63 protein-coding genes (2 of these 63 running past the window's edge) are annotated in these 57,671 nt (G+C 30.6%); 47 read left to right on the top strand and 16 right to left on the bottom strand.

The window, feature by feature from the left end; genetic code table 11:
- From rpsP to K354_RS0101395, 14 genes are all read left to right on the top strand, one after another.
- A protein-coding gene (gene rpsP / locus K354_RS0101460; protein WP_024953739.1) for a 30S ribosomal protein S16 crosses the window boundary here: on the top strand, positions 1 to 180 show its 3' portion. Its footprint begins 48 nt before the window's first position; 180 of the gene's 228 nt are visible here — the last part of the coding sequence; its start codon lies beyond the left edge, outside the window; it ends in the stop codon at positions 178 to 180.
- A 2-nt stretch (positions 181 to 182) separates the two neighbouring features.
- Complete coding sequence (locus K354_RS0101455; protein WP_024953738.1) at positions 183 to 428, top strand: KH domain-containing protein; 246 nt, start codon at positions 183 to 185, stop codon at positions 426 to 428.
- The gene (gene rimM, locus K354_RS0101450) at positions 421 to 957 is read left to right on the top strand and encodes a ribosome maturation factor RimM (protein ID WP_024953737.1); all 537 of its coding nucleotides are present in this window, start codon (positions 421 to 423) and stop codon (positions 955 to 957) included. The genes K354_RS0101455 and rimM overlap by 8 nt, the downstream gene beginning before the upstream one ends.
- Positions 957 to 1,649 carry a tRNA (guanosine(37)-N1)-methyltransferase TrmD gene (trmD, locus tag K354_RS0101445; RefSeq protein WP_024953736.1) on the top strand — a complete coding sequence of 231 codons (693 nt, stop codon included), beginning with the start codon at positions 957 to 959 and terminating at the stop codon, positions 1,647 to 1,649. The genes rimM and trmD overlap by 1 nt, the downstream gene beginning before the upstream one ends.
- Positions 1,650 to 1,669: 20 nt before the next feature.
- Positions 1,670 to 2,029, top strand: a complete 360-nt coding sequence (gene rplS, locus K354_RS0101440) for a 50S ribosomal protein L19 (RefSeq protein WP_024953735.1) — start codon at positions 1,670 to 1,672, stop codon at positions 2,027 to 2,029.
- 113 nt (positions 2,030 to 2,142) lie between these two features.
- On the top strand, positions 2,143 to 3,000 hold the full coding sequence (locus K354_RS0101435; RefSeq protein WP_024953734.1) for a damage-control phosphatase ARMT1 family protein: 858 nt from the start codon (positions 2,143 to 2,145) through the stop codon (positions 2,998 to 3,000).
- Between the two features lie 157 nt (positions 3,001 to 3,157).
- Positions 3,158 to 4,168: a [citrate (pro-3S)-lyase] ligase gene (gene citC / locus K354_RS0101430; RefSeq protein WP_024953733.1), complete on the top strand. Its 1,011-nt coding sequence runs from the start codon at positions 3,158 to 3,160 to the stop codon at positions 4,166 to 4,168.
- 8 nt (positions 4,169 to 4,176) lie between these two features.
- The gene (gene citD / locus K354_RS0101425; protein ID WP_024953732.1) at positions 4,177 to 4,476 is read left to right on the top strand and encodes a citrate lyase acyl carrier protein; all 300 of its coding nucleotides are present in this window, start codon (positions 4,177 to 4,179) and stop codon (positions 4,474 to 4,476) included.
- Complete coding sequence (locus K354_RS0101420; RefSeq protein WP_037939977.1) at positions 4,473 to 5,348, top strand: aldolase/citrate lyase family protein; 876 nt, start codon at positions 4,473 to 4,475, stop codon at positions 5,346 to 5,348. The genes citD and K354_RS0101420 overlap by 4 nt, the downstream gene beginning before the upstream one ends.
- Before the next feature lies 1 nt (position 5,349).
- A complete protein-coding gene (gene citF / locus K354_RS0101415; RefSeq protein WP_024953730.1) occupies positions 5,350 to 6,816 on the top strand; it encodes a citrate lyase subunit alpha in 1,467 nt (488 codons plus the stop codon).
- The gene (citX, locus tag K354_RS0101410; protein ID WP_024953729.1) at positions 6,791 to 7,288 is read left to right on the top strand and encodes a citrate lyase holo-[acyl-carrier protein] synthase; all 498 of its coding nucleotides are present in this window, start codon (positions 6,791 to 6,793) and stop codon (positions 7,286 to 7,288) included. Before citF ends, citX begins: the two co-directional genes overlap by 26 nt.
- Positions 7,266 to 8,048 (top strand): triphosphoribosyl-dephospho-CoA synthase CitG, encoded by a 783-nt coding sequence (gene citG, locus K354_RS13750; RefSeq protein WP_037939975.1) that lies wholly within the window; start codon positions 7,266 to 7,268, stop codon positions 8,046 to 8,048. Before citX ends, citG begins: the two co-directional genes overlap by 23 nt.
- A 27-nt stretch (positions 8,049 to 8,075) precedes the next feature.
- Positions 8,076 to 8,744: a response regulator transcription factor gene (locus tag K354_RS13745; RefSeq protein ID WP_037939972.1), complete on the top strand. Its 669-nt coding sequence runs from the start codon at positions 8,076 to 8,078 to the stop codon at positions 8,742 to 8,744.
- The gene (locus tag K354_RS0101395) at positions 8,741 to 10,099 is read left to right on the top strand and encodes a sensor histidine kinase (RefSeq protein ID WP_024953728.1); all 1,359 of its coding nucleotides are present in this window, start codon (positions 8,741 to 8,743) and stop codon (positions 10,097 to 10,099) included. The genes K354_RS13745 and K354_RS0101395 overlap by 4 nt, the downstream gene beginning before the upstream one ends.
- On the opposite strand, the gene K354_RS0101390 is transcribed toward K354_RS0101395, so the two are convergent.
- The 4 genes from K354_RS0101390 to K354_RS0101375 are packed head-to-tail and all read right to left on the bottom strand — an operon-like array spanning position 10,089 to position 14,197.
- Complete coding sequence (locus tag K354_RS0101390; protein ID WP_024953727.1) at positions 10,089 to 11,138, bottom strand: AbrB family transcriptional regulator; 1,050 nt, start codon at positions 11,136 to 11,138, stop codon at positions 10,089 to 10,091. The genes K354_RS0101395 and K354_RS0101390 overlap by 11 nt on opposite strands.
- Before the next feature lie 56 nt (positions 11,139 to 11,194).
- The gene (locus K354_RS0101385) at positions 11,195 to 12,706 is read right to left on the bottom strand and encodes a tripartite tricarboxylate transporter permease (RefSeq protein ID WP_024953726.1); all 1,512 of its coding nucleotides are present in this window, start codon (positions 12,704 to 12,706) and stop codon (positions 11,195 to 11,197) included.
- A gap of 9 nt (positions 12,707 to 12,715) precedes the next feature.
- Positions 12,716 to 13,171 carry a tripartite tricarboxylate transporter TctB family protein gene (locus tag K354_RS0101380; protein ID WP_024953725.1) on the bottom strand — a complete coding sequence of 152 codons (456 nt, stop codon included), beginning with the start codon at positions 13,169 to 13,171 and terminating at the stop codon, positions 12,716 to 12,718.
- A gap of 21 nt (positions 13,172 to 13,192) precedes the next feature.
- Positions 13,193 to 14,197: a Bug family tripartite tricarboxylate transporter substrate binding protein gene (locus tag K354_RS0101375; RefSeq protein ID WP_024953724.1), complete on the bottom strand. Its 1,005-nt coding sequence runs from the start codon at positions 14,195 to 14,197 to the stop codon at positions 13,193 to 13,195.
- Between the two features lie 210 nt (positions 14,198 to 14,407).
- Here K354_RS0101375 and K354_RS0101370 point away from each other — a divergent pair, with 210 nt between their 5' ends.
- Entirely contained in the window at positions 14,408 to 14,707 is a 300-nt protein-coding gene (locus K354_RS0101370; protein WP_024953723.1) for a hypothetical protein, read from the top strand.
- A gap of 7 nt (positions 14,708 to 14,714) precedes the next feature.
- The gene (locus K354_RS13740; RefSeq protein WP_217994594.1) at positions 14,715 to 15,218 is read left to right on the top strand and encodes a ribonuclease HI; all 504 of its coding nucleotides are present in this window, start codon (positions 14,715 to 14,717) and stop codon (positions 15,216 to 15,218) included.
- A 19-nt stretch (positions 15,219 to 15,237) separates the two neighbouring features.
- On the opposite strand, the gene K354_RS0101360 is transcribed toward K354_RS13740, so the two are convergent.
- From K354_RS0101360 to K354_RS0101345, 4 genes are all read right to left on the bottom strand, one after another.
- On the bottom strand, positions 15,238 to 15,459 hold the full coding sequence (locus K354_RS0101360; protein ID WP_024953722.1) for a VF530 family protein: 222 nt from the start codon (positions 15,457 to 15,459) through the stop codon (positions 15,238 to 15,240).
- A 12-nt stretch (positions 15,460 to 15,471) separates the two neighbouring features.
- The gene (locus K354_RS0101355) at positions 15,472 to 15,858 is read right to left on the bottom strand and encodes a hypothetical protein (protein ID WP_156928196.1); all 387 of its coding nucleotides are present in this window, start codon (positions 15,856 to 15,858) and stop codon (positions 15,472 to 15,474) included.
- Positions 15,859 to 15,897: 39 nt separating this feature from the next.
- Positions 15,898 to 17,064: an aminotransferase-like domain-containing protein gene (locus K354_RS0101350; protein WP_024953720.1), complete on the bottom strand. Its 1,167-nt coding sequence runs from the start codon at positions 17,062 to 17,064 to the stop codon at positions 15,898 to 15,900.
- Between the two features lie 95 nt (positions 17,065 to 17,159).
- Positions 17,160 to 17,381: an SHOCT domain-containing protein gene (locus K354_RS0101345; RefSeq protein WP_024953719.1), complete on the bottom strand. Its 222-nt coding sequence runs from the start codon at positions 17,379 to 17,381 to the stop codon at positions 17,160 to 17,162.
- Positions 17,382 to 17,467: 86 nt separating this feature from the next.
- On the opposite strand from K354_RS0101345, the gene K354_RS0101340 reads away from it, so the two are divergent.
- Entirely contained in the window at positions 17,468 to 18,319 is an 852-nt protein-coding gene (locus K354_RS0101340) for an AraC family transcriptional regulator (RefSeq protein WP_024953718.1), read from the top strand.
- Between the two features lie 4 nt (positions 18,320 to 18,323).
- On the opposite strand, the gene K354_RS0101335 is transcribed toward K354_RS0101340, so the two are convergent.
- Positions 18,324 to 19,352, bottom strand: coding sequence for a YeiH family protein (locus K354_RS0101335; protein ID WP_024953717.1), 1,029 nt, complete (start codon positions 19,350 to 19,352; stop codon positions 18,324 to 18,326).
- Between the two features lie 94 nt (positions 19,353 to 19,446).
- On the opposite strand from K354_RS0101335, the gene K354_RS0101330 reads away from it, so the two are divergent.
- Entirely contained in the window at positions 19,447 to 20,319 is an 873-nt protein-coding gene (locus K354_RS0101330; RefSeq protein ID WP_024953716.1) for a LysR family transcriptional regulator, read from the top strand.
- On the opposite strand, the gene K354_RS0101325 is transcribed toward K354_RS0101330, so the two are convergent.
- From K354_RS0101325 to K354_RS0101315, 3 genes are all read right to left on the bottom strand, one after another.
- On the bottom strand, positions 20,316 to 23,408 hold the full coding sequence (locus tag K354_RS0101325) for an efflux RND transporter permease subunit (protein ID WP_024953715.1): 3,093 nt from the start codon (positions 23,406 to 23,408) through the stop codon (positions 20,316 to 20,318). The two genes, K354_RS0101330 and K354_RS0101325, sit on opposite strands and share 4 nt — an antisense overlap.
- 63 nt (positions 23,409 to 23,471) lie before the next feature.
- Positions 23,472 to 23,987: a glycine zipper 2TM domain-containing protein gene (locus tag K354_RS0101320; RefSeq protein WP_024953714.1), complete on the bottom strand. Its 516-nt coding sequence runs from the start codon at positions 23,985 to 23,987 to the stop codon at positions 23,472 to 23,474.
- 169 nt (positions 23,988 to 24,156) lie between these two features.
- Complete coding sequence (locus tag K354_RS0101315) at positions 24,157 to 25,857, bottom strand: Na+/H+ antiporter NhaC family protein (RefSeq protein WP_024953713.1); 1,701 nt, start codon at positions 25,855 to 25,857, stop codon at positions 24,157 to 24,159.
- A 114-nt stretch (positions 25,858 to 25,971) separates the two neighbouring features.
- On the opposite strand from K354_RS0101315, the gene K354_RS0101310 reads away from it, so the two are divergent.
- The gene (locus tag K354_RS0101310) at positions 25,972 to 26,964 is read left to right on the top strand and encodes an adenosine deaminase (RefSeq protein WP_024953712.1); all 993 of its coding nucleotides are present in this window, start codon (positions 25,972 to 25,974) and stop codon (positions 26,962 to 26,964) included.
- A 19-nt stretch (positions 26,965 to 26,983) separates the two neighbouring features.
- On the opposite strand, the gene K354_RS0101305 is transcribed toward K354_RS0101310, so the two are convergent.
- A complete protein-coding gene (locus K354_RS0101305; protein ID WP_024953711.1) occupies positions 26,984 to 27,826 on the bottom strand; it encodes a YitT family protein in 843 nt (280 codons plus the stop codon).
- 165 nt (positions 27,827 to 27,991) lie between these two features.
- Here K354_RS0101305 and bioD point away from each other — a divergent pair, with 165 nt between their 5' ends.
- The gene (gene bioD / locus K354_RS0101300) at positions 27,992 to 28,645 is read left to right on the top strand and encodes a dethiobiotin synthase (protein ID WP_024953710.1); all 654 of its coding nucleotides are present in this window, start codon (positions 27,992 to 27,994) and stop codon (positions 28,643 to 28,645) included.
- On the opposite strand, the gene K354_RS0101295 is transcribed toward bioD, so the two are convergent.
- On the bottom strand, positions 28,625 to 29,116 hold the full coding sequence (locus tag K354_RS0101295; protein WP_024953709.1) for a glycine zipper 2TM domain-containing protein: 492 nt from the start codon (positions 29,114 to 29,116) through the stop codon (positions 28,625 to 28,627). The two genes, bioD and K354_RS0101295, sit on opposite strands and share 21 nt — an antisense overlap.
- Positions 29,117 to 29,219: 103 nt before the next feature.
- Between K354_RS0101295 and K354_RS0101290 the strand changes: the two genes are divergently transcribed.
- The 10 genes from K354_RS0101290 (at position 29,220) to K354_RS0101245 (ending at position 39,361) form a co-directional block, all read left to right on the top strand.
- Positions 29,220 to 30,095 carry an aspartate carbamoyltransferase catalytic subunit gene (locus K354_RS0101290; RefSeq protein ID WP_024953708.1) on the top strand — a complete coding sequence of 292 codons (876 nt, stop codon included), beginning with the start codon at positions 29,220 to 29,222 and terminating at the stop codon, positions 30,093 to 30,095.
- Entirely contained in the window at positions 30,082 to 31,023 is a 942-nt protein-coding gene (locus K354_RS0101285; protein WP_245600546.1) for an aminodeoxychorismate synthase component I, read from the top strand. The genes K354_RS0101290 and K354_RS0101285 overlap by 14 nt, the downstream gene beginning before the upstream one ends.
- 81 nt (positions 31,024 to 31,104) lie before the next feature.
- Complete coding sequence (locus K354_RS0101280) at positions 31,105 to 32,076, top strand: DNA cytosine methyltransferase (protein ID WP_024953706.1); 972 nt, start codon at positions 31,105 to 31,107, stop codon at positions 32,074 to 32,076.
- 1 nt (position 32,077) lies between these two features.
- The gene (locus K354_RS0101275) at positions 32,078 to 33,196 is read left to right on the top strand and encodes a phospholipase D-like domain-containing protein (RefSeq protein WP_024953705.1); all 1,119 of its coding nucleotides are present in this window, start codon (positions 32,078 to 32,080) and stop codon (positions 33,194 to 33,196) included.
- Positions 33,197 to 33,329: 133 nt separating this feature from the next.
- Positions 33,330 to 33,941: a DsbA family protein gene (locus tag K354_RS0101270; protein WP_024953704.1), complete on the top strand. Its 612-nt coding sequence runs from the start codon at positions 33,330 to 33,332 to the stop codon at positions 33,939 to 33,941.
- A gap of 145 nt (positions 33,942 to 34,086) precedes the next feature.
- On the top strand, positions 34,087 to 34,680 hold the full coding sequence (locus K354_RS0101265; RefSeq protein WP_024953703.1) for a LemA family protein: 594 nt from the start codon (positions 34,087 to 34,089) through the stop codon (positions 34,678 to 34,680).
- Between the two features lie 9 nt (positions 34,681 to 34,689).
- Positions 34,690 to 36,600, top strand: a complete 1,911-nt coding sequence (locus K354_RS0101260) for a M48 family metallopeptidase (protein WP_024953702.1) — start codon at positions 34,690 to 34,692, stop codon at positions 36,598 to 36,600.
- A 21-nt stretch (positions 36,601 to 36,621) separates the two neighbouring features.
- Positions 36,622 to 37,203, top strand: coding sequence for an aminotransferase class IV (locus K354_RS0101255; protein ID WP_024953701.1), 582 nt, complete (start codon positions 36,622 to 36,624; stop codon positions 37,201 to 37,203).
- Positions 37,200 to 38,915, top strand: coding sequence for a M3 family oligoendopeptidase (locus K354_RS0101250; protein WP_024953700.1), 1,716 nt, complete (start codon positions 37,200 to 37,202; stop codon positions 38,913 to 38,915). The genes K354_RS0101255 and K354_RS0101250 overlap by 4 nt, the downstream gene beginning before the upstream one ends.
- On the top strand, positions 38,915 to 39,361 hold the full coding sequence (locus tag K354_RS0101245; RefSeq protein WP_024953699.1) for a hypothetical protein: 447 nt from the start codon (positions 38,915 to 38,917) through the stop codon (positions 39,359 to 39,361). Before K354_RS0101250 ends, K354_RS0101245 begins: the two co-directional genes overlap by 1 nt.
- Position 39,362: 1 nt before the next feature.
- Here the strand turns inward: K354_RS0101245 and K354_RS0101240 are convergent, their stop codons facing one another.
- Complete coding sequence (locus tag K354_RS0101240; protein WP_024953698.1) at positions 39,363 to 40,265, bottom strand: LysR family transcriptional regulator; 903 nt, start codon at positions 40,263 to 40,265, stop codon at positions 39,363 to 39,365.
- A 136-nt stretch (positions 40,266 to 40,401) separates the two neighbouring features.
- Here K354_RS0101240 and K354_RS0101235 point away from each other — a divergent pair, with 136 nt between their 5' ends.
- The 14 genes from K354_RS0101235 to K354_RS0101170 all read left to right on the top strand — a co-directional run bounded on the left by K354_RS0101235 (position 40,402) and on the right by K354_RS0101170 (position 54,215).
- The gene (locus K354_RS0101235) at positions 40,402 to 42,444 is read left to right on the top strand and encodes an ATP-dependent helicase (protein ID WP_024953697.1); all 2,043 of its coding nucleotides are present in this window, start codon (positions 40,402 to 40,404) and stop codon (positions 42,442 to 42,444) included.
- A gap of 82 nt (positions 42,445 to 42,526) precedes the next feature.
- On the top strand, positions 42,527 to 43,366 hold the full coding sequence (truB, locus tag K354_RS0101230; RefSeq protein ID WP_281169381.1) for a tRNA pseudouridine(55) synthase TruB: 840 nt from the start codon (positions 42,527 to 42,529) through the stop codon (positions 43,364 to 43,366).
- Positions 43,360 to 43,596, top strand: coding sequence for a carbon storage regulator CsrA (csrA, locus tag K354_RS0101225; RefSeq protein ID WP_024953695.1), 237 nt, complete (start codon positions 43,360 to 43,362; stop codon positions 43,594 to 43,596). Before truB ends, csrA begins: the two co-directional genes overlap by 7 nt.
- Positions 43,596 to 44,360, top strand: a complete 765-nt coding sequence (locus tag K354_RS0101220) for a 4-(cytidine 5'-diphospho)-2-C-methyl-D-erythritol kinase (RefSeq protein ID WP_037939970.1) — start codon at positions 43,596 to 43,598, stop codon at positions 44,358 to 44,360. The genes csrA and K354_RS0101220 overlap by 1 nt, the downstream gene beginning before the upstream one ends.
- Before the next feature lie 2 nt (positions 44,361 to 44,362).
- Complete coding sequence (locus K354_RS14535) at positions 44,363 to 45,979, top strand: AAA family ATPase (RefSeq protein WP_024953693.1); 1,617 nt, start codon at positions 44,363 to 44,365, stop codon at positions 45,977 to 45,979.
- Positions 45,966 to 46,853 (top strand): hypothetical protein, encoded by an 888-nt coding sequence (locus K354_RS0101210; protein WP_024953692.1) that lies wholly within the window; start codon positions 45,966 to 45,968, stop codon positions 46,851 to 46,853. The genes K354_RS14535 and K354_RS0101210 overlap by 14 nt, the downstream gene beginning before the upstream one ends.
- Before the next feature lie 69 nt (positions 46,854 to 46,922).
- A complete protein-coding gene (gene smpB, locus K354_RS0101205; protein ID WP_024953691.1) occupies positions 46,923 to 47,384 on the top strand; it encodes an SsrA-binding protein SmpB in 462 nt (153 codons plus the stop codon).
- Between the two features lie 107 nt (positions 47,385 to 47,491).
- The gene (locus tag K354_RS0101200; RefSeq protein WP_024953690.1) at positions 47,492 to 48,085 is read left to right on the top strand and encodes a thioredoxin domain-containing protein; all 594 of its coding nucleotides are present in this window, start codon (positions 47,492 to 47,494) and stop codon (positions 48,083 to 48,085) included.
- The gene (gene clpS, locus K354_RS0101195; protein ID WP_037939967.1) at positions 48,085 to 48,387 is read left to right on the top strand and encodes an ATP-dependent Clp protease adapter ClpS; all 303 of its coding nucleotides are present in this window, start codon (positions 48,085 to 48,087) and stop codon (positions 48,385 to 48,387) included. Before K354_RS0101200 ends, clpS begins: the two co-directional genes overlap by 1 nt.
- A complete protein-coding gene (clpA, locus tag K354_RS0101190) occupies positions 48,387 to 50,588 on the top strand; it encodes an ATP-dependent Clp protease ATP-binding subunit ClpA (RefSeq protein ID WP_024953688.1) in 2,202 nt (733 codons plus the stop codon). Before clpS ends, clpA begins: the two co-directional genes overlap by 1 nt.
- Complete coding sequence (aat, locus tag K354_RS0101185) at positions 50,569 to 51,228, top strand: leucyl/phenylalanyl-tRNA--protein transferase (protein ID WP_037940019.1); 660 nt, start codon at positions 50,569 to 50,571, stop codon at positions 51,226 to 51,228. Before clpA ends, aat begins: the two co-directional genes overlap by 20 nt.
- Positions 51,225 to 52,130 carry an AEC family transporter gene (locus tag K354_RS0101180; RefSeq protein ID WP_024953686.1) on the top strand — a complete coding sequence of 302 codons (906 nt, stop codon included), beginning with the start codon at positions 51,225 to 51,227 and terminating at the stop codon, positions 52,128 to 52,130. Before aat ends, K354_RS0101180 begins: the two co-directional genes overlap by 4 nt.
- Before the next feature lie 180 nt (positions 52,131 to 52,310).
- Entirely contained in the window at positions 52,311 to 53,513 is a 1,203-nt protein-coding gene (metK, locus tag K354_RS0101175; RefSeq protein WP_024953685.1) for a methionine adenosyltransferase, read from the top strand.
- Positions 53,514 to 53,519: 6 nt separating this feature from the next.
- Positions 53,520 to 54,215, top strand: coding sequence for a TIGR02453 family protein (locus K354_RS0101170; RefSeq protein ID WP_024953684.1), 696 nt, complete (start codon positions 53,520 to 53,522; stop codon positions 54,213 to 54,215).
- Here the strand turns inward: K354_RS0101170 and K354_RS0101165 are convergent.
- Entirely contained in the window at positions 54,202 to 55,485 is a 1,284-nt protein-coding gene (locus tag K354_RS0101165) for an apolipoprotein N-acyltransferase (protein WP_024953683.1), read from the bottom strand. The genes K354_RS0101170 and K354_RS0101165 overlap by 14 nt on opposite strands.
- On the opposite strand from K354_RS0101165, the gene yajC reads away from it, so the two are divergent.
- The 3 genes in view from yajC to secF are tightly spaced (each overlapping or abutting the next) and all read left to right on the top strand, a layout consistent with a single transcriptional unit that may run on beyond the window.
- Positions 55,446 to 55,724, top strand: a complete 279-nt coding sequence (gene yajC / locus K354_RS0101160) for a preprotein translocase subunit YajC (RefSeq protein ID WP_024953682.1) — start codon at positions 55,446 to 55,448, stop codon at positions 55,722 to 55,724. The genes K354_RS0101165 and yajC overlap by 40 nt on opposite strands.
- On the top strand, positions 55,724 to 57,307 hold the full coding sequence (gene secD, locus K354_RS0101155) for a protein translocase subunit SecD (protein ID WP_024953681.1): 1,584 nt from the start codon (positions 55,724 to 55,726) through the stop codon (positions 57,305 to 57,307). Before yajC ends, secD begins: the two co-directional genes overlap by 1 nt.
- On the top strand, positions 57,307 to 57,671 hold the start of the coding sequence (secF, locus tag K354_RS0101150) for a protein translocase subunit SecF (RefSeq protein WP_024953680.1). 607 nt of this gene lie beyond the right edge of the window; only the first 365 of its 972 coding nucleotides appear in the window; the start codon lies at positions 57,307 to 57,309; the stop codon falls past the right edge of the window. Before secD ends, secF begins: the two co-directional genes overlap by 1 nt.

Here is a 57,671-nt window from a genome sequence, read left to right as displayed (position 1 = left end):
TACAGAATCGTAGTTACAGATAGTAGAAAAAGAAGAGATGGTGGTTGGATTGAATCAATAGGTTATTATAACCCAATGACACAACCAGTAGAACTTAAAGTAGATGATGAGAGACTTGCTTACTGGAAAAGTGTTGGAGCAAAACTTAGTGATAGAGTAGCAAAGATAACTGCTAAATAATCATGATAGAAAAATTTCTCGAAGAGTTTGCAAAACTTGTAGTAGATAATCCTGAGTTAGTAAGAGTAGAAAAAAATGATGTTGATGATACTTTTTGCGAAGTAACTATTTATGCTGATAAAGTTGACACAGGTAAACTTATTGGTAAAGATGGAAAAATGATAAATTCTTTAAAGACTCTTATCTCAGGTTGTAAAGCTAAAGACGGTAAGTCTTATAGAGTAACTGTAAAAGCAAACGATGAGTAAAAAATCATCTCCTATAGAGGTCGCTCAGATTGGGCGACTTGTAGGTTTGCGTGGCGAGTTAAAACTACATTTGCATAGTGATTTTCCTGAGCAGTTTAAAGCTGGAAAAACTTTTATTACGCAAAAAAATATAACTTTAGAAATACTTTCATACAATGAAAAAAGAGGATTAGTTCTTTTTAAAGGATATGAAAGTAGAGATTCTGCAAGTGTTTTAGTAAACTCGTTTTTATTGACTTCTTTAGAAGCTACATTAGAAGATTGTGAACTTAATAATAATGAATTATTTTGGTTTGATATCATTGGTTGTAGTGTAAAAGAAAATGAGAATGTTTTGGGTGTAGTTACTGAAATAGAGCGAATTGGAAGTACAGATTATATGATTATTAAAACAGATGAAAATCTTTTAAAAAAGAATCTTTCAAAAACTTTTTATATTCCATATATTGATAGATATGTATTAGAAGCTAATAAAGATGAAAAAGTAGTAGTAGTAAAAGATGGATTAGAGCTGTTAGAGAACTCCTAATGAAATTTACTTATGTTACACTTTTTGAGAATTTAATTTCCCCATATTTTGAAGATTCTATACTTAAAAAAGCGATTGAAAAAAACTTATTGAGCATAGATTTTTATAATCCAAGAGATTATACGAAGAACAAACACAATAAAGTGGATGATTATCAAGCTGGAGGTGGTGCAGGACTTTTGTTAAATGCCCAACCACTGTTTGATACTCTTAAAGATATTAAGAGTAAAAATCCTAATGCTTATTTTATTTTTCCTGCTCCTGCGGGGAAACCTTTTGTACAAGTTGATGCAAAAAGACTTGCTAAAAAAGAACATATTGTATTTGTAAACGGAAGATATGAAGGAATAGACGAAAGAGTTGTTGAAACATACGCTGATGAAATTTTTTCAATTGGTGATTATGTTTTAACTGGTGGTGAGTTGGCAAGTACTGTGATGAGTGATGCCATTAGTAGAAATATCAGTGGCGTTTTAGGAAATGAAGATTCTTTAGAAGAAGAAAGTTTTGAAAACAAGCTTTTAGAAGCACCTTCATTTACAAAACCTACGATTTTTGAAAATAAATCTATTCCCTCAGAGTTTTTAAAGGGAAATCACGGTAAAATATCCAACTTAAAAAACGAGATGGCAAAATTGAAGACAAAATACTTCAGACCAGACCTCTTTTCCCGCAGTGATGCGAGACGTTGAAATCAAAAAGGATAAACCCTATGAGAAATAAATATATTGAGTCTTTTGAAAAAGCTCAAGTAGCAGATAAAAATATTCCAGATTTTAGAGCTGGTGATACTTTAAGAGTAGCAGTATTAATTAAAGAAGGCGATAAGCAACGTATTCAAAATTTTGAAGGTATATGTATAGCTAGACGTGGTGAAGGTACTGGTGAAACATTTATGGTAAGAAAAATCGGTGCTAACTCTGTTGGCGTTGAAAGAATTTTTCCAATTTATAGTGATAGTATTGAAAACATTACTGTATTAAGAAAAGGACGTGTTAGACGTTCTAAATTATTTTACCTACGTGGTTTACGTGGTAAAGCTGCAAGAATTAAAGAATTAAAAAAGAAATAATTTTTAAGCGGTTCTAAGAGCCGCTTTCCCTTCTCTAAAATTTTATTACGAATAATATAGCTTTAGTGAAAGGATTTTTGCAAGGCTTTGCTTTGTAAAAAGGAAACTCATAAATGAAAATAGAAAAAGAGTGTTTGGAGTGCATCTACAACCAGTCAACTCGAGTATCTGATTACTTACAAGTCAACAAAACTCAAGCAATACATATATCAAAAATAGCAAATCAGCATATAGAAAATTTTGATTTTAATAATACTCCTCCACATAATGCCACACCTATGTATGAAGAAATAGCAAAATTTTTAGAATTATCAGACTTGTATGCTGATATGAAAGATGAAGCAAGTTTAAGTGCTTTAAAATTTGTTTCTACATGTAAAGATGCAATTAATATGATGCCTGATAAATTAGAAGGTGCTATTAAAGCAGCAATCGCTGGAAATGTAATTGATTTAGCTGCTGAAGTTATGTTTGACCTTGAAGATGAAATAGCAAAGATTTTTCAAAGAGATTTTGATATAAATGATTTTGAACTTTTAAAAGAAAAACTTCAAACTACAAAAACTTTAGTTTATTTAGCAGATAATGCAGGAGAAGAAGTTTTTGATAAAATTTGTATTGAAACTATAAAAGAGTTATTTCCTGATATAAAAGTGTATTATTTTGTAAGAGGCAATCCTATTATAAATGATTTAACAATTTCTCATGCTAAAAAATCTGGTCTTGATGATGTAGCTATACTTGTAGATAGTGGTGTCCCAACTCCAGGATATGCACTTGATTTAGCTTCACAAGATTCATTAGAATTATTTAATAGTGCAGATTGTATTATATCTAAAGGTATGGGAAACTATGAATGCCTTGGGGACAAAAGTGGCTTTCCTTTATATTTTTTATTAAAAGTAAAGTGCCAAGTCGTTGCTCGTGAAATTGGAGCAAATCTTGGTGATATTGTTTGTAAAAAACTTTAAAACTCTCTCTATATATTTTCATTTTATAAAACTTCTAACATTAAAATAATATAAAAGCTAAAAGTAATAAAAATCACCTTTAAATCACCTTAAGAATTTTGTAAGTTATATGCAAGTATAACGTGCTATAATTCGCGAAATCATGGAGTTTTAATATATGAATTCATCAATAAGTTTTTCCCAGTTTGATAACACTAGTAAAATTAGAGTAAAAAAAGTTGAAGCTTTTTTGAACTCTGTTGAATTAGAATTGTCTCCTGATATTGAAGTGTTTGTATCTGCTAAAGAAAAAAGTAAAATGATAGCGTGTGGTGGACTCTCTGGTAATGTTTTAAAGTGTATTGCTGTTTCTCCTGAAAAAAGAGGTGAGGGTTTTGTACTTTCAGTTATGACTGAACTTTTAAATGCTGCAAATGATAGAGGAAGAAAAGAACTTTTTATTTATAGTACCCCAAAAAACATAGCATTTTTTGAAGAGTGTGGTTTTCAACTCATTGAAGAGTGCGATTCAAAAATAATTTTGATGGAAAATAGTAAAAACTTAAAAAAATACAAAAATAATTTATCTCGGCTAAAAAAAGATGGAAATGTAATAGGAAGTATAGTAATGAATGCAAATCCTTTTACTTTAGGGCATCGTTACCTCGTAGAAGAGGCAGCTAAAAAGTCTGATCATCTTCATATATTTGTAGTAAGAGAAGATGCAAGTGACTTTTCATTTAAAGATAGAATAAATCTTATTCAAAAAGGTTTGGCTGATATAGAAAATATAACTATTCACGAGGGTTCTGATTATATTATTTCAAAGGCTACATTTCCGACTTATTTTATCAAAGATAAGTGTTCTATAAATGAGCTTCATGCCAAACTTGATTTAAGTATCTTTAGAAACCAAATAGCACCTTCGCTAAATATCACCCATAGATTTGTGGGAACTGAGCCTTATTGTACGGTAACTAATAATTATAATCAGAATATGAAAAAAGTTTTAGGAGAGAGTAATCCAAAATCAAACAATATAGAAGTTATAGAAATTGAAAGAAAAGAGTATAAAGATAAAGCAATATCAGCCTCAAGTGTTAGAGCTTTATTAAAAGATAAGAAGTATGATGAGTTGTCAAATATAGTACCTCCAACTACATTTGATTTTTTAGTGAAAAGGATATAGGGAATTTTATGAATATATTGAAAAAAAGTGCTTATGCAGGTACTCTAGAATCTAGTGATGCTTATATACATGTAAGTCCAATACAAGAAAATGAAATCAAGTTAATTCTTGAAAGTAGTGTTGAAGAAATCTATGGCGAAGCTATAGAAGAGTTAGTTGTACAAACTTTAAAAGAGATGAAAATAAATAATATTTTAGTAAAAGTACAAGATAAAGGCGCTCTGGATTTTGTTATAAAAGCAAGATTACAAGCAGCAATTCTAAGAGCATGTGAATCAAATGAACCTGTATGGGAGGAACTATCATGAAATTAAGAAGAAGTATGCTTTTTGTTCCAGGTTCTAATACGTCTATGGTTTGTAATGCTTTTATTTATAAGCCTGATACTGTTATGTTTGATTTAGAAGATTCAGTCGCTCTAAGCGAAAAAGATTCTGCAAGACTTATGGTTTTTCATGCATTGCAACATTTTGTATATAAAAACGTAGAAACAGCTGTTCGTGTTAATCCACTTGATAGTCCTTATGGGTTACTTGATTTAGAAGCTGTTGTAAGAGCAGGAACAGATATAGTAAGACTTCCAAAAACTGATACAGTTGAAGATGTTTTAAATATGCAAGATGCAATAGAAAAAATAGAAGAAAAAATTGGCAGAACAAAAAAGACACAACTTCTAGCAGCAATAGAAAGCGCTGAAGGTGTCGTTAATGCAGTTAATATTGCAAGATGTAGTGATAGGCTCATGGGAATAGCATTAGGTGCTGAAGATTTTGTAAGAGATTTACATACTCAAAGAACAAAACAGGGATCTGAGCTTATGGCAGCTCGTTCTCAAATTTTACTTGCGGCTCGTGCAGCTAAAATTCATGCTTTTGATTCTGTTTTTTCTGATGTCAAGGATAAAGAAGGATTTTTAGCAGAAGTAAAATATGTGAAAGGATTAGGATTTGACGGTAAATCTTTAGTCAACCCAAATCAAATTTCAGTTTTGCATGATGCATATGCTCCTTCTCAAACAGATGTTGATTGGTCACTTGAAGTTATTGAAGCTGCAAAAGAAGCAGAAGAAAAAGGGTTAGGTGTTGTTTCTCTTGATGGTCGTATGGTAGATGCTCCAATTATTGCACGAGCGAAATGGACATTAGAGTTAGCAGTTGCTTCTGGAATGATAAGGGAATAAAATGGAAAATACAAAAAAAGCTTTTGCGGGAATTAGTAAAAATATAAATTTAGAAGATAGAAATTCAAAAATACTTTCTAGTATTGAAGAGGCAGTTAAAAAATCTGGATTAAAAGATGGTATGACTATATCTTTTCATCATGCATTTCGTGGCGGAGATAGGGTTTTAAATGCTGTTTTAAGTGTTATAGCTAAAATGGGATTTAAAGATTTGACAGTAGCTTCAAGTTCACTTGCCTCTGTACATGATGAAATTATTGAGCATATTGAATCAGGAGTAGTTACACAGTTATATACTTCAGGTCTTAGAAGTAAACTTGGAGAAGCTATTTCCAGTGGTATTATGAAAAATCCTGTTCAAATACATTCTCATGGTGGAAGAGTTCAGCTTTTACAAAGTGGTGAACTAAGTGTAGATGTGGCTTTTATCGGTGTTCCTTGTATTGACAAATATGGAAATGCAAGTGGATATAAAGGACGTTCAAAATGCGGTTCTTTAGGGTATGCTATGAGTGATGCACAGTATGCAAAATATGTTATAGCTTTAAGTGAAACAATGGAACCATATCCAAATTTGCCAGCATCTATTTCTCAAGATCAAGTAGATTCTATTGTTATGGTTGATGAAGTAGGAGATCCTAGCCAAATAGGTGAGGGAGCTACAAGAATGACAACTAATCCAAAAGAGTTACTACTTGCTAGAAGAACAGCTCGTGTTATAGAAAATTCTGGATTATTTAAAGAAGGTTTTAGTATTCAAACAGGTACCGGTGGAGCATCTTTAGCAACTACACTTTTTCTTAGTGAAAAAATGGAAGAAAAAGGGATAACTGCTAGTTTTGGTTTAGGTGGAATTACTGGAACAATGGTATATATGCTTAAACGTGGTCTCATTAAAACTCTTTTAGATGTGCAAAGTTTTGATGAATTTGCAGCAAAATCTTTAGGAGAAAACCCAAATCACATAGAAATAAGTGCAAATGAGTATGCAAATTTTGGCTCAAAAGGTGCAGCAATCAAGCAACTTGATGTGGTTGTTTTAAGTGCACTTGAAATTGATACCGATTTTAATGTAAATGTAATAACTGGTTCAAAAGGTATTTTAAGAGGGGCTAGTGGAGGTCATAGTGACACAGCAGCTGAAGCAAAACTTTCTATCATTGTAGCACCACTGACTCGTGGTAGAATTCCAACAATTACAAAAAAAGTAAATACAATTGTAACTCCTGGTGGAAGTGTTGATGTTGTCGTGACAGATCAAGGAATTGCCGTTCACCCAAGAAACACTGAACTAAAAGAAAAACTTATAAAAGCAGGTCTTACTATAGTAGATATAAATGAGTTATATGAAAGAGCAATCCAACTTTGTGGTAAACCAAAAGATATAGAGTATACAGATAAGGTTGTAGCACAAATTAGATATAGAGATGGCTCTGTTTTAGATGAAGTTAAACAACTGGCTAAATAGAGTTCTTGAAAATAGAGAACTAAGACAAAAAAAACAGTGGGAATTCATAGAACGTTATAATTCCCCTGTTCTAAGTCTCACTATAAATATTCCAGGGGCGGATAAGCTAAGCCCTGATGCACAGTTTATTTATGGAGTTGCTTTAAAAGAGATAGACTTATTGGGACTTCAAGAGATAGATAAAAATCTTATATGTAAACAGACTGGATGTGAGGCTTTATTTAGTTTTAAAACAGATGCACAAAAACTAAAACTTCTTACATGTAAAATTGAAGAAACACATCCCTTAGGCCGTTTTATGGACATAGATGTTATAGATGAACACAAAAAAATACTTTCAAGAAAAGTTCCAAGAAAATGTTATATTTGTGATACTAATGCAAAAGAGTGTGCAAGAAGTCAAAAACATTCAATCACCCAATTATTAGATTTTATAAGTAAAACAGTAGATGATTACAAAATTAGCTTATAATGCTTTAATCAAAGAAGTAGAACTTACTCCAAAACCAGGTCTCGTTGATAAAGGAAATAATGGTTCTCATAAAGACATGAATATACAAACCTTTTATAATAGTGCTGAGGCTATTAAACCTTTTATAGATGAGTTTTATAAATGTGGAAATGATTTTGATGGTTTACGTAAAATTGGAATAGAGTGTGAAAAAGCGATGTTTTTGACAACCAATGGAATCAATACGCATAAAGGGATGATTTTTTCTTTAGCTGTTATTTGTGGTGCATTAGGAAGTGTAGGATATACATGTTTAAAAACTTTAAGAGGTGAGATAAAATATATATGTAAAGATTTAGTTCAAAATGATTTAGAAAAAGCTTTACATGTAAAGACTCATGGAGAAAGGTTTTATGCTCAAACAAAAAGTGAAGGAATAAGAGGAGAAGCTAGTAGAGGTTATCCAACTATTTTTGAAAAATCTTTGCCTTTTTTTCTAGAACAGCAAAATAAATATGGTGAAGATATAGCTCTTAAATTAACACTTCTTTTATTAATGAGTATAACAGAAGATAGTACTCTTTTTGCAAGAGGTGGATTAGAAGGGCTTCGATTTGTTCAAAAAGAAGCTAAAAAACTTTTACATGTAAAAGATATATCTTTACTTGAAGATTGCCTAAATGAGTTTGATGAAGTCATGATAGAAAAAAATTTATCGGCTGGTGGAAGTGCAGACTTGTTAGGACTTACTTGGTTTTTAGCACAATTAGATATGCTATAATAATCTTTTCAAATTAAAGGATTATTATTGAGGGTTTTGATACTTGAAGACAATCAGATATTATCATCAGGACTTAGCGGTAAATTAACTGCGGCAGGGTATGCTGTTGATGTTTTTTGTGATGGGGCTGATGGAGATAGTGTTTTAGAGTATCAACAATATGATTTACTTATCTTAGATTTAGGACTTCCTGGAATAGATGGAATTGATATACTAAAAAAACTTCGTGCTAATCAGAAAAAAATACTTGTTCTTATAATTTCTGCTAGAGATCAGCTAGATCAAAAAATACTTGGGCTTGAAAGTGGAGCTGATGACTATATTTGTAAACCATTTGCACTTGATGAAGTTGTTGCAAGAGTGAATGCACTTTTTAGGCGACTGCTTCAAAATGGACAAGAGCTTATAAAACTCAATTCTTTAGAGTTTGATAGTAGTTCAAGGACTCTTACAAAAAATGGAAAAAGAGTAGAGTTAAGTAGTCGAGAGCTAAGTGTTTTTGAATATCTTTTAGTCAATATCAATAAAGTTGTAAGTAAAGAAAATATAGTAGAACATATTGCTTCATTTGATGATGATATTAGCCCAACTACAATAGAAACATATATATCAAGGCTTCGTAAAAAATTGGGAGATGAGGTCTCCTTAAAAACAGTTCGTGGGCTAGGTTATATACTCAATCAAATTCATTTATGAAAATTAAATCAATACATTCACGACTTTTAACATGGCTTACAATCCCTCTTGGTTTAGTAAGTTTTTTAGCTTTTTTGATTATCTTTTTCTTATTAAGTAGAAATGTCAATCAACATTTTGATAATGCACTTTTAGTTGCGGAAAAAGGGATGGAAGAGAGACTTTATGTAAAAGATGGTGTTTTAAGATTTGCTTTGCCTCATTTTGGTATAGATATTCAAACGAGTGGAGGAGAAGGAAGTGTTTTTTTTAGTGTAGAAGATGGAAATAAAAGACGTTTAGTAGGACATGAAGATATACCAAAACCTCATACAACGAAAGAAAGAATGTTTTATAATACAATGTATGCAGATCAAGAAGTACGTGCTTTGTATGTCAAATATGAGATGTATAGAAATACAAAAGTATATAATGCAACAATTATAGTCGCTGAAACATTAGAAGAGAGAAGAGCACTTATTAATGAAATTCTTTTAATCACTATTGGTATAACTTTTTTGATAGTTTTTATAGCCATCATAGCATCTATTTTTGCAGTAAAAAAAGGTATTGAACCTTTAGTGAATTTACAATATTTTATAAAACAAAGAGATATACATGATTTAACACCTATAGAAGAAGAGGTCCCTCAAGAAGTGGACTCTTTGATTAAAAGTATAAATAATCTTTTTATAAAACTAAAAAACAGTTTTTTGCATGTAGAAAACTTTAATGCAGATGTTTCTCATCAGTTAAGAACACCACTTTGCGAACTTAAAGTACTTATTGAAACTGACAAGCTTTTAAAAAGTAGTCCCAACAAAAACCAATATTTAAATATCATAGATGGTATGGCTCATACTACACAACAGTTATTACTCGCGGCTAAAACAAATCCAGATGCTTTTGATAGGGATTGGTTTAAACCTCTAAATTTAAGCGAATTGTGTCAAAAAGTTGCAAAGGAAAAAGTTCCTTTTATCCATGAAAATGGTTTTGAATTTGCTTATGAAGTGAGTGAAAATATATGGATAAATGGGGGACCTATCGTCTTACAGGAACTTTTAAGTAATCTAATAGATAATGCCATAAAATATGCTATAGATGAAGATAAGAAACCAATAGGCACAATAACTTTGTCTTTATTGCAAAAAGATGACGCCATAATACTGAGTGTTGAAGATGAAGGATATGGGATACCAAATGAATATCTTTTAAATATATATGATAGATTTTTTAGATTAGATACTAGAAAAGAGGGAAGTGGTTTAGGACTTGGTATAGTAAAGCAAATAGCTGAGCTTCATCGTGCTTTGGTTAAGATAGAAAATAAAAAACCACAAGGGTTAAAAGTGAGTATAATCTTTAAGAGTTAATAAACTTTTTTGCAAAAAGTGGAGCAATGCCCATAACTAAAAATAATCTAAAGACATGATGTAACGCAACATAAGGTAGATTTACAGCAACAACTATAGCAATAAGATTGATTTCTGCTTGTCCTCCTGGAGAAAAAGCCAAGATGATAGAAAGTAAATCAAAATCAGTACTAATAGAAACTATAAATATAAACAATGAACAAACACACATAAGAATAAAAAAGTAGCCAAAAGTACTGAGTATAGTTGTAATAATTTCTTTAAAAGGCACCCCTCTAAAGACAAAACCAACAGAAGTACCAAGGATGATTTGAACAAATTTGATTATTTCATCAGGTGGGTGAGAAGTGACCCAGCCACTAAGATGTGCAATCATACTCACAATCATAGGACCAATCATATATGGAGCAAAAATATTTAATTTTTTAGCTAAAAAAACACCAATAATTGCCATAAAAACTAAAATAAACATATCCGTAAAAAGAACATCTTTTATAGGGGTAGAGATGACTCTGTTACCATCTAAACTAATGCCTCCGACAATTTCTATAATAAAGGGTAAAGAAAATACAATAAGAAGCAACCTTGTAGATTGAAAAAGAGTTATTTTATAAACATTTGCTCCCATAGATTCACCAATAGCAACCATTTCTAAAAGACCACCGGGCATTGAGCTAAAAAAAGCTGTCATTTTATCATGACCTAAGATTTTCCAATAGTAAAAAATTCCACACACTGCAATGATAAATACAAAAGGTAAAATCATAATCAAACTCACTGCATAATGACCTATACTTTGAAATATAGAGGGAGTGAAAGCACTTCCTATCATCAGCCCTAAAATAGTTCTCGCTGGAGGAGATAATACCTTTGGATTTTTAACTGGAATAAAAGGTATTCTTGAAACAATTGCCATAGCTGTAATAGAACCTAATAACCATGGTAGCGGAAGTTTTAAATATATAAAAATAATTGCACCAACTAGTCCTAATAGAAGAGAAAGCAGTACTTGGAAAAAGGGGGTAGATTTTTTGAGCAATTATTTTCCTTAAAAAATAGAGAAGTTAGACTTCTCTATTTTATCATTGATATACTTTATTTACGTTTTTGAATTATTTTTTTGATGATAGTTTGTCCAAATAAAGAAGCTATCATAAGACATAAAATTACAAGGGCAATTGGTCTTTCTAATATGTATGAAAATTCACCACCACTTATTTGGTATGAATGAAGTAATGAACTCTCAGCCATACGACCAAGAAGCATTCCTATAACTGCTCCTGGAACAGAATAATCATAACGTCTGAAGAACCATCCTACTAGTGCAAAAACTAAAACTGTAACTGGACCTGATAGGTTCCCTGTAAGTCCAAATGAACCTAAAGTTGCTAAAGCTAGAACTGAAGGAATCAAATAAGTCATTTTGATTTTTACAACAGAAGCTAAAAGAGGAATACATAAAATACCTAATATAATAAGTAAAAATACCTGTCCAAAGTTAGCAAAAATAATAGCATAAACAACATCCATCTGTTCACGGATAAATTGAGGACCACCTGTGATATTATGCATAGCAAATGCAGCAAGCATAACAGCAGTTGCTCCACCACCAGGAATTCCAAGTGCTAAAAGTGTTGCCATTGAACCCGCTTCACTTGTTGAGTTTGCGGACTCTGAAGCTACGATTCCTTTTGGATTACCTTTTCCAAAACTTTCTGGATCTTTATCTCTTCTTTTTGTTTCCATATATGAAATGAGGTTTGAAACAGATGAGCCAACACCTGGAACTGCTCCAATAAAAATACCTATAATACTTCCTCTTATCAAAATAACAGGATGTTTAAAGGCACTACGAAAACCTTTCATGATAGAAGTTAACCTTACTTTTCTCTGACCTTCATCTTCAACTAAGTAGTTTGTTTTAACAAGTCTAAAAAGTTCACTTGCAGCAAACATACCCATCATAGCTGGAACAACAGGTACACCATCTAGAAGATATTCGTTGCCTAAAGTTCCTCTTAGTGTTCCTTCTTCGTTAAATCCAATAGTACCTATAAGAAGTCCTACAAAACCAGCAATTAAACCTTTTAGGATATGAGTTCCTCTAAGACTTGCTATAAGAGTAATACCCCAAAGGATTACGATAAACATTTCAGCAGGACCAATTTTCAGTACCATGACTGAAAGAGGTTTGATAAGCATGAAAAGCATAATATAACCAAGAAAAACACCAAAAGTAGAAGCACCAAGAGCGATACCTAAAGCTTCATTATGTTTACCTTGTTTTGCCATAGGGTAACCATCAAAGGCTGTAGCTATACACGAAGAAGTTCCCGGAATATTCATCAAAATTGCAGGAACACCACCACCAAATGAACCACCCGTAAATATAGCCGTTAAAAATAGCATAGCTTGTAAAAAGTCCATATATAGAGTCATAGGCATAAAAATAGCCATTGCCATTGATATTTGTAGTCCAGGAGTTGCTCCAAAAACAAGACCAATCAAGATACCAGGAAATACAACCAACCAGTAAGAAGGTTCTGAAAAGAGTAGAGTAAGAGCATCACTAGCAGCTCCAAAATCTATTAAATCTAATGGATTCATATGTGCTCCTTAATAATCAGTTGGTAAGATAGACATTGGCATTGGATAAGGCAACATCTGTGAAAAGAAATAAGGAACTAAAAAACCAAATAGTAAACTATAAATTACAATCAATTTCCAATTTTTTTCACCATGCACTTTTAAAAAGATTGCAGTAAAAAGAGTTGTTCCTATATCAAAACCTAAATATTCTAATGAAAGAATATAACCTGAAAAAATGACCATAGCAGGGAGAACATCTCTGATGCTCTCCTTTTTGCTATCTGTTTTTTCATCTTCACGCAAATATCTAATGAATTCTGCAGCACATAAACCTAATGTCACAATAGCAATAGGTCCTATTAATATCAAATTTTCTATACTTGCTAATGCTTTGTATGCATCATATAAATACCATAGTATAAAAAAAGTAACAGCTAAAAGAACGCCAAAATTGACGCGTTTATCTAGACTTAAGTTTCCCATAAAATCTCCAAACCTTGATTGTTATTTTTTCAGTAAATAACCATATTTTTTATAAACTGCAAATGACTCTTTTAAGATTGCATTTGATTTTTCTGGACCAGTCCATGTTCCACCAATTTTACTTTTTTTCAAAAACTTTTGAACATCTTTTTTAGCTAATGTTTTTTTAATCGCATCTACTAAAGTTGCATATCTTGCAGGGTGCTCTTTTTTCATTTTTGCACTTACAGCAAAACCTCTCATAGAACCATTAAAGAAAGGAAGTTGGTAACCTAACTCTTTTACTGCTTCATTTACTGTTGGTACGTCCCATTTTGGATGACGCTCTTCTTTAAAAATAGCAAGAGGAGTTAAGAACTCACGAATACTTTCACTACCTTCAGCACTAATAGCAATCAAATCAACTTGACCACCAGCAACTGCTGCACGAGCTTTTCCACCACTTTGGTATGTTACAAGATTTAAGTTTTCACTAGGAATACCATGTTTTTCTAATAACATTTTTAAAAGAAGGTGACCACCTGAGCCTTGAAGAACTGCTGCTTTGATTTTTTTAGGTTCATTTTTGATTGTCTCTAAAATTTCTTTTAAAGATTTATATGGAGTTTTACTATTTACTGCGATTAGGTCATAATCATACCACTGGATATTCATATAATCAAAATCTTCAATTTTATATTTAGCACCACCAGTTAGAATAGTGTTTGCTAAGTATGGTGTAAATGTTGAAGCAAATACAGTATAACCATCTGCTGGTTTTCTAAGAACATAATTTGCTGCTATTTGAGTACCAGCACCTTTTTTGTTGATTACTTTTACACGCTCATCAAGTGTATCAGAAAGGAATGAAGACATAGAACGTGACATTCTATCAGCACTACCACCAATACCAAATCCAACAACTAAGTTAATTGGTTTAGTAGGGAACTTGTCTGCTGCTAAACTTGAACTTACAAGCATTCCACAAGCTAATGCAGCTCCTCCTAAGATTTTTGCTGATTTTCTCAGTAAATCAGTTTTTTTCATTGTTACTCCTTAAGTAATATATTTGTTAAGTTATATTATCAATCAAGCCTAGCACGAAACTGACAAATATACGTAGGAGTTTTATCAAAAATAGTAAAAATGACTATATAGACGCTTTATTGGAGAATTTATGCATAAAAACATGAATAATTATTATTTATATTTTGTAACAATTTGATACAATACGGCTATGCTAATAAAAGGAAAATTGTGGAATATATTATCATTCTTATCATGTTAGGTTTTTTATATCTTATTTTTAAGTCAAATTTAAAATCGCAACCAAAGTCAAAAGAGCAAAAACAAGGTGAGATATATGAAGAGTATAAAAGAACAATGGATTCTGAGTTATCGAATTATCTTAACGATAAAGATACGTTAGTTCAAAAGAAAACAGCACTTTTAAAAGTATTTGCAGGAGAATTACATAGAAATATGTTTTTTGATGAACAAGAAACAAGAGAGCTTATCCAAAAGCTCGCAAAATATGAGGTAAATAGTGGTAAATAGAGAAAATTTGAAGATTTATTGTGATGGAGCATGTTCGGGAAATCCTGGAAATGCAGGAAGTGGACTTGCTATATATGAAGGAAAAGAAAAGCCAACTTTAATATATGGTGATTATGAAGAAGAGGGAACAAATAATACAGCAGAATTAAATGCACTTTATAAAGCAATGAGTATCGCTTCAAGTGTAAATTGTCCTAATACAATAGAGATTTGTTCGGACTCAAAGTATAGTATAGAGTGTATAACAAATTGGGCTTATGGTTGGAAGGCAAAAGGCTGGAAGAAAAAAGGTGGAGAGATTAAAAATCTTGAAGTTATTCAACAAGCACATGCTCTTTTTGAAGAGTTAAAAACTAAGATAAAAATCACACATGTAAAAGGTCATGCTGGACTTGAAGGTAATGAGTTGGCTGATCGTATGGCTGTTTATACAATTATCTCTAAAAGTAAGGAGTACCAAAAATACTCTTTTGATACTATAGATGAAGTTTTGGCTTTAAAAAAAGGCTAACAAGAGAACTTGTTATAAGTTAGTTTTTAAAAGTTCTTAACCAAAGGTTTTCTATTTTTTCTCTTGCCCACTCAGTACGTCTAAGAAACTTGAGAGTAGATTTTACAGAGGGGTTAGAGTGAAAACAGTTCATTTTCATGCGTTTATCTAACTCTTCCCAACCGTATTTTTCTTCTAAATCTTCCACTATTTGTTGTAGTTTTATCCCATGAAGTGGGTTGTTTGGATGCTCATCAGTCATATTTGTTTGCCTTTATAAACGTATCATTTTGTAATTTTTATAGTAATTAATCACTTGCATAAGAAGTAAAGCAATAATACCATATATCCAATATAAAAACCATTGTGAAATCATACCTATAAAACCATCTTCATAATAATAATCGACAACTTGAAAAACAAGGAAAAAAACTACACTTGATTTTAAAGAAAATTGATTGTTTGGAAGAAAATCTATGATTTCAAAACCTTTTAGTTTGACTTTAAAAAAAACAAATGCGCTTACAAGAGGAATAAGTGCTAAATATAACAAATATTCCTTTGTGAGCATTTGAACTGTTTTTTCTTGACCAAACATAAAAAGATAGGTTGCTATGATACATACAAATGTAAATACAAACATGTTTCTCGTGTTTATCAAAACTATTCCTATCAAATTTTTAGTGTATTGTATATTTTTTTACTTAATATACTCTTGATAAGCTTCTTTAAGTCGTTTAACACCTATCTCAATATCTTCTAAAGTTGCATTCGTAAAGTTTAGTCTTGCATATGGTGTTGGGGTATCTGTTTTATAAAAAACACATCCAGGAACATAGGCAATATTTTTTTGTATAGCAACATCAAAAAGTTTCATCGTATCAACTGAGTCATTAAATTTTATCCAAAAGAACATGCCCCCTTTTGGAAGTTCAAACTCGATTGCATTTCCAAATTCTTTGCTTAAAGCTTGTGCCATAGTATCTCTTTTAACTTTATAGCTTTTGATTAGAGTGTTTACATGTAAAGCTAAATTACCTTCTTTTATGATGTTGGCTACTATGTATTGAAAAAACTTTGGACTTTGTAAATCAGTATTTTCTTTCATACTTTGAAACACTTTTAAAAATGCCTCATTTGCTCTCATCCAACCTATACGAAAATCTGGAACTAAAGTCTTTGAAAAAGTTCCCAAACTAACACTCAATTCTGGTAAAAGTTCTTCAAAGCTTATGCCTTTGCTACCATCATAACGTAAATCATTGTAAGGGCTATCTTCTATAACGAGTACATTATATTTTTTAGCAAGACGAGCCACTTCAACTTTACACTCTTCTTCCCAACTCCATCCTGTTGGATTTTGAAAAGTAGGGATTGCATAAAAAAACTTTGGTTTTTGAGTCTTGAAAATCTCTTCAAGCTCAGCTGTATCTACTCCTTTACATGTAAGATTTACTTCAACTATATTTGCATCATATAAAGCAAAAAGGTTTAAAGCTGCTAAGTAACTAGGAGCTTCAACAACAATAGTATCTCCGGCATTGATAAAAGCTTTACAAAGGATATCAAGTCCTTGTTGTGAACCTGTTGTTATAAGTATCTCTTTATCATTTGAGTTTGTATATGTCTGTGCCAACTCTTCTCTTAGTGAACATGCCCCTTGTGCTTGACTATACTGATACATACTTCTTGGTTGTGTATCTAAAGAGTGATTTATCTCTTGTTTGATAAGCTCATGAGGAAAAAGTGATTCATCAGGGAGTCCGCCTGCAAAAGAGATTATATCTGCATGACCTATGACATCTAAAATTTTTCTCGTAAAAGAACGTGGTGCATTTTTAACTCTGTCTGCAAGTAGTGTATTCATTATGTATCCTATCTATTTTTTGATAATAGAATATTAGCTACATGTAAAGAAATTAACTACATAAAAAATAGCTTTTTGTTTGTCGAAATGTGCTATTATAATAATATGTTTTTTATATTTTTGTATTCTTCTTCGCTTATATCACCGTTTGCAAATCTTTTTTTTGCAATAAACAGAGCTTTCTCATCACTATTTTTAGTTTTTTTTCTTTTATCCACTATATAACTAAAAACAGCGAAAAGCATTCCTAAAATAACAATCCAAAAAATAAATCCTGGCATAAAAAAACCATGTCCCATAAATGCATGTCCATACATAGTATCTCCTTCTATTTATAATACAGTATAAAGCAATAATATTAATAGTATGTTAATAGTTTAAAATAAATAGAGTATAATTTCTCATGAAAAAAGATACAAGAAATGACCATAAACAAAGAATTAATGATGTACTAAACCATATACATGCTGATATTTCAGATGCTCATAGTGTAGAAAGCTTAGCATTAAAAGCATCCATGTCACAATTTCATTTTAATAGAGTGTTTAAAAAGATGATGGGTGAGAGTGTACATACGTATGTAAGAAGAGTACGTCTTGAACATGCAGCAAATTTTTTGATTTTTAATCCAGACTCTAGTATCTCTGAGATATTGAGAGAAGCAGGTTTTGTATCTAACTCTTCTTTTACCCATGCCTTTAAAGAGTGCTTTGGCGTGACTCCTTCTAAGTGGAGAGAGATTGATATCCCACAAGATATTAGTGATAATATAGCAGAGATAAATCCCTTACATGTAGAGATTGGATATGTGCCTAAAAAGAGGGTTGCATATGTGCGTCATAGAGGTTATAACAAAAGTATAAAAGAGGCTTGGCAAAGACTTGAAGAGTGGTGTAATTCCAATGGCATGGATTTTTCAGAGTTCCCTATGATTGGACTTCATCATAGCAATCCAAATATAGTGAAAAAAGAAGATTGCCATTATGTTGCCTGTTTAGAAGTTAATGATGAGGTATATAGAAGTGGTAATATAGGAGTGATGTATATTCCTCGCATGTTTTGTGCAAAATTTTCTTTAGTTGGTAAGTACGGTGATTTGATGAAGTATATGGATTATATCTATTATCAGTGGTTACCAAATAGTCATTATGAAAAAGTACATCTTCCCTCAATGGCTATTTATCATAAAAACCATTTTATAAGAGAAGATGAAAAGTTTGAACTTGACTTTTATGTGCCAATAAGACATAAATAAAATATTAGGCAATACTCATAGAAAATTTTGTTATATAGTATCCATCAACAATTAACCAAGCAAATAATATTGTTGCAAGATAAATTGGTTTAAATCCTACGCCTTTAAACTTTTTAAAACTAGTTTCCATTCCAAGAGCACTCATAGCCATAGTCAAAGCAAATGTATCAAGAGCATTTATATCTTGTACTAAAGTATTTGGCAATAGTGCTAAAGAATTAAATCCTGCAACACCAATAAAACCAATAGCAAACCAGGGAATAGTAATTTTTGATTTGTTTTGTTTTGTGCTTTTTTTCTTTGATAACCATAATCCTAAGAAGATCAAAAAAGGAGCAATCATCATAACTCTAAGCATTTTTACTATAACAGCATTATTAGAAACTTCTGTCCCTAAAGTATTTCCAGCAGCTGCAACGTGTGCTACTTCGTGGATTGTTCCACCTATATATATTCCCATGCCAGTAGGGGTTAAATCTAAAAAACCAGTTTGATATAAAAAAGGATATAAAAACATAGCTATTGTTCCAAAAACTACAACAGTTGAAACAGCAATAGCACTTTTGTGAGGCTCACTTTTTAATACAGGCTCCGTTGCAAGAACTGCAGCTGCCCCACAAATAGAACTACCAGCTGTTACAAGTATGGTTGTGTCAATATCAAGTTTTAAGATTTTAGTTCCTACAATATAACCAATAAAAAAGGTTAAAGACACGACTAGTACACTTGTAAGAATTCCTTCTATACCAACTTGTGCTATATTTTGAAAAGTAACTCTAAATCCATAAAAAACAATAGCTGTTCTTAAAAGTGTTTTTGTTGAAAAGTTTATACCACCTATCCACTCTTGAGGTAATTTATTTCTTAGCGTATTTGCATAGATGATTCCTAAAGTTATACCTATAATCAGTGGGCTAATACTTAAATGCTTAAAAAAAGCAAAATCTGATATATACATAGCTGCCATTGCAAAGAGTGCAACAAACAGTAAACCATTGAGTGTGTTTTGTCTATTTTGTTTTGAAAATGCCATATGAATCCTTTAACATGATTATATTACTTGGGTATTTATTTGTAAAATATATTAAACTTGATATAATCATTTATATTTTTAATAAAGGTGTTGAATGACTTTAAAAGAGATAGAGCTATTTTATATGTTGAGTGAAAATCCTCATGTTTCACAGTTATCTAAAAAGATTTTATTGAGTCAATCTGCTATATCATTAGCCATTAAATCACTTGAAGCAAAGTTAGGCGAACCACTCTTTGATAGGATAGGAAAAAAACTTATACTCAATGAGAGAGGAAGAGATTTTAAAGAAAAAACCTATCAAAGTTTTTTATCCCTAAAAGATGCACAAAACTTTTTTAAAGAAGAAAAAATTTCTGGAGCTTTACATGTAGCTGCTAGTAAAACAATAGGAAATTTTATAATGCCTCAAATTTTATATGATTTTCTTTTAAAATATGAAAATATAGATATAAATAAAGAAGTTAAAAATTCATCTCAAATAATAGAAATGGTAAAAAATGGTAAATTAGACATAGGTTTTATAGAATCAGAATGTAATGAAGAAGATATTATAAAAGAGGTCATGGGTGAAGATGAACTAGTAGTTGTAACGAGCGACCAAGCATTACCAAGTAAAATGTATTTAGACGAGCTATATAATAAAAAATGGATACTTAGAGAGAAGGGCTCAGGCACAAGAGAAGTATTTTTAAATGAAATTGGGGCGTTAGCGAAAGATTTAAAAATCTTTATGGAGTATCTGGATTTTGCAGAGATAAAAGAGTTACTAAAAAGAAATATAGAAGTGGTTACATGTATATCGAAAGTAGCTATAAAAAAAGAGTTAAAAGATAGAGATTTAAAACAAATCAAGCTAATTAATATTGATGTAAAGAGAAACTTTTACTGTATCTATCATAAAAATAAATATAAAAGCAAACTGTTTGAGACTTTCAAACAGTTTGCAAAGAAGGGTTTTAACTAGTCGTCTTTTGCAAATCTTCTTTTATGAAGTACTGCAAAAAATGTAGGAACATAAATAAGATTTAAAATCGTTCCCCATGCAAGTCCAAAACCAAGTGAAATTCCGAGTGGTTGGAAGATAGCTGCTTCTCCTGCAGGAAAGAAAATAAGAGTTGAAAGACCTATTAGAGTTGTTATGGTTGTTAGAAAAATTGGTCTTAAACGTTTTGTTGCTTCTTTATATAAATCTTCTACATTCTTCACTTTTTGAAGATAAGTCATCATGATAATACCATCGTTTATAACAACCCCTGCAAGTCCAAGAGCCCCAATAATGGAAGGCATTGTAAGATTTAAATCCATTATAAAATGTCCTATTAAAACCCCTAAGAAAGAAAAAGGAATAACAGACATAAGTATAAAAGTATCTCTAAATGAGTTAAAAAGATATAACATACTTAAAGAAATTAAAAGAAGAGCAATAGAAGTTGCTGAAATCATATCGTTTCTTAGTTCCTCATTTTTTTTCTTCGCCCCTAAAAATTTTATTGTTACGCCTTTGTTTTTGAGCTCATCTATAACAGGTTGTATTTTATCAAGTGCTTCACCTGCTGTGATTATTTTTGTGTCTACGTTTGAGTAAACATAAAATGTCTTATCACCATAGTCTTTAGAAACTTTTTCAAAGGACTTTATTATCTCATAATCAACAACTTCTTTAAGTACAACGTTTCTTCCATCGCTTAAACGTATTTTCATATTGTTAAGAGTTTTGATATCGTCTTTGTTGATACTTTCTACTTTTATCTCTAGAAGATCTTTATCATCAAAGGCAGATGTTTTCTTTTTTGATAAGAATATGTTTGAGAGTGTATTCCCTAAACTTTTTTCATCAATTCCTAATGATTCTCCATAAGAGTTTATTTTGAGTTTTATTTCATCTATACCTATTTTTGCACTATTTGTAACAGAGACAATACCATCTAGCTTGTTAAGTGCCCCTTGAATTTTTTTAATTGAATCAATAATCTCTTGATTGTTATTAGAAATAATACCAATTTTGATATCTGATTTTACAGGTCCTGCTTTTCTTTGGAGTACAAAGATTTCATCTAAGTTATACTTTTCTTTATAATGTTGTTTTTTCAAAAATTTCTTTAGTTTTTTGGAAAGTACAAAAGAACTTGTTTCTCTAATCCTCTCACTATCATCATAATAAAAACTAAGATAAGGGGTTATGTACTTATCAAAAGCACTTTGTGGAGTCATCTTGTAAAGCTCTAATGTAATAAACATAACATAAGGGTAGTTTTCACTTGAGCTTTCAGCATTTCTTCTGTATCCGGCTAAAGAAGAGATAGTTTTTATCTCAAAATCATCTTTTTTCTTATAAAAATCTTTTGAAATTTCATTGACTATTTTATAAGAGTCTTCTATAGGCGTATTGATATTTGCTTTTAAAGAAATGTTGATAGTAGTAGAATCAAATCGAGGAAACATTTGAAATTTTGCGTGTTTTATACCTAAAAAAGTTAAAACCGGAATCATAATTAAAAACAAAAATAGAAAAGTTTTTCTATAGTGAATATGCTTATGTATAATAGTACTGTATATACGGTTTGCTCTTTCCCAGGACAAAGCACGGGACTCTTTTTTAAGAGTATGAGCAGCGTGTAGTGGTAAAAAGATAAATGACTCTATAAGTGAAGCTATAATAAGTGATGAAACTGCTATAGGGATAAGTTTTATAAACTCTCCCATGGTTCCACTTATCATTAAAAGAGGGATAAAGGCAAAAAGAGTTGTTATTGAAGCTAAAATCACTGGTTTTGCCATCTCCGTTGCACCTTTTATAGCAGCTTCATGAGGCTCCATACCTTCTTCAACTTTTTGTTGAATATTTTCAGCAACCACGATAGCATCATCAACTACAATACCAAGCGCAACTAAGACACCAACTAAGGAAATCATATTTATGGTATAACCAAAAAGATGAAAATAAATCACAGCCATTACAAAAGAAGTTGGTATACCAATACCTACAATTATAGCCATACGAGTATTAATAAGGATGATGAGTAAAATAATGATTAATATAAGACCAAAAAGGATGTTTGATACAACTATATTGAGTCTATCTTTAATTCTTTGTGAATTATCATTGTGCAGTATAAAGTCGACATTTTTATACTGATTTTGAAGTTTTTTGACTAAAGTGCTAATATTCTTTTTAGCATTGAGTGCATTTCCTGTTTCTGTTTGAGAAATTGCTAAAGATAAAGAAGCTCCAGTATTGATTGATGAGAGAGTGGATGCATCTTCATATCTTTTTTCTACTGTAGCAATATCACTTAAATAGATTTTTTTACCATCAACCTTTAAAAGAGTATCTTGCATGGCCTGAGAATTTTTTTTGCCATTATAGGTTGATAAATAGTAGTGTTTTCCATGGCCTTCAATCTTACCTACGGGAAAGATATAGGAGATGCCAGCAATGGCATTAAAAACAGAGTCTTTGTTAAGTCCAAAACTCTCTATTTTTTTTTCATCTATTTGAATATTATAATACATGTCAGAATCACCATATATTGTAACTTCTGAAATGTCGTTAACTGATAACACTTTTGTTTTTAAATCTTTTGCAAAATCAATGAGTTCAGATAGGTTTTTTTCTTTTGATGTAATAGAAATAGTCATTAAACTTTTCCCAGTAACCACAACAGATACCCTTGGATCGTTCATATCTTCAGGAAAGTTTTGTTTTACTATATCTATAGAGTCTTTTATCTTAGCTGCTACATCGTATTTGTTTAGACCTTCAATGAGTTCTACATTTATCTTAAAGCTACCAGGGATGATAGTAGAAGTCATCTCATTGATACCTTCTATACTTTTTAATTCATCTTCTATTTCACGAACGGCAATTTTATCTAAAATATCTATTGAAGCACCACTATAGCTCCCTGAGATACCAATCTTATCTAATTCAAATGTTGGAAATATTTCTTTTGGAGTTTTTGTATAAGAGATAACTCCAATCAAACATATTAAGAAAAATAAGACATAATTCATTTTTGAATTATTTATAAAAAACTGTATGATTTTATCCATAAAAATACCCTAAATTATTAAATTAGGGTATTTTATCGTATGAGTGTTAACAAACTTATAATACTAATAATGAATTGTTTTATTTATAGAAATATATCTTAATTTTCTTGGTGCAACTTTTACTATTTTGTGACCGTTATAGTATCCTATATTTTTATACCCTACAAATCTCTCTTCACTAGTTTGTGTATATCTTGTAGAACATCTTTGTTGTGTCTCATAACTTCTATAAGAGTCTCTTCTTTGGTTATTTGAAAGATTATGGCCTACCATAGTTCCTATAAGTGCACCACCTATAGTTGCAACTGTTTTACCTCTACCTTTGCCTACTTGATTTCCTAGTATTCCTCCTGCAACTCCTCCTATTAAAGTACCAAATGGATTTGAAGAGTTTCTATGACTACTTCTATAGCGTTGCACTGGAACTTGTTCATCCCAACACTCTTGGTAAGGAACACTTGTAGTCACTGTTTTATATATTGGTTTAGAGTGTGTTACTTTTACTTTCTCTGATGAAGTGAATGAGCCTGCACTAAGTGAGATTGCAGCTACTGTTAAAATTATTGCTATCTTTTTCATTTTAAATCCTTTTTATTTTATGTTTTCTTTAACTTAGAACTTGTTCCAAGTTAAATTTCTCTCACTGAAGCTAAACCTGTGGTTTGAATCAGTTGTTAAAGTAATTGTAAAATAAAAAAGTGAAATGATTGTGAAAGAAGAGGTGAGCTGAGTCACCTCTTTAAAATGATTAAGCTTTTACTTCTTTTCCATAAAACCTTACGGTTAAAGCAACTACGACGAGTGCTAAAGGAAGTAATATATACATAGAAACACCCATAGCTGCTGGAATATATCCAAATACAATAGCTACAATACCAACAAAAATAGCATAAAATAGCTGGGTACGGATATGGTCCATATGATCACAAGATGATCCCATAGATGAAAGGATAGATGTATCTGAGATTGGTGAACAGTGATCACCAAAGATAGCACCAGTTAGAACTGCACTAATATTTAAAACAATATAGTTTTGAAGTTCTGCATTTTCTAATCCCGTATGAATACCCACAGCATTTGCAATAGGAATTGCTAAAGGCATTAAAATTCCCATAGTTCCATAAGATGTTCCTGTTGCAAAAGAAACGATAGAACCTAGTATAAAGATAATAGAAGGTAAAAGTATTTGTGGTGTAGAATCTGTTAGCATAGAAACAAGATATGCTGAAGTTCCAAGCTCTTTGATAACTGAACTTATGGACCAAGCAAGGATAAGAATAACAGCTGTAATAACTAAAGCTTTTACACCTAATACCCATGTTTCTAGTCCTTCACTTAGGTTGAACATTTTTTGTTGTATACCCATTCCAATTGCTACAATAGAAGCAAAGAGTGCAGCTTCAAAAAGAACGATACTAGCATCAGCCGCTCCAAAACAATCTCGTATTGAAGCAAAAGAGTAAGGATCTGCACTCACTATTTTTAATGCTGCTTCGTCAAGTGAATGGTAACCATTGAAATAAAATCCAAAAAATGCTACTACTATAAGACTTAGTATTGGAATAATCGCATTCCAAATTGAGTGTTCTACTCCATCTTTAGGTTCAAGTGTTGAGCTTTCTTGGTTCATCATAATATTTGCATTTGGGTGATACACTTGGCCTGTTGAAATAGCTCTAGTTGCAGCCTTATGCATAGATCCAAATTCACGTAAAAAATATGCTGTAAAGAAAACAAAAGCTAACATCAAGATGTTATAAAAACGATAAGGAATAGTTTCTACAAAAATTGCATAAGCATTTACATCAACTTGTCCAATCATGGCATATGCATCTTTAATAAGAGATATTTCATATCCAATCCAAGTTGAAATTAGAGCAATACCTGCTATTGGTGCTGCTGTTGCATCTATGATAAAAGCAAGTTTTTCACGGCTTACATGTAACTTATCTGTAACAGGTCTCATAATAGGTCCAATGATAAGTGAGTTTGCATAATCATCAAAGAAGATAAAAAACCCCATAATCCAAGTATAGATTTGAGCAGAACGTTGAGACTTTGCTTTTTTAGATAAACTCTCAGCGATAGCTCTAGGCCCGCCCATTTTTGTAATGACAGCAATCATCCCACCGATTGTTAAAACTTGAAGAATGATTCCGGCATTCCAAGAATCTGCCATAGAACCAACCATTTTACTTACAAGATCTATAAATGCATTGTAAAATGCAATAAATATATTGTTACCCGTGATGTTTATAAGAAAAGTTCCACTAAAAATACCTATAAAAAGTGAAAAAATAACGTTTTTTGTTATGAACGCTAAAGCTATTGCCACTAAAGGTGGAATAAGGGTTAGTACCCCATATATTTGTGCATTTTCTTTTGCATCAGCAAAAAGTGCTAATGGAAGAAGTGTTAATGCTAAAATGAATTTTAATTTACTATTCAAAAAGTCCTCCTAAAAATTAAACTAATCATTCTAGCATAAGTTTATTTATAATATTAAAAATGTATTGTTAAAAGTAGTACTAAAATATTTTTATAAAAATGTTATAATTTCTTTATGAAAAAATATATACAAAAATTACCAAAAGCAGAATTACATTTACATATAGAAGGTACATTTGAACCTGAACTTATGTTTAAATTGGCAAAAAAAAACAATATATCAATTCCTTATAAAAATGTCGAAGAAGTAAGAAAAGCCTATAACTTTACTTCATTACAATCTTTTTTAGATATATATTACGCGGGAGCAAATGTACTCGTTGAAGAAGAAGATTTTTTTGATTTGACCTGGGAGTACCTTCTAAGGTGTAAAGAACAAAATATAGTTCATACAGAGATAATGTTTGACCCTCAAACTCATACAAGTAGGGGTATAAAGTTTGAAATAGTTATCAACGGAATCACAAAAGCATTAGAAAAAGCAAAAAAAGAGTTTGGTATAACTTCATTTTTAATTATGAGTTTTTTAAGACACTTAAGCCAAGAAGAAGCATTTGTTATACTTGAAGAGTCAATCCCTTTTAAAGAAAAAATTTTAGCAGTAGGTTTGGATTCGAGTGAAATAGGAAATCCTCCACAAAAATTTCAAGATGTTTTTAAAAAAGCAAAAGAGTTAGGTTATAAACTCGTAGCACATGCAGGAGAAGAGGGAGATACTTCTTATATTTGGGGAGCGATTAATCTTTTACATGTAGATAGAATTGATCATGGGATTAGATGTGATGAAGATGAAAAACTTTTAGAATATTTAAAACAAAAGCAGATACCTTTGACTGTGTGTCCACTTTCAAATGTAAAATTAAAAGCAGTAGATACTATGAGTAACCATAATATAGTTAAACTTCTACGAGCAGGACTTATGGTGACTGTCAACTCAGATGATCCTTCATATTTTGGTGGTTATTTAAATGATAATTTTGAATCTTTAGTAAAAAGTTTAGATATAAGTAAAGAAGAGGTAAAAAAGTTGGTGATTAACTCTTTTAAAGCTTCTTTTTTGAATAGTGTGCAAATTGAAAAATATATTGAAATGATTAAAGAAGTTTAGAGTTAGCTCTAACTTCTTTTTAATGTCCTCTACCTATAAATTCGGCAGCTTCTGTTATAATTAAAAAAGCATCAGGGTCATATTCTACAACTAAATCTTTTAGTAATTGGATTTTACTTACATCAACGGTTACATAAATAACTGTTTTATTTTGTCCTTGATGTAGACCTTGTCCTTTAAAAACAGTACCATGTTCTTCAATGTTTTCTCTTATTTGATTTGTAAGTTCTTCTACATTGTTTGAAATAATATTAACTATTTTTTTAGAAGGTCGTCCTGTTAAAATCATATCAATAACTTTTGCAGTAATATAAACACTAAGCATACTATAAAGAGATTTTTCCAAATCACCATATACAAAAATAGACGTAACCATAAGAGTTGCATCAATGATTAAGAGTACTTCTGCTGCTTTTAAATTGGTCCTTGCTGCAACAATTTCTCCAACAACACTAGTACTCCCTGTGGATGAACGGCCCTTGATGATTAAACCAACACCTAGTCCAACGCATATACCACCAAAAATAGCAGCTAGCAGTATGTCATCGGTAAGTGGTTTTATCTGTAAAATTTCTTTGAGTAAATCTGTAAAACTTGAAACTAAAAAAATAGATATAAATGTTTTAAAAGTGTAGTATTTTCCAAAGTATACATAACCTAATATAACAAAAGGAAGACTAACAAGAGCGATAAGCATACCTAATGTAAGAGTAGATGATAGATAATTTATCATAAGAGCCATACCTATCCCTCCACCAGTTATTATATGGTTTGGAGATAAAAATAGTACGGTTCCAAAAGCTAAACTAAATGTGCCAAAAACGAGGTAAATATAATTATAAATTTGTGAAAATTTTTTCATTGTGGGGTCCTGTCTTAATATTGATTTGAAATTATACAGTTGAAGTAGTAGAAATCACGTGTGATTTAATATTAAACGAGTATTATATCCTTATTGATTTATACTAAACTTAGTATGAAAGTAGTATTCTTCATAAAAGAAAAATTTGGATAAAAAGAGAGAAAAGTGAAATATAGACCAATATTTATATCAGCAACAAATACAGATATAGGAAAAACATACACAACAATTAAACTTATAGAAGAGTTAGGAAAAAGAGGCTTAAAAGTAGGTGTTTTAAAACCCATAGAAACAGGGGTAGAAGAGTATCCTCTCGATGGAAGACTTTTACTTCAAGCCGTACAAAAAACAAATCCTGCATTAAAAGAGTTTACATGTAAAGATATTGTGCCCATCCAATACAAACTTCCAGCTTCGCCTTATGTCTCAAAAGCTGGTGAAAAAATAGACTATGCATCTATACACGCTGCATTTGAAAACATAGCACAAGTAAGTGATATAGTTGTTATTGAAGGAGCTGGAGGGTTAATGGTTCCTGTTGATGAAAAGCTTTACATGTATGATTTGATTAAAGAGTTCAATGCCATTACACTTTTAGTAACTCATGCAAATCTTGGTTGTATTAATGATACTTTGTTAAACATAAACTTATTAGAGTCCTTAGATGTAAAATATACTTGGTGTATAAATTTTAGAGAAAATGAAGAAGATTTTATAAAAACTACCTTGCCATTTTATGAATATAAATTTGGCAAGGTACTAAGTGTTCAAAAAAATATTTGTGAAATCTTAGATTCTTTAGTAATGAACAGAGATTGAAAGATGTATAGTATCTAGTTGTCTGTTACTGTATTTAGTTATAGTTTTACCTTTGTAAGTTGCAATGTTCTTATAGCCAACTAATTTTTCAGCGCTTTTTTCTTGATACTTTGTTACACATCTTCTTTGCATTGAAGAGGATGGTGTATTTCCTCTTTTTGAAAGATTGTCTCCAACAAGAGTACCAACAATAGCACCACCAACAGTCGCTGCAGTTTTTCCACTTCCTCCACCAACTTGATTTCCTAAAATTCCTCCTGCAACACCACCAATAAGAGCACCTATCGGACTATTATCAGAGCTACTTGTCGTCACTTCTTCATCCCAACACTCTTGATAAGGAGTTCTTGTTGTGACTGTTTTAAAGATAGGTTCACTCGAAATTACATTTACAGAGTCGCTATAACTAATAGATTCTGCACTTAAAGTCAAACCTAAAAATAAACATGGAATTAAAATAAGTTTTTTCATGTGATATCCTTTTTGTTTTCCAATATTTTACACTTCTAATTTAAACAGAGTGTTAATTAAGTGAAAAATTGATAAAATTCATCAATTTATTTGAGGAAATACTGTGCAACATTTAATAAATACAAGAGATTTTTCTCTTGAAGAAATAGATGCGCTTTTAAAAAGAGCAGAAGAGTTTTTAGATGAAAAACAAAGAGATATACTAAAAGATCGTATGATTATTACTATCTTTTTTGAAAATTCAACGAGAACAAGAAGTAGTTTTGAAGTAGCGGCTAAAAGACTTGGTGCAAATGTTGTGAGTCTTGATGTCTCTAAAAGTTCATCAAGTAAAGGTGAAACACTGTTCGATACAGCAGCAAACCTTGATGCAATGGGTCCTGATGCGATTGTAGTTAGACATAAAAATGCAGGTGTTCCTCATATCTTGGCAAATTACGTTAGCTGTCCTATCTTAAATGGTGGAGATGGTTCTCATGCACATCCTACTCAGGCCTTGTTAGATTTGTTTACAATGAGTAGATACTTTAAAGATTTAAAAGGCAAAAGAATAGCAATCGTAGGAGATATTAAAAACTCTCGTGTTGCCAATAGCAATATTGAACTTCTTACAAGATACGGTTTAGATGTAACTCTTGTCGCACCTCCTCATTTTTTACCTGAAACATCACTCAAAGTAAGTCATGACATAAAAGAAGTTATTGATCATGTAGATATTATTATGAGTCTTAGAACACAAACAGAACGTCATAAAAATCAAATCTATGCTTCACTCAAAGATTATGCAAAAGACTTTTGTATTACTAAAGAGTTGGTAGGCGATAGAAATATACTTTTATTACATCCTGGACCAGTTCATAGAAATGTAGATATAGATGATGCTATGTTAAGAGACCCTAGGTGTAAAGTTCTAGAACAAGTTAAAAATGGTGTTGCTATTCGTATGGCAGCGCTGGAGAAATTGATTGGACATAATTGAAAAGTTAAATGAATATGGCAAAAAGAGAAAACCTCTCTTTTTTGCCATAGATTTTGAGATGAAAAACTGGATTTTAGAAGATGAAAATGTCCAGTTTAAACTAGAAAAATTTAGAAACTACGAACACATAAACCTTCCTAAAAAAAGTAAGATTTCCAACAAGTTACATGTAAGCTTCCAAGAGTACGAAAAAGCCCTAAATAAAGTAAAAGAAGAGATAAAAAAAGGAAATACCTATCTTTTAAATCTTACTTTTAAAACAAAGCTTGAAGGTGAGATTGACTTAGAGTCTATCTTTCATAGTGCAAATGCACCTTTTAAGTTACATGTAAAAGATAAATTTGTCTGTTTTTCTCCTGAGAGGTTTGTAAAAATAGAAGATAACCAAATAAGTACTTATCCCATGAAAGGGACGATTGATGCAAGTGAAGAAAATGCTAAAGAGAAGATACTAGCCAATCAAAAAGAGATGAGCGAACACACCATGGTAGTAGATTTACTCAGAAACGATTTAGGCATAGTGGCAAAAAACATACAAGTAGAAAAGTTTCGGTATATAGAGAAGATAAATGCAGGGAAAAAAGAGCTCTTGCAAGTAAGCTCAAAAATCACTGGAGATTTAGATGAAACTTGGCATGAGAGTTTAGGATATATACTAGCTAAGATGCTTCCTGCTGGTTCAATAACAGGAACTCCAAAGAAAAAAACAGTACAAATTATAAATAAAATAGAAGATTATGAGAGAGGTTTTTTCACAGGAGTTTTTGGTTACTACGATGGAAAAAGTTTAGATTCTGCAGTGATGATACGTTTTATAGAAAAAACAGAAGATGGGTACATATACAAAAGTGGCGGAGGCATTACACTTGATAGTGACGCTCTAAGTGAATTTGAAGAGATGAAAGATAAGGTTTATATACCAAGTTAAATAAAATATTACAAAATGAAATATTTTATTTAAAATCTATTTTTTTAGATAAAATAACACATAAATATTATAAGGGTGAGAATGACTAAAAGAATTGCTAATAATGTGATTGAACATAATGAATTAAAAGTTATAGATTTATTCGCAGGTATTGGTGGAATAAGATTAGGTTTTGAAGAAGTATTTAAAAATAAATTAAAATTTGTTTTTTCTTCAGAAATTGATAGCAATGCTCAAAAAACTTATAATATAAATTTTTACGAGAAGCCATTTGGTGATATTACTAAAATAGATGAAAAAGAAATACCTGAGCATGATATTATTTTAGCAGGTTTTCCTTGTCAAGCATTTAGTGTTGCTGGACATAGAAAAGGTTTTGATGATACTAGAGGAACATTGTTTTTTGATGTTGCAAGAATAGCAAAACATCATAAGCCAAAGGTGATTTTTTTAGAAAATGTAAAAGGTTTTGTAGGACATGACAATGGAAATACTTTCAAGGTTGTAAAACAAACTCTAAAAGATATTGGATATAAAGTTTTTTCAAAAGTATTAAATTCAAAAGATTTTGGTATACCACAAAATAGAGAACGTATTTATATAATTGCTTTTTTAGATAATTCACTTGATTTTAAATTTCCTCTAGAAACCAAATTAGAAAAAAGTATTAAAAATTGTTTAGAGACTAACGTGGAAAAGAAATATTATTATAATGGAAAACCTTTATTTGAAAAAATCAAAGATGATGTCGTTAGTGAGGATAGCGTATATCAATGGAGAAGACGATATATTAGAGAAAATAAAAGTTTAGTCTGTCCTACATTAACAGCAAATATGGGAACAGGAGGACATAATGTTCCTATAATTAAAGATAAAGTAGGAATACGAAAATTAACTCCAAGAGAGTGTGGTAATTTTCAAGGATTTCCTGCTTCTTATAAAATTCCTACTTCTTTGGCTGACTCACATTTATATAAACAATTTGGAAATTCTGTTTCTATAAATGTTATAAAATCACTTGCTGTAGAAATAAAAAAATCATTAGGATATTGATATGTTTTTTAAGTCACAGTTGTTAAAAGATCAAGAAGAGTATAAAAATAATTTACAATTGATTGGAAGTTTATCAAATCTTTTTTCAGATTCATTAACACCATATTTATATTATAGGATTGCTGAAAAAATCTTTTGTAAATCATTCAATGCTGATGACTTATCAAGAAGTGATGTTGCTATCGATGCAAAAAAGAAAAAATTAGGAATTGGTCTAAAAACTTTTTTGATAGGAAATAAAAAGTCATTTCAAAAAGTTGCAGAGTTTAATAGTGACAAAAATATCTACGAAAATTTAGAATATAAAAAATTAATTTATAAAATAGCTGAACTAAGAAATGCAAGAATTGAATTTTCTCAAAATTTATTTTCTTTAGATAATTCAATTTATCACTGTATTGTTAGAGATAATGGATTATTTAAAGTTTATGAAGAGAATATGTCACTAGTTGATATTGAAAATATTAAGAATATCAAACAAAATAAAAGCTCAATAACTTTTAATGATGGGAAATATGATTATTCTTTTCTCTTATCTAAAAGTACACTTACAAAAAGATTTTGTACTAGTGATTTTTTATTTGAGTTTCCTATTAAAATTTTAGAAAATCCACTTGAAAATTTAAAGCAATGTTTTGAAAGTAAGCAATTACTATTTTCATCAGAAACAAGAGTAAAAGAGACTATTTATTTACCCTTACATGGAAAAGATAAAACTGTTTTTGAAAGAAGTGGTTTAAATCAATGGAATGCAAAAGGTAGAAAAAGAGATTATAATGAAGTCTATATTCCTGTACCCTCAATAATCTATACAATAAATTCAAATTTTTTTCCAGATAGAAATACATCTTTTAATTTAAAATTACCAAATAGTAAAATTATGAAATCAAAAATTTGTCAAGATGGTGGGAAAGCTTTAATGTCATATTCCAATAAAGAACTTGGTAAGTGGATATTAAGAGATGTTTTAAAATTAAAAGAGGGTGAACTTTTAACATATGACAAACTTCAAGTCATAGATATAGATTCTGTTAGAATTGATAAAATTGATGATGAAAATTTTGAAATAAATTTTTCTTCTTTGGGTAGTTATGATGAATTTATTAGTAGTTTTAAATAATAGCAGGAATGAGTATTAACATTTATTACCTATTGAAATAACCTTACTTAAATCCATATCACTAGAAAATTTTTTCTATAAATGCTTTGTACTTTGATACAATTTCAAGAGTTATGAAATATAAGGAAATAAAATGAAAAAATTAATATACATTATGAATCCTATGTGCGGTTGGTGTTTTGGAAATAGTAAAAGTTTTGAAGAGTTATATGAAAACTATAAAAACAAATTTGAAATAGAAGTTTATATAGGTGCGATGTGGCTCAATGATGATGCCCCATCTGGAAGTCAAGGCTTAAAAGATTTTGTTGTCAATGATGCTGTGAGACTAAAAGAGATAACAAAACAATCTCCAAGTCAAGAGTTTTTTAACTTAGCTGGGGATTCTTCGTATAGATTTGACTCTTTTTTCCCTGCATCTGCGATTATTGCAGTAAAGAAACTAGATAAAACAAAGTATATAAAGTTTATGCAAATGGTACAAAAAAGACTCTTTATAGATGGTGTTAAACTAGATGCCATAGAAGCATATGAAGATATACTAAAAGACTTATCTATAAATGTGGAAGAGTTTAAAAAGCTTTGGTTGAGTGAGGTAAACACACAAGAGCTACAAGCAGAATTTAATCAAGCAAAAAGTTTAGCAAATAGTTATCCTACTTTACTTATAAAAGATGATTCCAATACAAAAGTTTTAAGTAGAGGATATTTTGAATATCAAGATATAGTAAATAAACTAAGTTAATAGAGATATAAAAATTCTTTCTACATGTAAAGCTTGCGTTCTTTACATGTAGAAAGTAAATAACCCATCTAATTTTAATCTTAAGTTGTTTTTAGTAATAAATCTATACAATACTTTTAATATAATTTAATTTGAGGATTATCACATGGTTAGTATACTTGTTTTTCTTGCTGTTGTTTGTGTTGTAGGCTTATTTTTTATGCAGATTTTTAATCGTCTTGTATTACTTAAAAATCGTTTCTTAAATGCTTTCTCACAAATAGAAGTACAACTAAAACGTCGTTATGATCTTATCCCATCATTAGTAGAGACTGCTAAAGGTTACCTCAAACATGAAAGTGAAACTTTAGAAAAAGTTATTTCTGCACGTAATACTGCTTCAAAAAGTTTAAAAAATACACAACAAAATCCAGCAGACCCAACTCTCATGGGAGCTTTGTCTCAAGCAAACCAAGAGTTATCTTCTGCAATGTCAAAGTTAAATTTTGTCATGGAAGATTATCCTGATTTAAAAGCAAATGAAACTATGCAACAACTTCATGAAGAGATTACTACAACAGAAAATAAGGTTGCTTTTGCCAGACAAGCATACAATGATTCTGTTATGACATATAACACTTATAGACAATCTTTTCCCCAAAATATTCTATCAACTACATTTGGACACCCAAATGATGCAACTTTATTGGAGTTTGAAGATACAAAAGAGATACAACAAGCACCAAAAGTTAGTTTTTAATCTATAGATATGAATTTTTTTGAAGCTCAAGAAAGAGCAAAAAAGAATACTTTTGTCCTTATATTTCTATTTGCATTTGCTATTTTAAGTAGTATTGTTTTACTCAACTTTTTTTTGATGATAGTTTGGAACTATATGGAATTTAATATGCTTATTTTAAGTATAGATGATTTTATAAAATCTTTTGAGTGGGGTAGGTTTTTACAAGTTTCTTTGGTAGTACTTGCATTGGTGGTACTTGCAAGTGCATATAAACTCAATGAGCTCTCACAAGGAGGGCATATTGTAGCTGAGTCTTTAGGTGGACGCCTTATCTCTCGAAATTCAAATGATCCATCTGAAAGAGTGATTTTAAATGTTGTAGAAGAGATGGCTATAGCTTCAGGTATTGGGGTGCCTCCAGTTTATATACTAGAGCAAGAGGGCATTAATGCTTTTGCTGCTGGTTTAAGTTATGATGATGCTATCATTGGTGTGACAAGAGGATGTGTACAAAAACTTTCAAGGGATGAGCTACAAGGGGTAATAGCTCATGAGTTTAGTCATATTTTTAATGGTGATATGCGCCTGAATATTCAAGCGAGCGGAGTATTACACGGTATTTTATTTATTGGAGAGATTGGTTATACAATGCTTGATGCTCTAGGGAATTCATCTAGTTCTAAAAGTCGTGATGATAAAGCATCAGGTACTTCGATAGCTCTTGCAGTTGGTTTAGGTTTTCTTATCATTGGGTATTTAGGAAGTTTTATTGGAAGTATTATTAAAGCACTTATATCTAAACAGCGAGAATACTTAGCTGATGCATCTGCTGTACAGTTTACAAGAAACAACCAAGGCATTGCTAATGCTTTAAAAAAAATAGGCGGAAACACTCAAAGCTCTTTTATTAAGAATAAAAATGCTACTACATATAGCCATTTTTATTTTTCAAATGCACTCTCTTCAAGTTTTCTATTTTCAAGTCATCCTCCTTTAAAAAAGCGCATATATAGGCTTGATTCAGGATGGAATGGGCACTATATAGTACCAGATGTAAAAGAAGTTAAAAATGATTTTGTAACCGAAAAAAACAAAAAAAGAGAAGATATTTTTAAAACGATGTCTACAATTTCTGTTTTATCCAGTATAGATGATATAGGACAACCAAAAGAAAAGCATCTTAAAAAATCAGCCCAGCTTATTGATTCGTTACCTCCTGTACTTCTTGAAATGAGTAAGGAGCCTTTTAGTGCACAAGGGCTTATTTTAGCTTTACTTGCCTCAAAAGAAGGTGAGGTTTTTAAAGAACAACATACTATACTTTCTCAAGAAAATAGAGCACTTTTTTCTATGGTACAAAAAGCATTACAGTATACACCATCTTTACCTAAAGAGGGGTATTTACCTCTTATCCAGTTAAGCTTAACTTCTTTAAAAATGATGTCTTTAAACCAATATAAGACATTTAGAAAAATAGTTTTAAATTGGATGTATGCCAATTTTTATCTTTCATTTTTTGAATGGAATCTTAAGCATTTAGTTTTGTATCCATTAGATATTTATTTTGGGATTAGTAAGCAAAGTAAAGATGTACATACTCACTTAGGAGCTATTAAAACTGAATTAGAATTTTTTGTTTCTGTTTTAGTATCGACACAAACAACTGATGAAAAAGAAGCTGTTATTTTATTTGATAAAGCAAAAAAAAGTATAGGTGCTACTGCATTGCAGTTTGTTCAATGTAGACCTATAGATTATGAATTATTAGATAAGATGGTGGGGCAAATCCAACAGGCTAAACCAATGCTGAGAAAAAGAATCTTAGAATTAGCTATTGCTTGTTTAAGTGTAGATGGTGAAATTTGTGTAAATGATATGCAAATACTCCATGCAATTGCTGCAACTTTTAGACTTCCCTTACTTTTGCCTGAGTCTTAAAATAATAAATAAGATTAAATCATGAAAACTAAAACCTGTTTTGAAACTATAAAAGTAGAAAATGGAAAACTTTTAAACTTAGAATACCATCAAAAAAGAGTCGATTATACTAGAGAAAAACTCTTTACATGTAAAGAGATACTTGATTTAAAAAAAGAGATAAAAAAGTACCCAAAAGAGGGAGTTTATCGCTTAAGAGTTGATTATGATAAAGAGATAAAAAGCCTTACATGTAAAGAGTATAGACCAAGGAGTCTTTGCTCTTTTAAAGTTGTAGAGGCCAATATAGATTATGAGTACAAATACTCAAATAGAGAAGAATTAAATAAGCTTTTAGATGAAAATTATGACGATATAGTGATCCTAAAAAATGGATTTTTAAGCGATACGAGTATTGCAAATATTGCATTAAAAATAGACGGAATTTGGCTTACTCCTAAAACTCCTCTTTTGCATGGCACTACAAGAGAAAGGCTACTAGCAGAGGGTTTTTTAAAGTGTGATAATTTAAGCATAAAAGATTTAGAAAAGTCAGAAAAATTTGCTATAATGAATGCATTAGTAGGTTTTAAAATAATAAAAAATTTGAGGATTGATATTTGAATTGGGATTTGAACGCGTTATATACAAATGAAAAAGAATTGAACATTGATTTAGAAAAAGCAAAAGTAAAGGCAACGGCATTTGAAAAAATGTTCAAGAATAGATTAAAAGATTTGACTTCTGTAGATTTTATGGAGGCTCTTAGAGAGTATGAGGGGATTTCTCAAACTCTAGGAAAGATTATGACTTATGCTTTTTTAAAATTTGCAACAGATAGCACCAATGGACCTTTTTACGCAAAATATCAAGATGAATATACTAAAGTAAGCGAGTTTTTACTCTTTTTTGAATTAGAGTTTAATCGTTTAAGTAAAACAAAACAGATAGAGTTTATAGAGGACTCTAATGGATATAATTTTTATCTTCAATCTCTTCAAGAAGAAAAACCATATCAATTAACTGCAAAAGAAGAGAGAATCCTTTTAAAGAAAAGTACAACAGGTGGCAATGCTTTTTCTAGACTCTTTGATGAACATTTTTCAAGATTGAAGTTTAATTACGATGGGAAAAAAGTTTCAGAAGAAGAGATTTTGTCACTTCTTCACAATCCTAGTCGTGAAATCAGAAAAAAAGCAACAGACTCTTTTTCTAGAGGTTTAAAACCATATCAACCACTTCTTGGTTATATTTATAATATGATAAAAGCAGATCATAAAAGTGATTGTGAACTTAGAAACTATAAAACACCTGAACAATTTCGTCATATGGACAATAAAATCAGCCAAAAAAGTGTGAATGCTCTTGTTGAAGCTGCTGAAGAAAGTTTTGATTTGGTTCAAGATTATTATGTGAAAAAAGCACAACTTTTAGGACTAGATGAACTTTGTGATTATGACAGATATGCTCCACTTGAAACTACAGAAGAAGAGTATAGTTTTGAGAAATCTAAAGAGATTGTTTTAAAAGCATTTGAAAAGTTTAGTCCAAAATTTGCGATGATTGCAAAAAAAGCATTTGAAGAGGGTTGGATAGATGTGTATCCAAAAGATAACAAAAGAGGCGGGGCATTTTCACATCCAGCTACTCCTGATACGCATCCATATGTACTTTTAAATCACACAGATAGAAGAAGAGACCTATTTACACTAGCTCACGAATTAGGGCATGCAATCCATCAATATCTTTCTCGTGATGTTGGCTATATTGCTTCAGATACACCTCTTACAACTTCTGAGACAGCATCAGTTTTTGCAGAAATGCTAGTTTTTGATTATATAAAAGATACATTAAATGAAGATGAAAAAATCGCTCTGTATTCTGGAAAAATTGAAGATATTTTTGCAACACTTTACAGACAGATAAATTTTACAACTTTTGAAAGACGTGTTCATGCTCATGAAGGCGAATTAGACCTTTCTACTTTTAATAAGTATTGGTTAGAAGAGAGTAAGAAGATGTTTGGCTCAAGTGTTAAGCTAGGAAAAAATTATGAAATGTGGTGGAGTTATATACCGCATTTTATTCATTCTCCATTTTATTGCTACTCTTACTCATATGGGCAACTTTTAGTATTAGCTTTATATGGATTGTATAAAAGTGGCCAAAATGAGAAGTTTGTAGAACTATATATAGATTTTTTAAGTGCAGGTGGAAGTAAAAGCCCAAAAATCCTTATTGATAAATTTGGATTTGATATAGATGATACAGAATTTTGGAAAATAGGAATTGAAGAGATAAGAAAGCTTTTAAAAGAATTCAAAGGGGAAGAATAATGCTTCAAGACGTACTAAATGATCCTTCTTTTAGTAAGGAAATGAAACGCCATGTAAAATATGTGCTGGAGTACCTTTTAAAAAAGGGAACAAATTTTTCAATACTTACAAACGTAAATGAAATAGGTTTTGAACCTGCTTTACCAGAAGATATTAGTTCTACTTTTAAACCAATTACTATGTTTGTATTGGCTGGGTATACTTTTGAGAGTTGCGTTGTTGATGATTGGGGTATAAGTTTTGAGGCTGGTTTTGGTCATAATAACTTTGGCTCTTTGGTTTCAGTTCCTCTTTTATCAGTTTTACAAATTATTGTTGATGAAACACCTATACTTATAAACTTAAGTGTAGATACAGAAGAAGCACCTCAAGAAAAAACCAAAGGGGTTAAAAGAAGTATGGAAGCACTTCTTTCAAACCCTGAAAACGAGAAATTATTAAAGTAATTTATACTCTACGTTTACTTATAATGTAGTTTATGACTCTATCCATAAATGCATCTTGTTTTCTCTCTTTGCTATATGCAAGATAGAGTTTACGTGAGAGTTTTACCCCTTTAATTCTTGCATAAAATAGTTCTTCTCTTGCTATTTCGTCATTTATCATATGTTTAGAAATAATAGAAACAGTGTTAAAACCATCTATTTCAGGTGATTTTAAAATAGTTTGCTTTACTGCAGTTGAGCTTGTAACTACACTTCTTAAATCAAATGAATTACATTCAACACCAACTTTCTCAAGTTCTGCTTTAATAATTTGTCTTGTGTGAGACTCTTCTTCTCTACAAATCCATCTAAAAGAATTTAAATCTTCTGGTTTAACTATTTTTGGTAGGGGAGTTTTACTTACTAAGACGAGCTCATCTTCCATCCATTCTCTATAGATAATACCATCTTGAAAAATAGGAGATTCTAAAAGTGCTAAATCAACTTTTTTGTCTAAAAGCTCTTCTGTGATTGAATCTGAATTTGCTACTTTAATAAGTACTTCATTGTCAATTGCATGTTGTATTTCTGTTAAAAAATCAGGAAGAATATAGTTTCCTATGATATAAGAAGCACCTATGATAAAGACTAATTCTTTATTGATAATTTTAATAATATCTTTTTCAGCTTGCACAATACTTTTATCAAGTTTAGTAACTATTTTGAAAAATTCTTCACCTATTTTGGTAAGTTTGATACCATTTTTCTTTCTATCAACTATTCTTGCATCTAAGTAATCTTCTAAAATTTTTATTTGTTGGGTAACTGCAGGTTGGCTAATACCAAGTTTTTTAGAAGCTTTTGAGAAGCTTTTTTCTTTTACTACAGTTAAAAATGTTTCTATTTTTGTAAAATCTCTTAACACGTATAATCCTTACTTATTTTTAATTTTAGTATAACTAAAAATAATAATAATTACAAGAGAAATTTTCATTAAACTTTCTGTTATTAGATTTTAGCTATAATAAATACTAATATAAAAATTTTAAAAAGAAGCAAGTATGCAAAATATATTAGAAACATTAAACGAAGCACAACAAGAAGCAGTTAAAACGATAGATGGACCAGTTCTGATATTAGCAGGTGCAGGTAGTGGTAAAACAAAAACTATTACAGCTAGATTAGCGTATCTTATTTCTTTGGGAATTGACCCAGCCAATACACTTACGCTTACTTTTACCAATAAAGCAGCCAATGAAATGCGTGATCGTGCATTAAGTCTTATAGAAGGGAGTTCTTATCCTCCACTTCTTTGTACTTTTCATAAGTTTGGACTTCTATTTTTAAAATTTCACATGGAAAAACTAGGAAGAAAAAATAGTTTTGTAGTAATTGACACTGATGATAAAAAGAGAATTATAAAAAGTTTTGGTATTGATTTACCAATAGGCTTAGTTGCAAGTGAAATATCTAGATATAAAAGCTCACTTATAGACCCACAAGTAGCTTGGGATAAAGCAGAACAAGAAAACTATAAAAAAATAGCCAATGCATATGAAAAATATGAAAAATATATAGCAGATAACAATTTGGTAGATTTTGATGATTTATTAGTACTTCCTTATAAAATACTAGATGAAAATGAAGATTTATGTAAAGAGACAAGTGAGCGTTATAAGTACATTATGGTAGATGAGTACCAAGATACAAATGACTTGCAATATCAACTTCTTAGAAAGATTTGTTCAACACATGATAATATTTGTGTTGTTGGTGATGATGACCAAAGTATCTATGGTTGGCGTGGAGCTAATATAAAAAATATTTTAGATTTTAAAGACTCTTTTGAAGGTACTAAAGTAGTAAAGTTAGAAAACAATTATCGCTCAACCACAAACATATTAACAGCAGCTAATGAACTTATAGAACATAATCGCTCTCGAATAGGAAAAATTTTAAAAAGCACAAAAGGTGATGGGGCTAAAATAGCAACAATAGAATCAATTGATGAAAAAAATGAATCTACAGTTATAGCCAAAAGAATTAAAGCTCTTATAGACAAGGGAGTGAGTGCAAAAGACATCGCTGTTCTTTACCGTATAAATGCATTGAGTCGTTCTTTAGAAGAGGGACTCAATCGTTTTGGCGTTCCTTATAACATGGTTGGAGGAGTAAAGTTTTATGAGAGAACAGAAATCAAAGATTTGATTTCGTATCTTAGAATTATCGCAAACCCACATGATGATTTTTCTATAAAAAGAGTTATTAATAGACCTAAAAGAGGTTTAGGAAAAGTAACAGTAGATAAAATTTTAAAAGGTGCTTATGAAAATCAACTTTCTGTTTATGATTATATAAATCAAAAAGGCGAAGACTTACAAGCAATGGTAAGTAAAAAATGTTACGCTTCTTTGATGGAGTTTGTTCAAAATATACAAAGACTGGTAGAAGTATCTCATGAAGCGACTTATAATATCATCGATGAATTAGAAAATATTTTTGGTATCAAAAAATATTTTGACCAGTTACCTGATTCACTTGAGCGTGTTTCAAATATAGATGAATTTTATGGTCTTTTTAGAGATATGGTAAAACAAAATCCTGAGATGAGTATAGATGAGTTTTTAAATGACTTAGCTCTTCAAAGTGATCAAGATGGGGTAGATAGTGAAAATATCTCTATTATGAGTATTCATGCAAGTAAAGGTTTGGAGTTTGACCATCTGTTTGTTATAGGGATGGAAGAGGGCTTTTTGCCACTAGTTGGAGATGGAAGCGATATAGAAGAAGAGAGACGTCTTGGATACGTAGCAATTACACGTGCAAGAGAAGAATTGACCTTGAGTTTTTCAGAGAGTAGATTTTACAAAGGTAGAAGAACAGAGCTTACAAAGAGTAGGTTTTTAAAAGAGTCAGGGGTTTGTAAAGGATCCCTTGTTTTAGAAAAAACCACCTCTTATAAAAAAGGTGACTTGGTAAAACATAAAATATTTGGTATTGGTCGTGTTTTTGAGATAAGTAAAGTTAAACGTGAATTTAAACTCAAGATTAATTTTTCTGGTACAAAAAGAGACATTCTTGCTTCATTTATAGAAAAAATCTAAATGTTTTTTTATTCTTACTTCAGTAAAGCTTTAGTGCTAGGAATTTTTACAGTGCTTTGCTCTGTGAAAAGGAGACATTAGAGTGAGAGAAAACTTTAACAGACTTTTTGTTGCGTATAAACCGACAAATATGTCTTCTAATAGATTTTTAGGTCAAATAAAACGTAAGTATAATGTAAAAAAAGCAGGATTTTCAGGGACGTTAGACCCTTTTGCAAAAGGTGCTCTCATCATAGCTTTTGGACAGTATACAAAACTTTTTCGATTTTTGAAAAAAAAGAAAAAAGCGTACCGTGCAACTCTATGGATAGGAGCAACGAGTCCTACACTAGATATTGAAAAAGTAGAAAAAGTAGAAGAAGTTATGCCTTTTGCTCCAGATTCGATTAAAATCATAGCTGATTCCATGAAGGGTGAGATTGAGTATCTTCCTCCAAAGTATTGTGCTAAAAAAGTAGATGGAAAACGTGCGTATGCCTTGGCTCGTGAAGATAAAGAGTTTGAACTCAATGCTATTAAAAGTACTATCCATGATTTTAAAATCCTCCATTATATGCATCCTTTTTTAACTTTTGAAATCACCATAAGTGAAGGTGGATATATACGAAGTATGGGAAGTATCATAGCGAGTAAACTCGGGTTTGATGGAGCTTTAAGTAGCTTGGAGCGTTTAAATGAAGGTGAGTTTGTATATGATAATGAAAAAGCTTTAAACCCAATTGATTATATAGATATAGAAGATAATGAGTATTTGGGCGATATAGAAGATATAGAACTAGGACGTAAAGTTTTTATAGACAATTTTAAGATAAAACAAGAAGGGTTATATAAAATAGTCCACGGTGATGAGTTGTCTGTTTTGGAAATAGTTGATGGAAATGAAAGAGTAGAATACATACTAAACAAGGTGAAATTATGCTAATACTTTCGAGAAAAGTAGGTGAAGCAGTTGTCTTAGATGAAAAGATTACGGTTAGAGTTATCGATATATCTAAGGGAGTAGTTCGTATAGGTTTTGATGCACCAAACGATATGCTCATACTACGTGAAGAGTTAGAAGAAGAAGTAAAACAAGCTAATATTGGAGCAACAAGTAAAGTTGAAGATGTAACAGCTTTAAAAGATTTTAGTAAAAAACTTAAGAAAAAATAATGTATAAAGCTTACGCTAAAGTAAATATTTTTTTAAAAATAGTTGGCAAAAGAGATAACTATCATGAACTGTTGTCTCGTTTTATTTTAGTAAAAAATCTTTTTGATGAGTTAGAGTTTGTTGAAAAAAAAACAGATGATGCGTTTGAACTCCATGGCGAGTTTGGATGTGAGTTAAAATCAAATACTATTTACAAAGCGTATGATGCTACATGTAAGGCAGGATTTGAAAAACAGCTCAAAGAGTTCTTTACATGTAAAGCTTTGTCAGTAAAGAAAAATATCCCTTCATTTGCTGGACTTGGTGGAGGAAGTAGCGACGCTGCAATCTTCTTGCATATGATAAACAAAGAAGTAAATCTAAACCTTAGCAATGAAGAGTTAGCCAACATTGGACTAAGTGTTGGAGCCGATGTTCCTTTTTTCGTATATGGCTACAATAGTGCCAATGTAAGTGGTATAGGTGAAGTAGTAAAAGAGTTCAAAGAAGAACCTTTACATGTAAAGACTATGACACCAAATATAAAGTGCGACACAGGAGCTGTTTATAGAGCTTTTAGACAAGACTATAAGGTAGACGTAGATTTAGCCACAAAGATGTCTAAAATGAGCTCACAAGAGCTTTTAAATACTTATGATGATATTACACTGAATGACCTCTTTGGAGCATCTTTAAGTGTGTATAAAGAACTAGAAGAGTACAGAAAAAAAGACTGGTACTTTAGCGGAAGTGGAAGTAGTTTTTTTACAGTAGAAAATGACTAATCATGGAACTTGTTTATCTTTGGGTTGAAGATTATAAAAACATAAAAAACCAAGGTTTTAACTTTTCTCCTCGGTTTACATGTAACTACGATAAAGATTCTAATAACCTTATTATCGATGAAGATAAAAAATATGTAAGTATCTTTCCTGAAAACATAAATATTACTGCAATTGTTGGTGAGAATGGGAGTGGGAAAACTTCTTTATTAAATGTAATAACTGATATGAATCAAAAAATAAGAAAAATTTTAATTTATTCTCATGATAATAATTTATACATCAAACATACGCTTAATGAAAAATTATTATTTGGTCATTTGACAATTGGTGAAAATAAAATAATAGATATTAAACACAATACTAATATTTATGATTTTTATATCAATAATTATCAAAAAATATTTTTAGTAAATAAGGAAAAAAATTATAATTCATTTTGGGGTGAAGTAATTACTGTTGATTATAGAAAGACTAATACAGATATGCAGTTAATTGTAAATTTATTAAAGAATAATAGTATAAGCATTCCTTTTGATTCTCCAAAATATTTACTAATTGATACAATTTCAAGTGAAATAGAAAAATTACATGATTTAATGAAAAGAATGCTAAAAGAAAAAAGAAATTTTAATGGCGATATTTTCTCTAATATAGATTACGATTTAAAAGAAGATAGAATAAAATTACTTAAATTCAATTTGATGATTGCAAATTCACATTTAGACCTTAATTTAAATAATTTTTATTCAAGTAATTTTTTTGATATAGATTTAGAAGACTTTGATTCTATTTTAACAAACTTTCAAAATAAAACCGATGAAAATAAACTAAAAACAATTAATTATATAGTTTCAGAAATTGAAAATAAATTTAGGCCAAATAAGTATTTTACAGAATATAAAATTGCCATAGAGGACTTAGATAAGGATTTTATTAAGAATTATAGAAAGATAACTTATCAAAAAGGTTCTTCTATGGAAAATGATCTTAATTTTCTTAATTTTAGATTTGATATAAAGTTAAGTGATGGAGAATATAGTTTTTTACTATTATTTAGTAGGATATTTGATAAATATTATAAAAACAACGCTTTAATATTAATTGATGAAGGGGAAATTTCATTACATCCAAATTGGCAAAAAAAATATCTTAATTACTTATATGAATTTTCAAAAAATAATTATGAATATAAGAATATACAATTTATTTTATCTTCTCATTCTCCATTTATTCTTTCAGACTTACCAAAAGAAAATGTCATTTTTTTAAAAAATGGAAAACAAGAAAATCCAAACATCGAAACTTTTGGAGCAAATATCCATACACTTTTAAGTCATGGCTTTTTTATGAAAGATGGACTTATGGGCGAGTTTGCTAAAGAAAAGATAAATGAGGTTATAGATTGTTTAAAAAAAGAAGATGAATTATCTAAAGAAGAATTTAAACATTGTACAAATGTTATATCTTTGATTGGAGAACCTGTACTTCAAAATACACTCCAAGCTATGCTTAATGAAAAAGTTTATGGAAGTGAAAATGAACTTCAAAAGTTAGAAAGAAAACAAAAAGAGATAGAAAAACAAATACAAGATATTCGAGAGAAAAATGAAAAAAGTTGATTTGTCTTTAGTTGATGAATCTTTTTTAAATAATTATATAAGTTCTATAAATATAGAGAATATAAAATTAAAACTAAAAGAGCTTTCTTTAGATTATATTGCTGATAATTTAGAATCTATCATTAAATCAGATATAGATAAAATAGAAATGCGTTACAGAAACTTATTGGCTGGGAAAAGTAAAGAAGATTTAAAAGAAATAGAAAATATTTTTAATTATACTGGACATAGGGCAAAAGAAAAGTTTATTAAAAACTTTAGTAAGCTTGGTATAAAAAGTTGTCCTTTTTGCAATAATAATTATGTTTATTTTTATAAAAAAAATTCAGAAGAATATGATGACACTGTAGCAACATTAGAGCATTATTATCCAAAAGCAAAGTATCCACATCTTTCTCTTTCATTTTATAATTTAATTCCTTCTTGTTATATTTGCAATAGTAAATTTAGAGGAAAAGCTTCATATGTAGGGAATATTCTTCATCCATATAAGGATGATTTTCATAAAAGAGCAACTTTTTCTTTACATGTAGATGGATTACCCGTAAGTAAAGACATAGAGTTAAAAGTGAAATTAAAATCAAATGAAAAAGATGATACAAAATGCGAAACTACTATAAAAAGATTTCATTTAGATAAAATATATGAAGAACATGAAGATATAGCAAAAGAGATTTGGAACAAAACACAAGTATATAATGAAGACAGAATAAAAGAGTTATACAATAGCTTTTATAAAGAATTAGGATATTCAAAAGAAGATGTTGAAAATTTTGTGTTTAGTAATTATTTAGAAGAAAAAGATATAAATAAAAGAAATCATTCAAAACTAACTCAAGATATTAAAAAGCAGTTGAAAAATTTTCATAAATGATGTATCCGAAGAATTAGGATTGATTTGATATAATAGAACATAAAAAGAGAATTAGGAAAATTAAGAACAATGGGTGAAACAATAGCAAGAAATAAAAAGGCGTATCATGACTATGAGATATTGGATAGTTATGAAGCTGGTATGGTTTTAAAAGGTAGTGAAGTTAAAGCTATACGTCTAGGTAGGGTCAATCTAAAAGACTCTTTTGTAAAGATTATAAAAGGTGAAGCGTTTTTACTCAATGCTCATATATCAAATCTTGACACTACACATTCTCATTATAGACCAGATGAGAGAAGAGAGAGAAAACTTCTTTTACATCTAAAAGAGATTGAGAAGTTAGAAGAAAAATCAAGTAAAGATGGTTTATCTATAGTTCCAACAAGTATGTATTTTAATCACAAAAATTTTATAAAGATTAAAATTGCTTTGGCTCGTGGTAAACAACTTCATGATAAAAGAGAAGATTTAAAAAGAAGAACAGCCAATCGTGAAGCGCAGACTGCGATGAAAAACCACTTTTATAAATAATATTAGTTTTTTATATTTAGATAATATTTACAAAGTATTGATAAAATAAATATATAAATCTGTTGCTACATGTAAAGCGACACAGGATTAATGAGAAAAGGAAATTTATGCGTTATTGGAAAGTTTTAGTTAGTTTATTTTTAGTACTTGCTTTTGTTGGATGTGGAGTAGAAGAAGGAACAGCACAAAAACCTACCTATAAAGACGGCGACAAAGTAGAATTAGTAAGTGTTGTTGGTAGTAAGATAACTCTTCTTAGAAAAAATGGTGGCTTTGTAGTTGCTGGTGATGAAAGTAAGATCTTGCTTTTTGATATCTTTGGTACTTTTTGTCAGCCTTGTCAAGAAGAAGCCGCTAATCTCATGAATTTTCAACTTAAAAACGATAAAGATGTTATTTTAATAGGTTTTAATTACCTAGAAGAGGTTACAAATCAGTATGTTGTAGATAATTTTTCTTCAAAGTATAATGCTTATTATTTTATAGTAAATTCACCGAAGAATGAAAAAATAGTCAATACAATAACACAAGATATTAAGTACGATAAAGCAGTACAATTACCTTTTAAAGTAGTATTAAAAGATGGAAAATATCAAAAGATTACAGATATTTATGAAGAAAATCCTGAAAATAAGTTTTATATAGGTAAAGTAGATATAGATATAATACAAAAAGACCTTGATAAAATAAAGAAGATGTAATGATAGAAAACGAATTTGAAAGTGAAGTAAAAGAAGAGATAGAACTTAAAAGACCTAAGATGTATAAGGTTCTGCTTTTAAATGACGATTATACTAGTATGGAGTTTGTTGTAAGTACGCTTATGAATATCTTTCACAAAAGTGAAGAAGATGCATATACTATTATGCTTCGGATTCATAATAGTGGAAGTGGACTATGTGGAGTTTATACGAACGAGATTGCTGAAACAAAAGTCGCACAGGTTTTAAATTCAGCAAAAAAGAATAAATTCCCTTTAAGAGCTGTAATGGAGGAAGAATGATGGTAAGTCAAGAACTAAATTCAATTTTTAGTGATGCTATTAATTATGCTAAAGAAAATAGGCATGAATACATCACAGTAGAGCACATTTTTTTTGCATTAGCACATAATCAAACTATTGTAGATATCTTGGTTGAATGTGGTGTTAATATTGAAGTTTTACGCCAAAATTTGCAAATATATTTTATGAAAAATATAGAAAAAATGCCAGTTAGTAAGAACTTTGAGCCTTTTGAAACAGTTTCTCTTACAAGAGTCATTGAAAGTATGATGATACATGTGAGAGGAGCCGGTAAAACTGAAGCAAATCTAACAGATATGTTAGTTGCTCTTTTTGATGAAGAACACTCTTATAGTATTTTACTTTTAAAACAACAAGGCGTTGAAAAACTAGATGTTTTAGAAGCGATTACAAATCACATAGACCCTTCAATTAAACAAGAGAGTCCTGGCGATGATAAAAAAAGTGCTTTGGAGCAATACACTATTAACTTAGTTGAATTAGCAAGAAAAAAGAAAATAGATCCATTAATAGGAAGGGTAGAAGAAGTACAAAGACTTATGCAAGTTTTATGTAGAAGAAAGAAAAACAATCCTATTTTAGTGGGTGAACCAGGAGTTGGTAAAACAGCTATTGTAGAAGGACTTGCTTTAAAGATAGCCCATAATGAAACTCCTGATATTTTGAAAACAGCACAACTTTACGCCCTTGATATTGGAGCACTTCTTTCAGGTGCAAAATATAGAGGTGATTTTGAAAAAAGGCTTAAAGATGTTTTAGTTGAGTTAAAAGCTAAGGCAAATGCTATACTTTTTATAGATGAAATCCATACTATAGTAGGAGCAGGTGCTACAAGTGGTGGTTCTATGGACTTATCAAACTTGTTAAAACCTTCACTAGCTAGTGGAGAGTTAAAGTGTATAGGTGCAACAACATATAGTGAGTTTAGAAACTTTTTTGATAAAGACAGAGCTTTGTCTCGTCGTTTTTCTAAACTTGATATTAGTGAGCCTAGCATAGATGATTCTTATCATATTTTACTTGGTTTAAAAGATCATTATGAAAAGCATCATGGGGTTAAATACCCATTGAAAGTATTAAGAAGTACAGTAGAGCTTGCAAAAAAATATATCAATGACAAGTTTTTACCAGATTCTGCAATAGATTTGATTGATGAGGTGGGAGCTTCTTTTCATCTTTTAAAAAGAAAAAGAAAAGCAGTAAGTATTCATGACATAGAAACTATACTCTCTCGTGTGGCAAATATACCAACAAGAAGTGTAAGTAGTGATGAAACTGAGCTTATGAAAGATTTAGATACAAAACTTAAATCAAAAGTATTTGGACAAGATGAAGCGATAGAAACTCTTGTAACTGCAATAAAAAGAGGAAGAGCTGGATTGTCAAATCCTGAGAGTCCTGTTGGCTCATTTTTATTTGCCGGACCAACAGGTGTTGGTAAAACAGAAGTTGCTAAACAACTTTCAGAACAGTTAGGTATTCACTTTGAGCGATTTGATATGAGTGAGTATATGGAAAAACATACAGTAAGTAGACTTATTGGTGCGCCTCCAGGTTATGTAGGATATGAAGAGGGTGGGCAACTCACAGAGACTATAAAAAAACATCCTTATAGTGTTCTTTTACTTGACGAGATAGAAAAAGCACATCCTGATTTGTTAAATATTTTATTACAAGTTTTTGATAGTGCAACGCTTACAGATAATGACGGCAATAAAACAGACTTTAGAAATGTTATTATCATTATGACTTCAAATCTAGGAACAAAAGAAGCAGCGCAAGTTGGTTTTACAAAAACAGAATCACATCAGAGTGATGCAGCTATAAAAAGTTTCTTTGCTCCAGAGTTTAGAAATAGACTAGATGCTATAGTTAACTTCTCAGCACTTAAAGTAGAAGTTATGGTTTTTGTTGTTGAAAAACAATTGAAGCAATTAGAAGAGCAACTTAAAGAAAAAAATATAAAAATAGAAGCGACTTTAAGAGCTAAAAAATATCTTGCCCAAAAAGGTTATAGTCAAGAACTTGGAGCAAGAGTTATGCAAAGAGTTGTTAGTGATGAAGTCAAAACACCACTAAGTGATGAAATACTATTTGGCCAGTTAAAAAATGGTGGAACAGTTAAAATAGATATGAAGAAAAAAGCGTTAACGTTTGAGTATGTCCCTAGAGATTCCTAGACTCTTAGAGGATGAGTTTATCTTTCCCAATCCAAATAAAGCTCATAAAGAAGGGCTTTTGGCTTGGGGTGGAGATTTAAGTGTAAATAGACTTATGAGTGCTTATAGTCAAGGAATATTTCCTTGGTATAGTCAAAATGACCCTATACTTTGGTGGTCACCAGATCCTAGACTTTTACTTTTCCCAAAAGATTTTAAAATTTCCAAATCATTAAAAAAAAGTAGAAAAAAATTTACAATAAAATACAATACAAATTTTGAAGAAGTTATCTCTACATGTAAAAGATTAAGAAAAGACACATGGATAAGTAAAGAGATGCAAGAAGCTTATATATCTTTACATGTAAAGGGTTATGCTAAGAGTATAGAGTGTTATAAAGATGAAAAGTTAGTTGGAGGATTATATGGGGTTATTGTTGGGTCTGTTTTTTGTGGAGAGTCTATGTTTAGTTTAGCAAGCGATGCTTCAAAGGTAGCACTTTGGGAATTGTGTGAGTTGATGAAAAAACATGGTGGAGATTTTATAGATTGTCAAATGCCAACAGATCATCTACTCTCACTTGGTTCTAAAAAAGTAGCACGAGAAGAGTACTTACAAATGTTAGCTACATGTAAAGATAAAAAGGTAGATTTTTTATGATTTCAGATATTATGCCAGTGTTTTTATTTGTAGCACTTGGGTATTTTTTTAAAGTTTTTAAAAGAGATATTTCAGAAGGGCTTATAGATTTTGTTATATGTTTTTCTCTTCCAGCACTCGCTCTTGTTAAAATTCGAACACTAGATTTTGATGAAGTAGTTTTTAATATAATTTTTATTGCTTATTTGGCTATGTTCGTTTCTGCTATCGTCTCTTTTGCTGTTGGGAAAATGTTAAAACTCGAACGCAATATCTTAGCTACTTTTATGGTCGTATCTATTTTTGGGAATACTTCTTTTGTAGGTTTTTCTTATGTTGAGTCATTTTACTCAAGCAAAGAGTTAGTCTACCCTTTAGTTTATGATCAAATAGGAACTTTTGTAGCTATTTTGACTTTAGGAATGGTTCTTATTGCTTGGGGAGCTCAAAGAGAAGAAAGAAGCACACTCAAACAAAAAATCAAAATGTTCTTTACTCCTCCTCTTCAAGCTATTATTTTTGCCGTAATTTTTCACGGAGTAGTTTTTCCTGAATATGTCGAGGGGATATTAGTAAAGTTAGAATATACACTTATCCCTTTAGTTACTATCATAGTTGGTATGAAACTTGAGATAAAAGCATTTAAGAATTTTTTCAAAGAAAGTATAATGGCACTTGGCGTAAAAATGTTTTTAGTTCCACTTATTATGTTGGGAATTTTGTACCCATTTTTTGATTTTAATGCTACTTGGATGAAGATAACTTTTATAGAAATTGCAATGCCACCAATGACTATGGCTACAGTATTGGCTATTAGAGGAGGATTAAATAAGGATTTAGCGATAAATACTTTAGGCTTAGGTATATTGGCTTCGTTCATTATAGTTCCTTTTTGGAATTATATAGTCAATAATTCAATATAGATTTAGCTAAAAGGGAGTAGAATTGTCTTTTATAAATAAGGTGGGTTATTAGGACCTCAATTCAATCTTTTAAATTTTATTTTAACTTTCCTCAAATGGAAGATAAAGAAATGGAAAACAAAAGGATGGAAAACAATTAGAGAATATTCTCTATGGAAAACAAAGAAATGGAAAACAAAAATGCAAAACAAAACACAATATCTTTTTACTAGTGAAGTAGTAAGTGCAGGTCACCCAGACAAATGTGCAGATATAATCTCAGATAGCATTGTAGATGCTCTTTTAATCAATGACAAAAATTCACGTGTTGCAAGTGAAGTTTTTGTTGCAGGTAAGCACGTTATCGTTGGTGGTGAAGTAGCAAGTAAAAATCATCCAGATTATGTAGAAATAGTAAAACAAGCTTTAGTGAAAATAGGCTACGATGGAAAATCAGCTTTTACAAGAGAGCAATGTTTATATCCTGAGGATGTAGATGTGCAAGTACTTTTAAATCAACAAAGTCCAGATATTAATCAAGGTGTTGATCAAACAAGTGGAGAAATAGGTGCAGGTGATCAGGGAATCATGTTTGGTTTTGCTTCAAGTGAAACAAAAGAATTAATGCCAGCTGCGATAATGTACGCTAGAATATTAAGTGATAAAGTATATGATTATGCATTAAAAAACAATCAGAAACTTGGGGTTGATATTAAAACTCAAGTTACTATTGATTATGGTTCAAAAGAAAATTTTGAAAATTGTAAACCTCAAAAAATTCATACTATAGTTGTTTCTGCTCCTTCCACTGAATCAATGCCAATTGAAGAAGTAAGAACTTTAATTAAATCTCTTATCGATGATGCGGGGCTTCCAACAGAACTTTATAATCCAAATGATACAATCATTCATATAAATCCAACAGGACGTTATGTAAATCATAGTCCACTTCATGATTCAGGTCTTACAGGACGTAAACTTATCGTAGATAGTTTTGGTGGATACTCTCCAATAGGTGGTGGAGCACAAAGTTCTAAAGACTATACAAAAGTAGATAGAAGTGGTCTTTATGCAGGACGTTGGATAGCTAAACATATCGTAGCAGCAGGACTTGCTAAAAAATGCTCCGTACAACTTTCATATGCAATTGGGGTTGCTAAACCAGTTTCAGTGAGTGTTGATACTTTTGGTACACATACCAGTATAGATGATGATAAACTTTCAGAATTTGTACTCAATACATTTAGTCTAACACCAAAATGGATTACAGAAAAATTTAGCCTAGATAAGCCTAGTGCAGATACTTTCCTTTATGCTGACGTGGCTGCTCGTGGTCAAGTTGGACAAAGTGATTATCCTTGGGAAAAATTAGACGCTTTAGAAGTTTTTGAAGCTCTAAAATAAGAAAATATGCAATTTAAAGGCTTTAGTAAAAAAGGCATAGAGTTTTTAAAAGAACTTGAAGTAAACAATACTAAAGCTTGGTTTGAAAATCATCGTAGTATTTGGGAGAAGGAGATACTTCTTCCAAATACAAATTTTGTCCAAGAGATGGGCGAAACTCTACAAATATTAGTCCCTACAATACATTTTAAACCAAAAGTATCTGGCTCACTTTTTAGAATTTACAGAGATGTAAGATTTAGTAAAGACAAAACACCTATGAAAAGTAAAATAGGACTTCTGTTTTGGCAAGGACAAGCTCATCGTATGCAAAGTAGCAGCTTTTATATGCACTATGATAAACAGAGTTATTTTGTTGCAAGTGGCATAAGAAATTTTAAACCACCTCTTTTAAAAACATACAGAGAATACATAAAAAACAAAAATAAAAGAGAGTCTTTACATGTAATCTTAGAAGAGTTAAAAACTAAAGGATATTTGCTTCCTGAATTAAAATATAAAAGGGTACCACAAGGATTTGATAAAGATGCAGAACATATTTATCTTTCTCGTTTTGGTGCAATGTTTGCTTATCAAGAGTTTATGATAGATGATGTTTTTTTTAAAGATGAGATAGTAGATAAGGTTTTTAAAATTTATGAAGACATGAGTGAACTGCAACAGTGGGTCTATGAAATGAGTCTTACTCTTAAGGATAAATAATAGTACTAATACCGCTATTTGCACTATGATAAATTATAGTGTTGTATTTTCTTGCATAGTATTTTAAAAGTAAGTTTTGTAAAGTTGGCTCAATCGATGGAGTAAACCACGCATTGTTGCTTATAGCTATCATGTACTTAGGACTATTTTCGTAGAGTTTATCTACGGTTGCTTCAAAACAGATGGCATTTCTAAATGTATAATTATCTATTGTAAAATTATGTACTTTTGTGGCACTTTCATAGTCATCTGCTCCGTCAAAAAAAGTTTTATTTATAAAATCAACAGCAAACTTAGGAAAAGGAATTTTTTCGCCAAAAGGGACAAGTACAACTTTATTTGCAACTTCAAATTCACCATTTTTTAAAAGGTAAGAAGAGTTAAATACTTTGTTGTTCTTTACTGATAAAGCTCCTGTTAAAATAGTTATTTTATAAGAGAGTAACTTGAGTTTTTCAAGGGTTTTAGCATCAAGATTTAAATATGTTGGAAAGGCACTTTCTGGGAGTATTATTAAATCTTGTTTATCGTTTATTGCTTTGTTTATAAAAGCAAAATTATTTTTTGTAATCTCATTTTTATATCTTTTTTCCCATTTTTTATCTTGTGACAAATTCATAATGGGTATTGCTACATGTAAAGATGGTTTTATAAATGTATTTTTTGTATTTATAAAACACAAAGCAATAAGCAAAGTTAAACCTAAGATTTTCCATTGTTTTTTTAGTCTAATTAGCAGAATTAGAGATAATAAAAATAACCCATAAAGATATAAATTAGTAGAAAAGTAAGAGTTGATAAATATAAGTTCAGGTTTGAACCAATTAAATCCAAAAGGAGAGAAAAAAGACAATAAAAGAAGTAAAATCGCTCTTATTTCAATAGTTCTACCTAAAAATCCTATAAACCAAAATATAAGACCATAGATAATCCCAACTCCTAAAATTACAAGAGGAATTAGATAAGATAAGTCATAATACCTAAAGCTAAAACTAATCCAATAAAACCAAAAAATTCCTATAAAAAATCCTGTTGGTAAAAGAGTTTTTTTCTGGCATGTAAGAAGAAAATAAAAACCCAAAAAAGCAAAAATAGTATCTAATATCTTTACATGTAAGGAAAAGTGAGCAAGATAAATAAATAAACTAAAACAAAGTGCTAGAAAAAAGCCTTTTATTATAAAAAAAGTGCTAGAATAATTCCTTGAAAATTTATTATCAAAGGATTCGTATGCAAGGTGGTGCAGATATTGTTCAGTCGTTGCTTCCATTAATCGTTCTTTTTGCGATTTTTTACTTCTTAGTTATTAGACCGCAACAAAAGCAGGCTAAAGAACATAAGAACATGATTGCCGATTTGAAAAAAGGCGACAGTGTTATAACTAACGGTGGTATTATTTGTGAGGTTATTAAACCTGAAGATGATTTTATCAAAGTTAAACTTAATGAAGACGTAGCTGTAAAAGTTTCAAGAGATTATATAGCTAAAAAAATCGAAAAGAATGTTTAATGAGTAAAGGTGGATTAAATTACCGATTGGTGATTTTTTTCCTTGCGATTGTTTTTGGACTAGGCTTGTCAGCTCCGACATTCCTACAGACTGAAAAAGGCGCTAAGATTTCCTTGGGGTTAGATCTCCAAGGTGGTCTTTATATGCTTTTAGGTGTAAAAACAGACGAAGCGATAAAATCAAAAATCAAATCTATAGCATCTAGTATAAAGTTTTTCACAGATGATAATGACATCATCATAGATGATTTGAAAATTAATAATGAAAAAGTTACTCTTACTTTAGTTGATCCGGATGAAGAAAAAAATCTGGATGAAATGCTAAAAAAAATTCCTGGATTAGTACTTCAAAAAAATACTTTAAATTATGATATTTCACTTAATGAATTAGAAAAAGAAGCGACAAAACAGTTTGCAATCAATCAAGCAGTAGAGACTATAAGAAATAGACTTGATCAGTTTGGTTTAGCTGAACCTAATGTTGCAAGACAAGGTGAAGATAAAATCTTAGTGGAACTTCCTGGTATTAAAACAGGTGAAGAAGAACAACGTGCACGTGAACTTATTGCTAAAGCAGCACATCTTCAAATGATGACAGTTGATGAGCTAAGAAGTGATAGAGCATATGATATGAGTGATGAAGAAGCTAGTGAGTATGGTGATGTTATATTGCCAGATTCTAGAAATCCAAAAATGAGGCATGTTTTAAAAGCTGTTCCTCTTTTAGACGGTAGTATGCTTACTGATGCTAAAGTTGGATTTGATAAAATGAATCAAGCAGTGATTAACTTTTCACTCAATAGTGAAGGTGCAAAAATATTTGGTGATTTTACAGGTAAAAATGTAGGTACTCACTTAGCTATAGTTTTAGATAACATAGTTTATTCTGCTCCTGTTATTCGTGAAAGAATTGGTGGAGGAAGCGGACAAATTAGTGGTGGTTTTACTCCAGAAGAAGCTAGTGATGTTGCTATTGCTCTTAGAAGTGGTGCACTTTTAGCTCCTGTGAAGCTTTTAGAAAAAAGAAGTGTGGGACCTAGTTTAGGTGCTGATAGTATTAAAGCTAGTACATTTGCTTTACTTGCAGGATTTGTTTTAGTTGTAGTTTTTATGATTGTATATTATGGCATAGCTGGAGTGATTGCAAATGTGGCTTTGATTGCAAATTTATTTATAGTTTTAGCAGTTATGGCCTTGTTTGGAGCAACTCTTACGCTTCCTGGTATGGCAGGTATCGTTCTTACTGTTGGTATGGCCGTTGATGCCAATGTTATTATCAACGAAAGAATTCGTGAACTTTTTCGCTCTGGTAGTAGCATTCAAAAAGCAATTGAAAAAGGTTATGATAATGCAATGAGTGCAATCTTAGATGCGAACATTACAACACTTTTAGCTTCAGTTGTACTTTATGCATATGGAACAGGTCCTATTAAAGGGTTTGCAGTTACTATGAGTATAGGTATCTTAGCATCGATGCTAACTGCGATTTTAGGAACTCATGGTATATATGAATATTTTATGCCTCGTATTGAAAAAAGTAAAAACCTTTCACTATGGTTTGGAATAAAAGGGGAAGGTAAATAATGCAAATTTTTTCTAAAGATAAAACTTATAATTTTATGGGTAAAAGTCTTCCTTTTATTATTTTTTCATTGATGTTGATAATAGCTTCTTATGTTTTTTTAGGAACAAAAGGTCTTAACTACGGTATAGATTTTTCAGGTGGTACTATAGTTCAGGTAAAATATGAAGGTAATGCCCCAATTCAAAAGATGAGAGATCAAATTGTTGTTAATCCAATGTTTGCTAATGCTTCAATTACTGAATTTGGAGCTCCTGATGAAGTTGTTATACGCTTTATGAATACTAGTGATTCTGTGAAAGAAGATTTAGGCGATATTGTTAGTGGTTTATTAAAAGGCACTGGTACTTTTGAAATTAGAAGAGT

Source organism: Sulfurospirillum arcachonense DSM 9755, from assembly GCF_000597725.1.
Taxonomy (GTDB): Bacteria; Campylobacterota; Campylobacteria; order Campylobacterales; family Sulfurospirillaceae; genus Sulfurospirillum_A; species Sulfurospirillum_A arcachonense.
Note: the sequence above shows the minus strand (reverse complement) of the source record. Positions and strands in the feature narration are given on the sequence as shown.

Excerpts from the sequence above, each read along its gene's own strand:
- clpS (WP_037939967.1), top strand. The coding sequence starts at position 48,085 with ATGATAGAAAACGAATTTGAAAGTGAAGTAAAAGAAGAGATAGAACTT.
- yajC (WP_024953682.1), top strand. The coding sequence starts at position 55,446 with ATGCAAGGTGGTGCAGATATTGTTCAGTCGTTGCTTCCATTAATCGTT.
- aat (WP_037940019.1), top strand. The coding sequence starts at position 50,569 with ATGTCCCTAGAGATTCCTAGACTCTTAGAGGATGAGTTTATCTTTCCC.
- K354_RS0101295 (WP_024953709.1), bottom strand. The coding sequence starts at position 29,116 with ATGAAAAAACTTATTTTAATTCCATGTTTATTTTTAGGTTTGACTTTA.
- K354_RS0101305 (WP_024953711.1), bottom strand. The coding sequence starts at position 27,826 with ATGAAAAAATTTTCACAAATTTATAATTATATTTACCTCGTTTTTGGC.
- K354_RS0101375 (WP_024953724.1), bottom strand. The coding sequence starts at position 14,197 with ATGAAAAAAACTGATTTACTGAGAAAATCAGCAAAAATCTTAGGAGGA.
- smpB (WP_024953691.1), top strand. The coding sequence starts at position 46,923 with ATGGGTGAAACAATAGCAAGAAATAAAAAGGCGTATCATGACTATGAG.
- rimM (WP_024953737.1), top strand. The coding sequence starts at position 421 with ATGAGTAAAAAATCATCTCCTATAGAGGTCGCTCAGATTGGGCGACTT.
- K354_RS0101280 (WP_024953706.1), top strand. The coding sequence starts at position 31,105 with ATGACTAAAAGAATTGCTAATAATGTGATTGAACATAATGAATTAAAA.
- K354_RS0101235 (WP_024953697.1), top strand. The coding sequence starts at position 40,402 with ATGCAAAATATATTAGAAACATTAAACGAAGCACAACAAGAAGCAGTT.
- K354_RS0101270 (WP_024953704.1), top strand. The coding sequence starts at position 33,330 with ATGAAAAAATTAATATACATTATGAATCCTATGTGCGGTTGGTGTTTT.
- citC (WP_024953733.1), top strand. The coding sequence starts at position 3,158 with ATGAATTCATCAATAAGTTTTTCCCAGTTTGATAACACTAGTAAAATT.
- citD (WP_024953732.1), top strand. The coding sequence starts at position 4,177 with ATGAATATATTGAAAAAAAGTGCTTATGCAGGTACTCTAGAATCTAGT.
- clpA (WP_024953688.1), top strand. The coding sequence starts at position 48,387 with ATGGTAAGTCAAGAACTAAATTCAATTTTTAGTGATGCTATTAATTAT.
- citX (WP_024953729.1), top strand. The coding sequence starts at position 6,791 with ATGAAGTTAAACAACTGGCTAAATAGAGTTCTTGAAAATAGAGAACTA.
- K354_RS0101200 (WP_024953690.1), top strand. The coding sequence starts at position 47,492 with ATGCGTTATTGGAAAGTTTTAGTTAGTTTATTTTTAGTACTTGCTTTT.
- K354_RS0101180 (WP_024953686.1), top strand. The coding sequence starts at position 51,225 with ATGATTTCAGATATTATGCCAGTGTTTTTATTTGTAGCACTTGGGTAT.
- K354_RS0101455 (WP_024953738.1), top strand. The coding sequence starts at position 183 with ATGATAGAAAAATTTCTCGAAGAGTTTGCAAAACTTGTAGTAGATAAT.
- K354_RS0101275 (WP_024953705.1), top strand. The coding sequence starts at position 32,078 with ATGTTTTTTAAGTCACAGTTGTTAAAAGATCAAGAAGAGTATAAAAAT.
- K354_RS0101435 (WP_024953734.1), top strand. The coding sequence starts at position 2,143 with ATGAAAATAGAAAAAGAGTGTTTGGAGTGCATCTACAACCAGTCAACT.
- K354_RS0101350 (WP_024953720.1), bottom strand. The coding sequence starts at position 17,064 with ATGAATACACTACTTGCAGACAGAGTTAAAAATGCACCACGTTCTTTT.
- K354_RS0101245 (WP_024953699.1), top strand. The coding sequence starts at position 38,915 with ATGCTTCAAGACGTACTAAATGATCCTTCTTTTAGTAAGGAAATGAAA.
- K354_RS0101320 (WP_024953714.1), bottom strand. The coding sequence starts at position 23,987 with ATGAAAAAGATAGCAATAATTTTAACAGTAGCTGCAATCTCACTTAGT.
- K354_RS0101420 (WP_037939977.1), top strand. The coding sequence starts at position 4,473 with ATGAAATTAAGAAGAAGTATGCTTTTTGTTCCAGGTTCTAATACGTCT.
- K354_RS0101260 (WP_024953702.1), top strand. The coding sequence starts at position 34,690 with ATGAATTTTTTTGAAGCTCAAGAAAGAGCAAAAAAGAATACTTTTGTC.
- K354_RS0101325 (WP_024953715.1), bottom strand. The coding sequence starts at position 23,408 with ATGGATAAAATCATACAGTTTTTTATAAATAATTCAAAAATGAATTAT.
- K354_RS0101165 (WP_024953683.1), bottom strand. The coding sequence starts at position 55,485 with ATGGAAGCAACGACTGAACAATATCTGCACCACCTTGCATACGAATCC.
- rplS (WP_024953735.1), top strand. The coding sequence starts at position 1,670 with ATGAGAAATAAATATATTGAGTCTTTTGAAAAAGCTCAAGTAGCAGAT.
- K354_RS0101340 (WP_024953718.1), top strand. The coding sequence starts at position 17,468 with ATGAAAAAAGATACAAGAAATGACCATAAACAAAGAATTAATGATGTA.
- csrA (WP_024953695.1), top strand. The coding sequence starts at position 43,360 with ATGCTAATACTTTCGAGAAAAGTAGGTGAAGCAGTTGTCTTAGATGAA.
- K354_RS14535 (WP_024953693.1), top strand. The coding sequence starts at position 44,363 with ATGGAACTTGTTTATCTTTGGGTTGAAGATTATAAAAACATAAAAAAC.
- K354_RS0101360 (WP_024953722.1), bottom strand. The coding sequence starts at position 15,459 with ATGACTGATGAGCATCCAAACAACCCACTTCATGGGATAAAACTACAA.
- K354_RS0101335 (WP_024953717.1), bottom strand. The coding sequence starts at position 19,352 with ATGGCATTTTCAAAACAAAATAGACAAAACACACTCAATGGTTTACTG.
- citG (WP_037939975.1), top strand. The coding sequence starts at position 7,266 with ATGATTACAAAATTAGCTTATAATGCTTTAATCAAAGAAGTAGAACTT.
- K354_RS0101345 (WP_024953719.1), bottom strand. The coding sequence starts at position 17,381 with ATGTATGGACATGCATTTATGGGACATGGTTTTTTTATGCCAGGATTT.
- K354_RS0101170 (WP_024953684.1), top strand. The coding sequence starts at position 53,520 with ATGCAATTTAAAGGCTTTAGTAAAAAAGGCATAGAGTTTTTAAAAGAA.
- K354_RS0101265 (WP_024953703.1), top strand. The coding sequence starts at position 34,087 with ATGGTTAGTATACTTGTTTTTCTTGCTGTTGTTTGTGTTGTAGGCTTA.
- K354_RS0101220 (WP_037939970.1), top strand. The coding sequence starts at position 43,596 with ATGTATAAAGCTTACGCTAAAGTAAATATTTTTTTAAAAATAGTTGGC.
- K354_RS0101395 (WP_024953728.1), top strand. The coding sequence starts at position 8,741 with ATGAAAATTAAATCAATACATTCACGACTTTTAACATGGCTTACAATC.
- K354_RS0101330 (WP_024953716.1), top strand. The coding sequence starts at position 19,447 with ATGACTTTAAAAGAGATAGAGCTATTTTATATGTTGAGTGAAAATCCT.
- K354_RS0101210 (WP_024953692.1), top strand. The coding sequence starts at position 45,966 with ATGAAAAAAGTTGATTTGTCTTTAGTTGATGAATCTTTTTTAAATAAT.
- metK (WP_024953685.1), top strand. The coding sequence starts at position 52,311 with ATGCAAAACAAAACACAATATCTTTTTACTAGTGAAGTAGTAAGTGCA.
- K354_RS0101310 (WP_024953712.1), top strand. The coding sequence starts at position 25,972 with ATGAAAAAATATATACAAAAATTACCAAAAGCAGAATTACATTTACAT.
- secD (WP_024953681.1), top strand. The coding sequence starts at position 55,724 with ATGAGTAAAGGTGGATTAAATTACCGATTGGTGATTTTTTTCCTTGCG.
- K354_RS0101385 (WP_024953726.1), bottom strand. The coding sequence starts at position 12,706 with ATGAATCCATTAGATTTAATAGATTTTGGAGCTGCTAGTGATGCTCTT.
- K354_RS0101380 (WP_024953725.1), bottom strand. The coding sequence starts at position 13,171 with ATGGGAAACTTAAGTCTAGATAAACGCGTCAATTTTGGCGTTCTTTTA.
- trmD (WP_024953736.1), top strand. The coding sequence starts at position 957 with ATGAAATTTACTTATGTTACACTTTTTGAGAATTTAATTTCCCCATAT.
- citF (WP_024953730.1), top strand. The coding sequence starts at position 5,350 with ATGGAAAATACAAAAAAAGCTTTTGCGGGAATTAGTAAAAATATAAAT.
- K354_RS0101255 (WP_024953701.1), top strand. The coding sequence starts at position 36,622 with ATGAAAACTAAAACCTGTTTTGAAACTATAAAAGTAGAAAATGGAAAA.